Source organism: Haloarcula rubra, from assembly GCF_019599465.1.
GTDB lineage: Archaea > Halobacteriota > Halobacteria > Halobacteriales > Haloarculaceae > Haloarcula > Haloarcula rubra.
This window is the reverse complement of sequence record NZ_RKLR01000001.1, coordinates 1-54,808: the sequence shown is the minus strand read 5'-3', so window position 1 is coordinate 54,808 and position 54,808 is coordinate 1. Positions and strand designations below refer to the sequence as shown.

The following is a 54,808-nucleotide window of genomic DNA, read 5'->3' as shown; positions in this document are numbered from 1 at the left end:
CGTCGAGGGTACGCTCTCCGACGGCAGCGACGCGAACGTGACGACGCCCGGTGAGGCACCACTGAAGTTCAACCAGTCGTTCGAGATACGGGCGGACGAGCGGACCCACTTCGTCGCCGACTTCACGCCCGTCAAGAAGGGTAACACTGGCTACATCATCCAGCCCGTCGCCTCGGAGACCGAGGTGCGCTACACCGACGAGACGACGACCGGCGGCAACGCGACCGACGCGTAACTCACTCGGCCCGCTCGACCGACTTCTCGACGACGCGCACGTCCTCGATAGCGGCGGTCGGGTACTCGCCGTCCGCGTCTTTCTCGTTGGCTTTCACCATGTCCCAGACGACGTTCAGACCCGTCGTCACGCCCTCTAGGGCCTCCATCTCACAGCCGGTCTTGCCCACCGTCTCGACGGCGACGGTCAGTTCGACACCCTCCTCGCCCACCTCGAACCCCGTCTCGACGTTCGTGATGGGAATCTGGTGACACATCGGAATCGTCTCCCACGTGTGTTTGACGGCCTGAATCGCGCCGATACGGGCCGTCGTCAGCACGTCGCCTTTCTCCACCTCGTCGGCGGCGATGGCGTCGAGCGTGCTCTCCGAGAGGCGAATCTCGCCGCGCGCGACCGCGCGGCGCTGGCTGTCGGCCTTCTCGCCGACGTCGACCATCTGTGCATCCCCGTCCTCGTCGACGTGTGTGAACTCGTCGGGCATACTCAACGATAGCGCGACGCCGCCCAAAACCGTGCGGGTCTGCGACGGTCAGCGCCTGACGAGTCCGAGGAGGTGACCCACGGCGGGCGCGATTAGCTCCTCGCTCCCCATCCGAGCGGCGTTCTCGCTGCCGGGGAGACAGAACACCAGTCGGTCGTCGACGACGCCGGCCGTCGCCCGCGACGCCATCGCCATCGGCCCGACTTCCTCGTAGGAGAGCCACCGGAACAGTTCGCCGAACCCGGGAATCTCGCGGTCGAACAGCGCACCGACGGCAGCGACAGTCACGTCGTCGTCGGTCAGTCCCGTCCCACCTGTCGTCACCACCACGTCGGCACCGTCGTCCATGGCCGCGGCGACGGCGTCGGCGATGGCCGCCGCGTCGTCGGCCACGAGCGACCGGTCGACGACGTCGTGGCCCGCCGCTTCGAGGGCCGACTCGATGGCGTCGCCACCGGGGTCCTCGTCCAGCGTCCGCGAGGAGGAGACGGTCACCACCGCGAAGGCGACGGCCTCCGCGTCGTGTGCGTGGTGGTCGTCGTGGTCGTCCCCGTTGCCGTGGTGCTGATGCTCCTCGTCGTGTCCGTCCGCGTCGTGGTCCATACCCGTATCACTCGCTCGGCGGCAGTAAACGGTCGGGGTCAGGCCCCGAGCAAGTCGTCCAACAGTTTCCGCTGGGCGGCGGCCAGATGTTCGGTGAACGTCGTCGTGGCGATGCCAAGGGCGTCGGCCACCTCGCCCGCGGTCGCGTCCCGTGGATGCTCGAAGTACCCCATCTCGTAGGCCCGTTCCAGTACCTCGTTCTGCCGGTCCGTCAGGGTATCACGGTCGAGCACCGCCGGCCGGCCGCCACCGTCGCTCTCGGCGCTCTCGACGAGTCGGCGGAGATTGATACTGTCGCCCTCGTCCCGCAGGTCCTCGACGACCGCGCGGAGCGTCGCGATGTCTTCGACGAGGAACGTGACGACCATCGAATCCTCGTCGGCGTCGACCGACTGTACCACACACCCGGCGCTCTCGATGCGTTCGCAGACGCACCCCTGGTCGGCCGGGCGAGCGAACCGGTAGACGCGTTCGTGGTCGTAGGCGAACACCGCTTCGACGGCGTCGTTCGACTCGGCGGGCGGCGTCCCGGCGTCCTCGCCCGCCAGCGTGAACTCTTCGACCACTTCCCCGTCCGCACCACCGAGCGCGCTCCGCGAGACTTCGGTGACGTGCCACTCGTCGTCGGCGTTGGGAGCGACGTAACACGACCGCGGGGCGAACACTTCCACTTCGGCGAGGACACGGTCGGGCATACGGTCGAATTCGCCCGATGGCCCGGTTATAGCTGACCCCGAATATGTTCGTGGTACAAGAGCCCTGATAAAGCACCTAAGATGTCTGGCTCGTGGTTCAGGGAGATGGTTCGTGAATGGCCGAACACGCGAACCACTCGTCCGGCCTCCGCCGGGTGAGTGTGGACCGCAACCATGAGACGCAACACGATACTCATCGGCCTGCTGATAACGGCGGTACTGCTCCCGATGTGGTTCGTCGCCCTCCACGGGGAGCCACCGTCCGAAGAGATAGCCATCGACGAGAGCGTCACCGAACAGCGGCCGCTGCAGGGGTTCGTCGACACCCCGAACAAACTCTCACCCAGTCAGGTGGGCGTCATCGTCTGGGTGGCGCTGTTCGCCCTCGTCGGCGTCCTGGCGGCCGTCCACCAGTTCATGAACCGGGCGGTGCGGCCCCCGGACGACGCCGAGACGGTGGCCGACGGGGGCACTGTCTCGCTCCCGTGGCTCGACACCGAGACGCGCTGGGTCGTCGAGTACCACGACGCCTCGGACGCCATCGAGGGCCTCGTGGCGATGGGCGGCCTGACGGTACTCGCTATCGTGTTCGCGGCGCTGTTCACCGGCGAGTACCTCACGCTGGCGCGGACGCAGTACTTCGGCCTCTACGCCACGGGGATGTTCGTCTCGCTGGCGCTCTCGACCGTCGCGTACTACGCCTGGTTCATGCCACACATCGAAGTCGCCGAACTCAGGGGGCACTGACCCATGGACTACCCGAAACCGGACGACGACAGCGACGACGCCGACGACTGTCCGTGTAGCGACGCCCCCGCCGTGTCGCCGACGCTGTACGGCGACGCGCGGGCGGAACTGCGCCGCCGGGACTTCGCGAAGTTCCTCGCCAGCGTCGGCGGCCTGACCGCCGTCGCCAGCCTCACGGCTCCGCTCGCCAGCACCACGCAGGTGTTCGAGCGCAGTTACGAGGGCCCCGTCTACTCCGACGGCGTCCATCTCGTCGACAGCGAGGGCGAGCGCATCCGCGAGAACCGACTCTCGGAGGGCGAGAAGATGACCGTCTTCCCGGAGCCACGGCCCGGCATCGAGGACGCGCCCACGCTGTTGGTGCGCTACCCCGAGTCCGAGTACGGCGGCGACATCGAGATGGGGTACACCGTCAGCGGGTACGCCGCGTTCTCGAAGGTGTGCACTCACGCCGGGTGCATGGTCGCCAACGAGGACGGCAACCTGCTCGTCTGCCCGTGTCACTTCGGGAAGTTCGACCCGTTGCAGGGCGCCGCGGTGACCGACGGCCCGCCGGGACGGCCGCTCCCACAACTGCCAATCACCGTCACGAGCGACGGCTTCCTCGTCGCCACCGGCGACTTCGAGGGCCCCATCGGCCCCGGAGGTGGGTGAATGTCTCGCGCGAGAGAGCTCTACGACTGGTTCGACACGCGTCTGGACGTCGAGGACGCACAGACGTTCCTCGGGAAGGCGTTCCCGGCCGAGGACTCGTTCCTGCTCGGGGAGGTGGCGCTGTTCTGTTTCCTCCTGCTGGTCCTCTCGGGCGTCTTCCTCGGGTTCTTCTTCGAACCCTCCACGTCCGACGTCGAGTACGACGGCAGCGTCCAGAAGTTCCAGGGCGAGGAGATGCCCGAAGCGTTCGTCTCGGTGCTGCACATCACCTACGACGTCCCCTTCGGGATGTTCATCCGCCGCCTCCACCACTGGGCGGCCCACCTGTTCGTGGCCTCCATCGGGTTGCACATGTTACGGGTGTTCTTCACCGGGGCGTACCGCAACCCGCGGGAACCGAACTGGATAGTCGGCACGGGACTCGCGGCGCTGGCGATGGGCGCGGCGTACACGGGCTACGCGCTCCCGTTCGACGAGTTCGCCGCCACCGCGACCAGCATCGGCTACAACCTCACTATCTCGGTGCCGCTGGTCGGGGACTTCTTCGGGCAGGTGATATTCGGCGGCGAGTTCCCGAGTAGCGCGACGATTCCGCGCCTGTACTTCCTGCACGTCCTCGTCATCCCGGCGGCCATCGCCGTCGGATTAGCCGTCCACATGGCCATCCTGATACGCCAGAAACACACCGAAGCACCGCGGGACGACGACCTGACGATGGGCGAGCAGACCGTCGACGAGGACGACGACAGCGTCATCGTCGGCCTGCCCGCCTTCCCGAATCAGGCCGCCGTCTCCGCCGTCGTGTTCTTCCTGACGGCGGCGACGCTGTCGGCGCTCGCGGGCCTCCTCCCGGTCCACAACATCGCTCACTACGGGCCGAACGACCCCGCGAGCACGCCCGAACTCATCATGCCCGATTGGTTCCTGATGTGGGTGTACGGGTTCCTGAAGCTCTTGCCGACGTGGGCGAGTTTCAGCGTCGGCCCCGTCCACGTCAGCGGCGAGTTCATCGGCGGCATCGTCCTCCCCGGACTGGTGTTCGGTGCCGTCGCCCTCTGGCCGTTCATCGACCGGACGCCCGAACCGACCCACTTCACCGTCGACCCGCTTCGGCGGCCGTGGCAGACCGGCGTCGGCGTCGCCGCCGTCGCCTTCGTCATGATAGCCTCCATCGCCGGGATGAACAACATCCTCGCCGACCAGGTGCTGGGAACGACCACCGGCGTCGTCAACCCAATCCTACAAGCCGCGCTGTTGCTCGTCCCGCCGCTCTTCGGTGGTCTGACCTACCTCCTGCTCCGGGACGGCGACGGCGAGACCCCGGCCGACGAGCAGGGTGTGGCCGCCGACGGCGGGCCCGACGACCCGCCCGTAGAGACCGACGGAGGTGACTCCGATGACTGACCTCGCGACCCTCTCCGCCCGCCAGTATCGCCTGCTGGACGCGACGAGCAAACTGCTCGGCGTCGCACTCGTCGCCGGCGGACTGGAGGCCGGCGGGTCGACCCCGACCGGCCTGGTCCTCGCCCTCGCCGGCGTCGCCTGCGCGACTGCGACCGTATTCCTCACCCATGAGTAGACACGACCCCACCGACGACGCGACGGACAGTTCCGGAATCAGTAGACGCGACTTCGTGCGCGGCCTCGGCGCCGCCTCGCTGCTGGGGGCGACCGGCCTCTCCTTTGCCGACGACGGCATGCAGGGACTGGAAGCCGTCGACGACCCCATCGGCAACTACCCGTATCGCGACTGGGAGGACTTCTACCGCGAGGAGTGGGACTGGGACTCAATCGCCCGGTCGACCCACAGCGTCAACTGCACCGGTTCGTGCTCGTGGAACGTCTTCGTCAAGGACGGACAGGTGTGGCGCGAGGAGCAGGCCGGCGACTACCCGACCTTCGACGAGAGCCTCCCGGACCCGAACCCGCGTGGCTGCCAGAAGGGGGCCTGCTACACCGACTACGTCAACGCCGACCAGCGCGTCCTGCATCCGCTCCGTCGCACCGGCGAACGCGGCGAGGGCCAGTGGGAGCGCATCAGTTGGGACGAGGCGCTGACCGAGATAGCCGACCACGTCATCGACGAGGTGCAGGCGGGCCGGTACGACGCCATCTCCGGGTTCACCCCGATTCCGGCCATGAGCCCCGTCTCCTTCGCCAGCGGTAGCCGGCTCATCAACCTGCTCGGCGGCGTCTCCCACTCCTTCTACGACTGGTACTCCGACCTGCCGCCGGGCCAGCCTATCACGTGGGGGACCCAGACGGACAACGCCGAGTCCGCCGACTGGCACAACGCCGACTACATCATCGCGTGGGGGTCGAACATCAACGTCACGCGTATCCCCGACGCGAAGTACTTCCTCGACGCGGGCTACGACGGCACCAAACGCGTCGGCGTCTTCACCGACTACTCGCAGACGGCCATCCACACGGACGAGTGGCTCTCGCCCCACGGCGGGAGCGACACCGCCCTCGCGCTGGGGATGGCCCAGACCATCGTCGACCGAGGGCTGTACGACGAGGCACACCTCAAAGAGCAGACCGACATGCCCCTGCTCGTCCGAGAGGACACCGGGAAGTTCCTCCGGGCCAGCGAGGTCGGCCTCGCCGGGGACGCCGACGACCCCGAGAAGGTGTTCGTGATGGTCGACGACGACGGGAATCTCCGACGAGCGCCGGGGTCCCTCGGCGAACGCGACGGCCAGCACGACCCGTCGGCGAGCATCGAACTCGACTTCGACCCGCAGTTGGGCGTCGAGCGGGCCGTCCAGACCGACGACGGCGAAGTGCGGGTCCGCTCGGTCTGGGAGAACCTGCGAGACGAACTCGCCCAGTACACGCCCGAGTACGTCCACGAGGAGACCGGCGTCGGCGAGAGCACCTACCAGCGGGTCGCCCGCGAGTTCGCCGAGGCCGACGCCGCCAAGATAATCCACGGTAAGGGCGTCAACGACTGGTACCACAACGACCTCGGCAACCGCGCCATCCAGTTGCTCGTCACCCTGACGGGCAACCTCGGCGAACCCGGCACCGGTCTCGACCACTACGTCGGTCAGGAGAAGATATGGACGTTCCACGGCTGGAAGGTCCTCTCGTTCCCGACCGGGAGCGTCCGCGGCGTGCCGACGACGCTGTGGACCTACTACCACGCGGGGATTCTGGAGAACACCGACCCCGACACCGCCGAGAAGATACAGCAGTCCATCGACGAGGGGTGGATGCCGCTGTACCCCGAGGAGCGCGACGACGGCAGTCGGCCCGACCCCTCGACCATGTTCGTCTGGCGGGGTAACTTCTTCAATCAGGCCAAGGGCAACGTCGCCGTCGAGGAGCAGTTGTGGCCCAAACTGGACCTCGTCGTCGACATCAACTTCCGGATGGACTCGACGGCGATGTACTCCGACATCGTCCTCCCGGCCGCGAGCCACTACGAGAAGTACGACCTGAACATGACGGACATGCACACCTACGTGCACCCGTTCACGCCCGCCGTCGAACCGCTGGGCGAGGCCAAGACCGACTGGGAGATATTCCGCCTGCTCTCCGAGAAGATACAGGAACGGGCCAAAGCGCGCGGTGTCTCCCCCGTCGAGGACCGCAAGTTCGACCGCACCATCGACCTCACCACCATCTACGACGACTACGTCCGCGACTGGGAGACCGGCGAGGAGGGCGCACTGGAGGAGGGCCGCGCGGCCTCCGAGTTCATCCTCGAACACTCCGAGGAGTCCAACCCCAGCGACTCCGACGAGCAGATAACCTTCGCCGACACCGAGGAACAGCCCCAGCGGTTGCTCGCCGCGGGCGACCACTGGACCTCGGACATCGAGGACGGCGAGGCGTACGTCCCGTGGCAGAGCTACGTACAGGACAAGGAGCCGTGGCCCACCTTCACCGGTCGCCAGCAGTACTACGTCGACCACGACTGGTTCCTCGAACTGGGCGAGGAACTGCCGACCCACAAGCAGGGACCGGAGAATACCGGCGGGGACTACCCGCTGTCGTACAACACGCCCCACGGCCGGTGGTCCATCCACTCGACGTGGCGCGACAGCGAGAAGATGCTCCGCCTCCAGCGGGGCGAACCCGTCGTCTACCTCAACCCCGACGACGCCGAGGAACGAGGTATCGAGGACGGCGACACCGTCGAGGTGTTCAACGACCTCGGGAGCGTGGAGGTGCAGGCCAAAATCTACCCGTCCAGCGAACCCGGGACGGCCCGCCAGTACTTCGCGTGGGAGAAGTTCCAGTACCCGGACGACGACAACTTCAACACGCTCGTCCCGATGTACATGAAGCCGACCCAGTTGGTGCAGTACCCCGAGGACACCGGGGAGCACCTGTACTTCTTCCCGAACTACTGGGGGCCGACCGGGGTCAACAGCGACGTCAACGTGGACGTCCGCCCCACCGGGGGTGACGGTCAATGAGTAGTCAGAACGAACAACAGGACGGCAGTGAGGACACGCACGTCAACGTCGCCGACGGCGTCGACCATCAGGTCGCGATGGTGATGGACCTGAACAAGTGCATCGGCTGTCAGACCTGTACCATCGCCTGTAAGTCCCTCTGGACGGAGGGCGGTGGCCGCGAGTACATGTACTGGAACAACGTCGAGACCAAACCCGGCGAGGGGTACCCCCGTGGCTGGGAGGACTCCGGCGGCGGCTGGAAGTCCGGCGAACACTCGGAACGCGAGACCGGCGAGATTCCGTCCGAGGAGGAGTACGGCCGCCCCTGGGAGTTCAACCACTCCGAAATCATGTACGAGGGAAGTGACGAACCCCTACGCCCACGCGAGGGCGCGGAGTGGGGCCCCAACTGGGACGAGGACCAGGGGGCCGGCGAGTACCCCAACAGCTACTACTTCTACCTCCCGCGCATCTGCAACCACTGCACCCACCCCTCCTGCGTCGAGGCCTGCCCGCGTTCGGCCATCTACAAGCGCGCGGAGGACGGCATCGTCCTCGTCGACCAGGACCGGTGTCGGGGCTACCGCTACTGCGTCGAGGGGTGTCCCTACAAGAAGGTGTACTACAACACCGTCTCGAAGCAGTCCGAGAAGTGCATCTTCTGTTACCCCCGGCTGGAGGGGGAGGGCCCCGACGGCGAGACGTACGCGCCGGCCTGCGCGGAGGAGTGCCCGCCACAGCTCCGGTTGGTCGGGTTCCTCGACGACGAGGCAGGTCCCATCTACAAACTCGTCGAGGAGTACGAGGTAGCCCTGCCGCTGCATCCCGAGTTCCAGACCCAGCCGAACGTCTACTACATCCCGCCCTACGCACCGCCACAGCACACCGACGAGGGGGAGACGGTCGACGTCGAGCGCATCCCCCGGGAGTACCTCGAAGAACTGTTCGGCGAGCGCGTCCACGACGCGCTGGACACCATCGAGCGCGAGCGCCAGCGCGTCCGGCAGGGCGGCGAGAGCGAACTGATGGAACTGCTCCAGCACAAGAACCCCGCGAAACAGTACCGTTTGGAGGTGTTCGACGATGCGTAGCGGCGTGACGCATCGTCGAGCTCGGCAGAGCTTCGCTCTGGAGGTGTTCGACGATGCCTGACACCACCACCCGACGACGAACCCTGTTCGCGGCGGCCGCCGTCGCCGTCCTCGTCACGCTCTCGGCGGTGGCGGCCCCGCTTGCCAGCGCGCGACCAGCACACGAGATACCGGTCGCCCCGGCGAGCGGCGACCTCTCCGGCCCGACCACCGACGGATGGGAGGACGTCCCCGCGGCGACGGTGCCCCTCGCCAGCGCACCGAGTAGCGTGCCCAACGCCGACCAGACGAGCATCGAGCGCGTCCACGTGCAGGCGGCCCGCGGCGACGGCCGACTGTACCTCCGCCTCCAGTGGCACGACGCCACCCGGGACGTGGCGACCAACGAGACGCGGGCGTTCGCCGACTCCGTCGCCGTCCAGTTCCCGGTCAACACCAGTTCACGGCCGCCGATAGCGATGGGCGGTCCGACCAACCGCGTCAACGTCTGGTACTGGAGCGGCGCGACCGGCACCGAGGAACTGCTGGCCGGCGGTGCTGGCTCGACGACCGAGCTCCAGAGTCCGTCGGTGAACGCGAGCGCCGTCCACCGCGGGAGCGGCGAGAACGCGACGTGGACCGTCGTCTACACCCGCGACGTGGACGCCCCCGGCGCGAACCGGACGACCATCGCCGACGACGGGGACCTAGACGTGGCCTTCGCCGTCTGGAACGGATCGAACAGCGAGCGGGCTGGCCGGAAGTCCGTCAGCGAGTGGCACTACTTCCCGTTCGGGCCCGGTCCAGAGGGGCCGCCCTACGAGACGGTGCTGTGGACCATCGCCGGCATCGCCATCGTCGGCGTCGTCGCCGTGACGGCGTTCGGCGTCCACCGCTCCAGAGGAGGGATGAACTGATGGCCGCGACGAGCGACGGGGTCGACGACGTCGACCCGGACGCGGCCGCTCGCGGGACGGTGTACCGGGTGCTGGCAGCGGCGTTCCGCTACCCGGACGAAGAGTTCCACGCCGCGGCAGCGGAGGGGTCGCTGGACGCGGACGTGCGAGCGTGTATCGACCAGACGACGCTCGACGTGACCGTGCCCGAACTCGGCACCGACGACGACTACGAGACGCTCGCGGCCCGGTACAACGACGTCTTCGAACTGGGCTACAGCGAGTACACCGACCGGACCGACGGGTCGCTAGACGCCGAGGGGCCGCCGGTCCCGCTGTACGAGTCGAAGTACCGGCCCGACCAGTCGTGGAACGACGTGAACCTCGATTTGGCGCGGGCGTACCGTCACTACGGCCTCGAAATCGACCAGGACGAGCGCGACAACCACGACGCGTTGGCCTACGAACTGGAGTTCGCGGGCTACCTCTGTCGGCGGGAGGCGGCCGTCGGCGACGACGCCGCGACGGCCCGACTGGACTTCCACGACCGGCACCTCGGCCACGCCGCCGCCGGCGTCGCCGACCGCCTCGCGGAGGAACCCGGGACCGACGTCTACGGCGCGCTCGGCGAACTGCTGGAGGGGTTCGTCCGCGCGGACAGGAACGACATCGCGGAGCGACTGGAGGGCCAACGATGAGCACTCGCCCGACGCTCCGGACGGTCCTCCCCCGGATAGCCGGTGTCGACCACCGGCGGGCCGCCGTCGCGGTGACTGCACTCGCGGCGGCCGCCCTCGCCGGGCGGTTCCTCGCGGCGCTGACCGTCAACGTCCCGACTGCGCCCGCGGCCGCCCCCGTGGGGTTACTCACGCCCGTCGCGACGGCGCTGGCGGCGCTGGCGGCCGTCGTTGTTGGTTTCACAGAACGGGACCCGGTCGCCGGCGTCGGCCTCCTGTTCGTCGGCGTCTTCGGCATCCTCTCGCTCCTCTCTGCGGCGGCCGCCACGCCCGCCGCCGTTGCCGTGGTGGCCGGCACCGCCGTCGTGACCGTCGCCCACCGCGACATGTTGGACGCGGGGACCGGCGCTGTCGCCGGGTTGCTCGTCCTCGCCCTCGGCGTCGGCCTCGCGAGCGGGGTCGGGGGCGTCGCGTCGCTCCGACCGCTCGCGTCGACGCTGGCGCTGGCTGGCATCGGCGTCACGCCGGTCGTCGCGGCAACCGATAGTTCCGCGCTCGTCCGCGGGTGTCTCGCGTTCGGCGCCGTCGTCGTCGTCGGTCTCTCGATGCCGTTCGTCGCCGGCGCGGTGACGCTGGTCGGCACCGGGGCCGTCGGCACCTCCTTGCCCGTCGTCGCTCTCGCGGCCGGTGGCGCGGTCACGACGGCCAGCGCCGCGGGTCGGGAGCGACGCTGGGCGCTACTGGCCGCCGTCGCACTGCTCGCGTTCGCCGGCGTCCCGGTGACGCTGGACCGGGCGGTCCCCTTCGCCCTCGGCGTCGCGGCGCTCGTCTCGCTGGAGGTGGCGCGATGAGCGACGACTGTGGCTGTGGCGACGGCGGGTGTGGCGACGAGGAGTTCGAGAAACACCTCCGAGAGGACCCGGACCCGCAACTCGACCCCGAACGCAGTCCGGGGATGCACACCGACGTCGACGCGCTGGAAGACATCGAAGTGAGTCGCGAGGACGTGACCATCGGGGAGGCCACGCCCGAAGAACTGGCGGCCGCCGACACGGAACCGGTCGAGGGTTCGGACGCCGCCGACCTGCTCGCGGACCTCTCCGACGGGAGCCACGTCGACCGGCGTCGGGCCGCCCTCGCGTTACAGGACGTCCCGACCGAGGACGCGGTGGTCGCGGGCCTCGCGAGGGCGGCGACCACGGACGAGGACAGCGACGTCCGCCAGTTCGCCGTCGAGGCGCTGACCGCCCACGGCGACGAACGGGCCGCGGCCGTCGCCGTCGAACTACTGGACGACCCCGACCCGTGGGTCCGCGCCGAGGCGGTGGTCGCGCTCGACAACCTCGCTCGCGAGGCCCACGAGGACGACGTCGCCGCGACGCTTGCCGCCGACGACCACCACGCGGTCCGCCGGAACGCAGCTATCTCGCTGTTCAAACTCCGCGGGGAGGCGATGGCCGACACGCTACTAGACCTGACCCACGACGAGAGCGAGCGCCTCCGCGAGTGGGCCACCCACATGCTGGGCGGCGTGGACAGCGACGCCGCCCGCGACCGACTCCGAGAGATGACCGACGACCCGGCGACGGTGGTTCGACAGACCGCCGAGCGCTCGCTGGAAGCCGACCCCGGTCGCTTCCGTCGGCAGTTCGGGGGGGCGCTGGAGGCCGACGCCCGCCTCCTGCCCGGCGAGGACCGACTAAACAGGATGCCCGACCTATGACTCCCACCCCACGACAATGACCGAGAACGCCAGTACGACCCTGACCGACCGCGTCGAAGCACAGTTACGCAGTGTTCGCGACCCGCAGGCCGACCTCTCCGTCTTCGAAGCCGGATTCGTCGAGGACATCGCCGTCGACGGCAGTGAGGTGACCGTCGAGGCCGACCTGACCTCGCTGGACGGCGACACCAGCAATCAGGTTATCGAAGCGATGTTGCGGGCCGTCGACGACGTAGACGGCGTCGAGAGCGTCCACGTCGAGAGCGCGACGCCCTCCAGCGAGGACCGGGCGAGCGTCGAGTCGTTCGACCACGTCATCGCCGTCGCCAGTGCGAAAGGCGGCGTCGGGAAGTCGACGACGGCGACGTACCTCGCGTGTGCGCTGGCCGCAGCGAACGACGTGGCCCTGTTCGACGCCGACATCCACGGCCCGAACGTCCCCGGACTGCTGGACGTCTCGGGACCCGTCCACTCCAGCGACGAGGGCGACCCGCTCCCGATTCGGACCGACGGGATGGACGTGATGAGCGTCGGCCTGATGGAGGACGGTGCACCGCTCGCGTGGCGTGGCGCGATGGCCCACGACGCACTGGACGACCTCTTTACGAACACCGCGTGGCGAAACGACGACGTCCTCGTCGTGGACCTCCCACCGGGCACCGGCGACGTCGTCCTGACGACCCTGCAGGAGGTCCCCGTCGACGGTGTCGTCGTCGTGACGACGCCGTTCCACGCCAGCGTCAGCGACACGAGTCGGACCGTCGAACTGTTCCGCGACAACGACGTCCCGGTCCTCGGAACGGTGGTCAACATGGCCGAGTACGTCTGTGACTGCTGTGGCGAACCCAACGACCTGTTCGAGGACGACGCGCTCGGTGACCTCGACGCCCCCGTGCTGGCGGAACTCCCGTTCACCCACGAGTTGCAGGGCACGCCCGCCCCCTGCGACGTCCCTGAGGCGATGGCGGACCTCGGCGACGCCGTCGTCGACGCCGTCGAGACGGCCGGTGAGGTCGAGGTCCCGGACCACGCCGTCGACATCCGCGGTTTGCCCCCGGAGGACCGCAAAGACCGGGTCCGGGAGGCGTTCACCGACCGCGACGGCGGCGAGGAGTTCGTTCTCGTGAGCGACCGCGACCCGACGCCGGTCGGGGCCTTCCTCGGTCGTCTGGCGGAGGCCCCGCGGGAGGCGTTCGACCCGTTCGAGGTCCGGCGGGCGACGCCGGACGACTGGGTGCTGGAGACGGTCGTCCCCTGACAGACGCCGTCCCAGCGGAGAATACGAGGCGTCAGTCCGCGAGGATGTGCGCGGGCAGGTTGTCGCGGATGATGGTGTCGCAGTACTCACAGCGCACGCCGTCGTCGACCACGGCGAAGCGCGACTCGACGGGTTCGTCTTCGGTCGTGATGCAGTTGTGGTTCGGACACTCGAGCACGCCTTCGACCATCGACGGGCGCTCGACGCGGTGTTTCTCAACGACGTCGTACTCCCGGACGATGTTGATGGACGCGGCGGGAGCGATGAGCGAGAGCACGTCGACCTCGTTCTGAGAGAGTTCGCGGCCCTCGACTTTCACGATGTCTTTCTTGCCGAGGCGGTCCGAGGGCATGTTCATCGCGACGGAGACGGACTCGCCGCTGGTGCCGTCGATGCCGAGGATGGCGAGGACGTTCAGGGCCTGTCCGCCGGTGATGTGGTCGATGACGGTGCCGTTGCGAATCTTCGAGACGCGGAGTTGTTGGTCGTCGTCGCTCATTCTGGCTCACCTCCGAGCATCAGGTCCAGCAACGCCATCCGCACCGGCACCCCGTTGTGGGCCTGCTGGAAGTACTTCGCGTGGTCGGTGTCGTCGACGTCGTGGGCGATTTCGTCCACTCGCGGGAGTGGGTGCATCACGGTCAGGTCGTCTTTCGCGGCCGCCAGCGTCTCGCTGTCTATCTGGTACTGGCCGGCGACTTCGCGGTACTCGCCCTCGTCGGGGAACCGCTCGCGCTGGATGCGCGTGACGTAGAGCACGTCGAGTTCCGGCAGAATCTCGTCGAGGTCGGTGTGTTCCCTGACCTCGGCCCCCTCCTGATGCAGGTCGTAGCGGACCGACCGCGGCAACTGCAGCGACTCGGGGCTGACGAAGTGCTGGCGGGCGTCGACGTTCGTCAGCGCGTGGGCCAGCGAGTGGACGGTGCGACCGTACTTCAGGTCCCCCATGATGCCGATAGTCAGGTCGTCGAACCCGGCGCTCTCCCGGATGGTGTAGAGGTCGAGCAGGGTCTGTGTCGGGTGCTGACCCGCGCCGTCGCCGGCGTTCACGAGTGGGACGTCGACGAACTCGCTGGCCATCTTCGCCGACCCCTCCATCGGGTGGCGCAACACCAGTGCGTCGGCGTACCCCTCGACGACGCGCACCGTGTCGGCCAGCGACTCGCCTTTCTTGACGCTCGACGACTCCACCGAACCCATGTCGACGATGTCGCCACCCAGCCGTTTCATCGCCGTCGTGAAACTCATCTTGGTCCGGGTGCTCGGTTCGAAGAAGAGCATCCCGAGCAGCGTGTCCGCGTGCCGGTCCGAGTACGCCCCCGGTTCCTCGGCGATGGCGGCCGCGTGGTCGAGCACCGCCTCGATGTCGGCCCGCGACAGTTGTTTCGCGCTGATGATGTGGTCGTGCCGCATCTTACACGGTACCGCGCCCCCGACGCTCTTGAATCTCCCGACACGGCCGGGCGAACGTTCAAATCCGGTGCCGTGCCCACACCCGCTATGCTCGCTATCGCCGGCGGAAAAGGTGGGTGTGGGAAGACGACGACGGCGCTGGGCGTAGCCAGAGCACTCGCGGCGCTCGGCGAACGACCGCTCCTCGTCGACGCCGACCTCGACATGCCCGACGTCCACCATCGGACGGGGACGGACCCGGGAGCCGCCCTCGCCGCCGTCGCCGACGGCGACCGACCTGCGGCCGTTGCACAGCGGTCACCGCGGGTCGCTGGCGTCGACGTACTGCCGTGCCGCGACGCGTCCCCGTCGACGGCCGCGTCGGCGTTCGCCCGCCTCCGGCGGTGTGACCGTCCCGTCGTGCTCGATTGCGCGGCCGGTGCCGGCCCCGACGCCGCGGCCCCTCTCCGCGCCGCCGACCGGACGGTCCTCGTCTCGACGCCGACCAGCCAGAGCCTCCGGGACGCGGCGAAGACGGCGGCGATGGCGCGGCACCTCGACGCCCCGCCGGCGGTGGTGGTGCTCCCGCGAAGCGACGGGACCACCGACCCGAGCCCCCTGTTCGACTGTCAGCGCGTCGTACACGTCCCGGAACTCCCGGAACCTCCACTCGAAACCGAGGAATCGGCGTCTCGGTACCTGAAGTGTGCGAAAATCCTGTCCAAGCGGAATATTTAATCGGGTGGGTATGCTTGTCTCGAAATGGCATGGTGAACCGGCTTCGAACGGGCATCGACGTTCTCGACCGGAAGCTCGACGGGGGGATTCCAGCCGGGAGCATCGTCGCCCTCACTGCCCAGCCGGCCAGCCAGGCGGAGCTGTTCCTCTACGAACTCACCGCCACGCGCGGGACGCTGTGGCTCTCCCTCGACCGGACCGCACAGTCCGTCGTCGCGAGCATCGAACAGACGCCGGCCAACACCGGCGACCCGACGGTCCGACACATCTCGGGCGAAGCGCCACTGGACAACGCGGGTAAACTCGTCTCGGCGCTCCCCGAGACGTCGAACCTCATCGTCGACCCGCTCGACGTCCTCGAGGCTCAGGAGCCACACTCCCGCTTCCGCGCGTTCATGAACGACCTGCAGAACCACATCGTCAACACCGGGAGTCTGGCCATTCTGCACTGTCTGGACGGCCGGGACGTCCCACCGCTCCGTGATACGACCGAGCACTTCGCCGACGTGGTGTTCCAACTCAAGACGACCACGAACACCGACGAGGTGGAGAACCGCCTCGCCATCCCGAAGTTCCGGGGCGGCCGAGCGCCCAACGACGTCATCAAACTCGACCTCGTCGAGGAGGTCAGCATCGACACCTCCCGCGACATCGCCTGACGACGGTCGGACCCTCTGGCCGCCGACGCTCCGGTCGACAGTCTCACTCGTAGCGCCGCTCTCGCCGACGCCGGCAGTGCATTGGTAACACTTAACACGACATAGGTGTTATTGAATCTACATGAGTGGACGAGACCCGCTCGCCAAAGAGCAACGGCAGTTCCAGTGCGAAAACTGTTCCTTCCGGACGACGGCCCCGAGTCGAGGCCTCAGCTGTCCGAAGTGTGGTGGTCGGATGACCGACAGGGCGATTCCTCGCTAGCCGACGCTATCGGCGTCGAAAACGGAGACGTTCTGCGGTCGAGTTACTCTTCTGCGCCTTCGATCTCGTCGACGATCTCCTCGGCGTCGACGTCGGCGTCTTCGAGGGCCTCCTCGATGTCGGCGCCACCGGCGCCGCCCATGCCGCCCATCATGCCGCCCATGCCCATACCCATGCCGCCGCCGAGCTCTTCCTGGACGATGATGCGGTCGACGTCCAGAAGCTGGGTGAGCTGCTGAGCTATCTGCTGTTTGCCCATCATCCACTGCTGGTTCATGGTCAGCTGCGGCGTCGCCTCGATGTAGAGCGTGTCCTTCTCGACCTCGACGGTCTCGTACTCGGGTTCACCCTCCTCGTCCTCGTCGTCGGACTCGACGACCTGCTCTTCCTCGACGGTGTCAGTCTCGAACCAGAGGTCGAGCTTCATGTCGAGCATCATCTCGATGATGCCCTGTGCCTTCTCCTCGCGGTCGGTGACCTCCGCGACGATTTCGTAGTCGTACTCGACGTCCTCGCCGGCCAGCGGGTGGTTGAAGTCCACGCGGGCGCGGCCGCCGATGATGGTCTCGACGTGGCCGTGCTCGCCGTCGACGTCGACGTGCGCGCCGGGGTAGCGGTCGTCTTCCGGAATCTTGTCCTTCGAGACGGTGCGGACTTCGCTCTCGTCGTACTCGCCGAACGCGTCGGCCGCGGCGATGGTGACGCTCCCCTCGTCGCCGACGTCCTTCCCGTAGATGTCCTCCTCGACGTCGGGGAAGATGTGGTTCTCGCCGAGCACGATGACGCGGGGCCCGAACTCCTGCTGTTCGGTGTCGATACCCTCGTCAGCGGCGATTTCTTCGTCTGTGGTGTCGACGAGCTGGCCCTCCTCGACGGTGCGGGCGGTGTAGGCGAGTTTGACGACGTCGCCCTCCTGCAGGCCGCTCTCGGTCTCTTCGTCGGCCGTCTCTGCTTCGACTTCTTCTTCTACGTCCTCGGCCTCGGAGTCGTTGCTCATACCGTGTTCGTCAGTCGTGGCACTCTTAAGAACAACGTTTCCCGTCGGCGCTCACGCGGAGTACTCGCTCTCCGCGAGCATCCGGTCGAGTTTCGCGAGGTCGATGTTCCGGCCGGAGACGGGGACGACGACCGTCTCGCCGGCGATTTCGTCTCCGGCTTCGACGGCGGCGGCCACGGCCGTCGCACACGCGCCCTCCATGACGATGCGCTCGTCCGCGAACAGTCGGGCCACGCCGTCACGGATGGCGTCCTCGCTGACGAGGCGGAAGTCGGCCAGTCCGTCTCCGAGGACGCCCATCGTGAGCGCGAAGGGGACCCGCGTCGCGACGCCCTCCGCCGTCGTCTCCATCCGGTCGTGGGGTTCGAGCGACCCGTCGGTCCACGCGCGGTGCATGGCCGGGGCGGCCTCGGACTGGACGCCCACGACGTCGGCGTCGGTCAGTTCGCCGACGGTGAGACAGTAGCCTGCGGCGGAGGTGCCGCCGCCGACCGGGCAGAACACGCGGTCCACGTCGGGTAGTTCGTTGACGACTTCCAGCCCCGCGGTCCCCACGCCGGCGACCAGTTTCGGTTCGTTGCCCGAGTGGACGTACCGGGCGCCGCGTTCCACGGCCAGTCGCTCGATGTGTTCGCGGGCCGCGTCGTAGTCCGGGCCGTGTCTGATGACCTCGGCACCGAGACGTTCCATCGCGGCCACCTTCCCGTCGTTGGCCTCCGCCGGTACGCCGATGGTGACGGGCACGTCGAACTCCCGCCCGGCCCACGCGATAGACTGGCCGTGGTTCCCCGAACTCGCGGTGATGAGCCCCGCCTCGCGGAACTCCGCGGAGAGCGACGAGACGAGGTTCACGCCACCCCGTACTTTGAACGCGCCGGTCGGGAGCGTGTCTTCCCGCTTGAGGTAGACCTCCGCGTCGAGGTCGGCCGACAGCGTCTCGCTCCGGACGAGCGGCGTCGTCGGGAGGTGCTGGCGGACGACCTTGCGCGCCCGGGCCACGTCGGCCGTCGTCGGCGGCGTCAGGTCGTGATACGGGAAGACGGTCGTCTCGTCGGGGGACTCGACAGGTTCGTAGCGACCGTCCATACACCTACCCCGGAGGCAGGGACACTAAAACTCGCGGTCCGTGGTAGGCGGTCGTTACTCCGCGACGGTCGCAGCGACGACAATCGATACCCGCAGGACGCCGAGGCGGGATGCAATCGCTTTTGCCGGCCCCGACAGAGGACACAGCCATGTACGAAGTCGAAGTCAAGGTGGCCGCCGACCTCGCGGTCGTCGCCGACCGACTCGACGAACTGGGGGCCGAACAGACCGGGGACGTCCTCCAGGTCGACACCTACTACGACGCACCGCACCGCGACTTCGCGGAGACGGACGAGGCGCTCCGGGTCCGCCGCGAGACGCGCGACGGAGCGACGACGGCCCGCATCACCTACAAGGGACCACTCGTCGAGGCAGAGTCGAAGACGCGCGAGGAAGTCGAGACGGGCGTCGACGACGGCGAGACGGCCGACGCCATCTTCGCGAACCTCGGGTTCGACCCGGCGGCGACGGTGCGCAAGGACCGGCGGTTCTACCGCTACGACGGCTACACCGTCACGCTGGACGACGTCGAGGACGTCGGCGAGTTCGTCGAGGTAGAGACCGAGACCGACGAGAGCGGCGTCGAGGAGGCCCGCGAGGGTGCGTACGCGATCCTGCGGGAACTCGGACTGAATCCCGAGGACCAGACCCGGACGTCGTACCTCGGCCTGCTCCTCGAAGATGCGTGAAGGTAATCTTTCTCCGGCGAGCGGTTCCCGTAAGTTATAGAAGCGGGCACAGCAAAGGTCCGGGCAATGACCGACCGGAACATCCACGTCCAGCCCGAGAGCGGGTTGGCAGTCGAGGACCAGAACGTCGAAATCGTCGAGCGCAAGGGTATCGGCCACCCGGACTCCATCTGCGACGGCGTCGCCGAGAGCGTCTCTCGTGCGCTCGCTCAGACGTACCTCGACCGCGTGGGCAAAGTCCTCCACTACAACACCGACGAGACGCAACTCGTCGCCGGTACTGCGGCACCCGCCTACGGCGGCGGCGAAGTCCTCGAACCTATCTACCTCCTCATCGTCGGCCGCGCGACCAAGGAGTACGAGGGGCAGCGGATTCCCGCGGAGAGCATCGCCCTGAAGGCCGCCCGCGCATACCTTGAGGAGAACTTCCCGTACCTCGACGTCGGCGGCGACATCATCGTCGACGTGGAACTCGGCGAGGGGTCGGGCGACCTCCAGAGCGTCTTCGGCGAGGAGGGGACCGTCCCGATGGCCAACGACACGAGCTACGGGGTCGGCCACGCGCCGCTCTCCGAGACGGAGCAGATCGTCTACAACACCGAGCGGAAACTCACCGGCGAGTACGCCGCCGAGAACCCCGTCGTCGGACAGGACGTGAAGGTGATGGGCAAGCGCGAGGGTGACCACATCGACGTCACCGTCGCCGTCGCGATGGTCGACGAACACGTTGAGGACCTGCTGGCCTACGAGCAGGCCGTCGAGGACGTCCGCGAGTACGTCACGACGCTGGCGACGGAGTACACTGACCGCGACGTGACCGTCCACGTCAACACCGCCGACGACTACGACGAGGAGTCAATCTACCTCACCACCACGGGCACGAGCGCCGAACAGGGCGACGACGGCTCCGTCGGCCGCGGCAACCGCGCCAACGGCCTCATCACGCCGAACCGGCCGATGAGCATGGAGGCCACCTCCGGGAAGAACCCCGTCAACCACATCGGGAAGATCTACAACCTCCTCTCGACGGAGATCGCCCAGTCCGTCGTCGAAGAGGTGGACGGTATCCGACAGCTCCAGCTTCGACTGCTCTCGCAAATCGGCTCGCCCATCGACGAACCCCACGTCGCCGACGCCATGCTCGTCACCGAGGAGGGCGTGGCCGTGAGCGACATCGAGGCCGAGGTACGCGATGCCGTCGACGCGGAACTCGCGAGCGTCACCGACGTGACCCGACAGGTCATCGAGGGCGACGTCTCGACGTTCTGAACGGCTGACCATACCGGGCCGTTTCTCCGAGGTTTTCGACCGCCAGCGGGCGGCGGCCGTCGACGACGAAACTGCCAGTCTGCTGTCGCCTATGTCCGGGTAAGAAGACGGGACGCGGGCCGGCCCGTCAAATGTCAACGTATAACTATGCCGTCGAGCGGCCAACGGCTACTCGCGAGACACCACGAACAGCGGTACTGCACGACCGAACAGCGAGCGACCCACCAATCATGGCGACACAGCAACAACCCACAGAGGTCGAGGAGGAGATTACGGAGACGTTCGGGATGGTCCCACCACCGCTGGACACGATTCCCGAGGACGACATGGTCGGCGAGTGGCACTTCTTCCACAAGTACACCGTCGGCGAGTCCGAGATTCCACCGAAGTACCGGGAACTGATGGGACTGGCCGTCGCGGCCAACATCAAGTGTCCGTACTGCATCCACTTCCACCGGAAGGCGGCGGCGATGCACGGGGCGACTGACGAGGAACTCGCCGAGGCCGCCTCGCTGGCGAGTCTCACCTCGCGGTACAGTGCCATGCTCCACGCTCAAGAGACCGACCTCGACGAGTTCAAGGTCAAGATGGCGCAGGTGGCCGACCACCTCGAAGAACAGATGGCGGACGACTGAATCCCCGAAGCCGACACCCCTTTATCTGCGATTCGGCAAAGGCGGGTATGCACCCGCCCGACGCCGACGTCGTCGTCGTCCGCCACGGCGAGGTCGGCGTCAAGAGCGAACAGGTCCGCCGGCGGATGGAGGACCGACTCGCCGAGAACCTCGCCGCGATGTTCGACGCCCGTGGCCTCGCCGGCGACGTCGAGCGTCGCCGCAACCGCCTGTTCGTCCACACCGACCGGCCAGCGGACGTCACCGACGCCGTCACGGACACCTTCGGCGTCGTCTCCGCGTCGGCGGCGGTCACCGTCGACCCGACGCTAGACGCCATCTGCGACGCCCTGCGTGCGGCGACCGAGGCCCGCTACGACGGGGGCACCTTCGCCGTCGACGCCCGACGCGCCGGCCCGAGCGACGCCCATCCGTTCGCCAGCACCGACATCGAATCCGAAGGTGGGGCCGCCGTCTGGGACGCCGTCGAGTCGCTCGGCGAGACGCCCGAGGTGGACCTCGACGACCCCGACTTCCGACTGTACGTCGAGTGCCGCCCGGACACGGCCTACGTATTCTTGACGAAGCAATCCGGTCCCGGCGGGATGCCGCTCGGCACCCAGCGCCCCGTCGTGGCGCTCGTCAGCGGCGGCATCGACTCGCCGGTCGCCGCGTGGAAGGCGATGCGCCGAGGCTGTCCCGTGATTCCGGTGTACGTCGACCTCGGGGACTACGGCGGGCCGGACCACCGGGCGCGGGCGAGAGCGACCGTCGAGACGCTGGCCGAGTACGCGCCCGGGCGACCGATGGCGATGCACGTCGTGGACGCTGGCGACGTGGTCACCGACCTCGCCGCGTCTCTGACCGACCTGCGGATGCTCGCGCTCCGCCGGTTCATGCTCGCGACGGCCGAAGCGGTCGCCGAGGAGGAGGGTGCCGTCGGCGTCGTCACCGGCGAGGCAATCGGCCAGAAGTCGAGTCAGACCAGCGCGAACGTCGCCGTCACCGACGTCGCGACCGACCTCCCGGTCCACCGACCGAACCTGACGGCGGACAAGGCCGAGATAACGAACCTCGCCCGCGACGTCGGCACGTTCGAGGACTCGACGGTCGACACCGGGTGTAACCGGGTCGCTCCCGAACTGCCCGAGACGAACGCGTCGCTGGCGGCGGTCCGTGAGGCCGAACCCGACGACCTGTTCGAGCGTGCGCGGGAGTGTGCACGGACGCGGACGGTCGAGGCTATCGAAAGCTAAATCTCCGGGGCGGGCCACGGACGACCCATGACGCAGGTCTGTCTCGTCGGGAGCGAGGACGTGAACCTCCAGTACGAACTGCTCTCGCGAGAGACCGCCCGGAACGCGCTGGCCACCTACGACCTCCGGGAACCGTTCGAGAACACGCTCCGACTGGAGACCGTGAGCCTCGGTGCCGCCGTCGCCCTCCTGAACGACCTGAACTGGTACCTCGTCCGGTTCGTCGACGCCGCGTTCGTCAGGGAACCCTCCGTCAGCGAGACGGAGTGGCTCTCGCGGGACATCGCGACGGCTATCCGGGACGACCAGATAGCGCCCGAGGACACTGGTCGGTTCCTCAAGGTGTACGGCGTCGTCGAGAGCGAGACGGACGACGACGGCGAGACGACTGCCGAGACCGACGACGACTCGACGACCGAACCGGCAGCGGAACGGCCGCCACGCCTCGTCGAACCGATGTTACTGACACGTACCGGCGAGACGATTCCGGAGTACGACCTGCGAGACGTGGACGATACGCTGGTCGTCAGGGTCACCGAGTCGGAGTTCGGCGCGTGAGGAAAGGCACGGCGGGTGTCCAGATGTCAGAGGCGTGGTCGGTTCGACTGGCTGTCAGAGGCACGGTGGGCCGACCGAGTGGACACTCCTGCGGGGTACCGACGCTGTCGTATCGATGTACCCCGGTTGTTACATCGGGCCGAGGTATACTTATACCGACGGTTCGGGAAAATCACCGGACCCCGATATTCCGCCAGTACCCGCGCTCTGGTCGGCGTCGAGTGACCAGAAGATGCATCCGTCAGCCCTGACACGTTCCCGTCGATGGTCACAGTTCCGGACACCGCCGACGTCGTCGCGAAGCGTCGAGACGTACTGCGAGCACTGTCGACTCCGACGACGAAACCGGAACTCGTGGAACGACTCGGCGCGTCGCGCTCGACCGTCGACAGGGCTATCGACGCACTGACCGACGAGTCACTCGTCGAGCGACGAGAGAGTCGGTACGTGGCGACCTACGCGGGGCGTGAGGCGCTGTCGGCCTACGACCGGTTCCTCGGGCGACTCGACGCGTTGAGCGAGGCGCAGTCGGTCCTCGCTGCACTCCCGCCCGACGTCGACGTCGACCCCGCTATCCTCGAGGACGCACAGGTCGTCGAGTCGACGCCGGCGGCCCCCGAACGCCCGGTGGAAGCCAACGTCGAACGGGTCCGCGGAGCCGAGCGGTTCTGCGGAACCGGTCCGGCCGTCGTCCCGCGCTACATCGACGTGGTCGCCTCGCTCGTCGAGGGCGGCGGTGCGGAGATAGAACTGGTCCTCACCGACGACGTGGTAGAGGCGCTCTCCGACGTGTATCCCGACGGCATGGACACGCTCAGCGGGGCCGACGGCCTCTCGGTTTTCGTCACCGAACAGACGATGCCCTACGCCGTCTGGACCGCCGAGAAGCCGGAGACCACCGTCAGCGGCATCGTCGTCTACGACGACACCGGCATCGTCGGCGTCGTCAACAACGACACCGAGGCGATGAACGAGTGGGCACGCGAGCAGTACGAACGGTTCAAAGACGCGGCCCGGCGCCTCGCTTAGTCGAACATCCCGGTCGACATGTAGCGCTCGCCGCTGTCCCAGTAGACGGTGACGACCAGGGGGTCGTCGACGCCCGCCGCGACGAGTTCCTCGGCCACCTCGCGGGCCGCGAGGTTCGAGGCTCCCGAGGACTGCCCGACGAGGATGCCCTCCTCGCGGGCGAGGCGACGACACTCCGCCTCGGCGTCGTCGAGTTCGACGGTGCGAACGTCGTCCAACAGGTCCACGTCGAGGTTGTCGCTGACGAATCCGGGGCCCATCCCCTGGAAACTGTCCTCGCCGGTCCCCGGTTCCATCCCCGAGAGGACGGCGTTGTCCGCTGGTTCGACCGCGACCACGTCGAGTTCGGGGAACGCCTCGCGGAGTCGCCGGCCGGTGCCCGTGATGGTGCCGCCCGTGCCGACGCCGGCCACGAGGGCGTCGACGGTGCGGTCCCCGACCTGTTCGACAATCTCCGGCCCCGTCGTCTCGTAGTGGGCCTCGGGGTTGGCAGAGTTCTCGAACTGGCGCAACTGGACGTAGCCGCTCTGGTCGGTGAGTTCGTCCGCGCGGTCCTTCGCGTCGGAGATGTCGCCCTCGACGAGTTCGATGTCGGCGCCGTAGGCCCGCATAATCTCGCGGCGCTCGGGGGACTTCGAGGACGGCATCACGAGGACGACGTCGTACCCCTTCGCGGCCCCGACCATCGCCATGCCGATGCCGGTGTTGCCGCTGGTCGGTTCCACGAGGGTGTCACCGGGGGTGAGGACGCCCTCCGCCTCGGCGCCTTCTATCATGAACTTCGCCGGTCGGTCTTTCGCGGACCCACCGGGGTTGAACGACTCCACCTTCGCCGCCACCGTCGCGCCCTCGGGGGCCCGAACCGACACCAGCGGGGACCCGATAGCGTCGGCGATAGACTCGTGTAGTGTCTCGTGCATTGGCGTCGCGTACGCCAGCCCCGCTTAAAACCCCTAGTGGAGCCCCCGATTCCTGTGGGTGGTGCGCGTTGCCGGCAGACTTTTCCGCCGTCTGGCCGTCCGGTCGGCCATGAGCGGTGGCGTCCGCGATACCTACGTCGCGGCGATTCAGCACGGCCTCGCCGACCTCTCGGGCGACGAGACGCTGGTCGGCGTCGTCCGCGAACCGACGGGGTGGTTCCACGCCGCCGTCGACGAGAACCGCCCCGAACTGGGGCCCCCGTCGGACCTCCTCGCCGAGACGAAACGGCGTGCCGAGGACCTGCAGATGCAGGGCCTCTGCGAGGAGGGCGCGCACAACGCCGCGTGGGACGAGACGGACTTCGCCGACCGCTATCGGACCCACCTCGACGAGAGCGAGGCGGCCCAGCAGGCCATCACAGACCTCGCCGACCGGGTTCGGGACGGTGAGACGGTCGTGCTCGTCTGCTTCGAGGGCGAGCGCAAGCGCTGTCACCGGACGCTCCTCCGCGAACGCCTCCGTGCACGGCTCGAACGGTCCTGAACAGTCGGGGGGTTCAAGCCACTCGCCGCGTTACGGGGTGCTATGAGTGAGAGCGGAACGCTCGAAACGATGGAACCGAACCCGGTCTGGGTGAAGGACGCCTACTCCGACACCGTCGACGTCCTCGCCCGCCACGCTGCCGAACTGGAGTACCACGTCTGGGGTGGCGACTGGTGTAAGGACTGCCGGGCGCAACTCCCCGACTTCGGTGCGGCGCTGGAGGCCGCCGAAATCCCCAAGTCGAAGATTCACCACTACCCGACCGAGAAGGAGGACGACGGCTCGAAGACCGGGCCGAAGGTAGAGGAGTACGGCGTCGAGTACATCCCGACCGTCGTCGTCGAACGCGACGGCGAGGAGATAGCCCGGTTCGTGGAGGAGGAACCGGTCCCCATCGCCGTCTACCTCGCGAACGAAATCGAAGCGAAACTCGAGTAACTAGTCCTGTCCCCACGAGAGCGCCGCCGAGAGGTCGTGTTTCGGCGGGGAACACGCGAAGTTCCGACAGGCGTACACCGTGGGGTCGCCGTCCGCGGCGTCGCGACCGGCCCAGATTGGCGGCGCCTCGTCGACGCTCAGCGTGTCGAGCCACGCGTCGAACGTCTCGGCGTCGTCGGGCCGCCACGCCAGTAGCCGACGGGGGACGTACGTCTCGGCCAGCGTGGCCGTCCACTCGGCGGGCGGGTCCGCCGGGTCACAGACGAGGGTCAGTTCCAGCGACCCCTGCTCGTAGGTATCTGTCGCGAGCGTCAGCGACGCGTGCTGGAGCGGGTTCGAGGAGACGCGGTCGGCGTGCGTGCGCAGGACCTTCTCGGCCACGTCGCCGAACCGGTCGTCGTCCCGGAAGTGCGTGAGTTCCAGCAGGAGTTCGACGGCGACGCCGGTACTCGACGGCGTGGACTGGTCGGTGAGTTCCTGCGGCCGGGCGACCAGCGCCTCGCCGCCGGTGGGGGTGAAGTAGAGCGTCTCCTCGGCGTCGTCCCAGAACGCCTCGGTGACGGCCTCGGCGAGGTCCATCGCGAAGTCGAGGTAGTCGACGTCGCCCGTCGCCTCGAACAGGTCGAACGCGCCGCGAGCGAGGAACGCGTAGTCCTCCAGATAGCCGTCGATGGCCACGTCGCCGTCCTTGAACCGGCGGCTGAGGCGCTGTGCGTCTTCGTCCCAGAGGTTTTCGCGGACGAATCCCAGCGCGTCGGCGGCCACGTCGGCGTAGCCGTCGTCCAACACGACGGCACCCTCGGCGAGCGTCGAAATCATCAGCCCGTTCCACCCGGCCAGCACCTTCTCGTCGCGGGCCGGACGGGGGCGTTCCTCCCGGGCCGCGAACGTCTCGTCGAGCGCCTGCCGTAGCTTCTCGGTAATCTCGTCCTCGCTCAGGTCGTACTCCTCGGCGAGGACGGGGACGGGCTTGCGAACCGCCAGCACGGTCGCACCCTCGAAGTTGCCGCGTTCCGTGACGCCGTAGTACTCACAGAAGACGTCGGCGGCCGTCTCGTCGTCGACGGCGTCGTGGACCTGTTCGGGCGTCCAGACGTAGAACGCGCCCTCTTCCGTCTCGCCGTCGGGGTCGTCGGGCGGTCGGCTCACCGCATCCAGCGTACTGAAGAACCCGCCGTCTTCGTGCTGGAGTTCCCGCTGGACGAACGCGAACGTCTCCCGGACGACGGCGGCGTAGCGCTCGTTGCCCAGCGCCTGATAGCCGGCGAGGAAGGCCCGCGGAATCTCGGCGTTGTCGTACAGCATCTTCTCGAAGTGGGGGACGCCCCACTGCGGGTCCGTCGAGTAGCGGTGGAACCCGCCGCCGACGTGGTCGTACAGGCCCCGGTCGGCCATCGCGTTCAGCGTCTCCTCGACGACGTTCAGGTAGTCTTCCTGTCCACCGTCGGCGTGCGCGCGGAGTAGGGCGTGGACGCGCCCCGTCTGCGGGAACTTCGGGCCGCCCGACCCCCACCCGCCGTTGTCTCGGTCGGCGCCGCGGTGGGCGATGGTCGCCGCCGTCTGGACGAGGTTGTCGTCGGGGTCGCTGGAGTCGCCGGTCGTCGCTTCGAGGTCGCTCTCGATGGCGTCGGTCCACTGCTGGGCGCGGTTCTCCATCTCCCCGCGCTGTTCGGGGTCGGACCACGAGTTCGACAGTTGCTTCAGCAGGTCGTGAAAGCCCGGTTGGCCTCGCTTCTCCTCCGGCGGGAAGTACGTCCCGACGTAGAACGGCTTGCCGTCGGGGGTGAGCCACGCAGACAGCGGCCACCCGCCACCACCCGTGACCTGCTGACAGATGCTCATGTACACCGAGTCGAGGTCCGGTCGTTCCTCCCGGTCGACTTTCACCGGGACGAAGTTCTCGTTCAGCGTCTCGGCGATGGCCTCGTCCTCGAAGCTCTCCTCCTCCATGACGTGACACCAGTGACAGGCCGCGTAGCCGATAGAGAGGAAGATGGGCACGTCTCGTTCCTTCGCGGCTTCGAGCGCCCGTTCGTCCCACGGCTGCCAGTTCACCGGGTTGTCGGCGTGCTGGCGGAGGTACGGACTCTCCTCTGCGTCGAGGCGGTTCCGTCTCGTCGGGTCGGCGTCGTCTGTCATGGTAGACAGTCCGCACGCCGAACTGAAAAGCGGCCACCTTCACCACCGTCAGTGATGCAAAGATAGAAAAGTCTCAACGAATTACACGACCAATCGACACTGTGCTCCTCGACCCTCCCGTGGCGGCGCCGGCGACTCTCCCTGCCCTATCTGTCGTCAGGACGGTCGAGTGGGCTACGACTAAGTGATTTCAATGGTTCGAATCTCAGTACTCCCGATGGTCGATTTCACGGTCGAACTCTGCTCAGCACCTCCCGAGACGGCGACTCGGACTGTCGTACCGTCCGCTGTGACGCCGTCGGAATGACGGTCTGTGTGAGCGTCGGTCTCCCGACGGACGCAGTCGGGTTAGCCGAGGCGGTCGCGGTGAGCGAATCGACTCGCGTCGAACTCGAACCGTCCGTCTACGACGACGGCGGACTGGCCCGGTACGTCCGGGTCGAGACGGACGCCCCCGAGGCCTTCGACGCGGCGTTGCGGACCGACCGGGCCGTCGCCGCGGCGAAGCGCCACGACGACGGGACGTGTCTCAGGTATCGCATCTCGTGGTCGGTCGAGGAGGCCGACGTGCTCTCCTTGCTGACGGCACACGACGTCGTCGTCGAGCGTGCACACGCCACGGCCTGTGAGTGGGTGTTCAGACTCCGGGCGCCCGACGAAGCGACGCTGACGGACTTCCTCGAGGCGTGTCGCGACCACGACCTCTCGCCGCACGTCCGCGAGACCGGGAGCGGTGCGCTCGACGAGTACGACGGCGGAGCGGCGGACGCGGAATCCGACGACACTCGTGAGTTCGGGCGCGAGACGCCGTTCCGACAGATAATCGACAACATCGAGGAGGTCGTCTGGATGACCGACCCCGAGAAAGACGAGATGATATACGTCAATCCCGCGTACGAGGAGGTCTGGGGACAGTCCCGCGACCGTCTCTCGGAGAACCCCCTCGCGTTCCTCGACGCCATCCATCCGGACGACCGGGAACGGGTCCGTGCGTCGCTCGACCGACAGCCGGACGGGGAGTACGACGAGGAGTACCGGATACGGCGCCCGGACGGGACGACGCGGTGGGTTCGGGACCGAGCGGTGTCCATCACCGACGACGAGGGGAACGTCGTCAGAGTCGCCGGCATCGCCGAGGACGTCACCGACCGGAAGGTGCGCGAACGGTTGCGAGCGTCCCTCTACGACGCCACCCAGTCGATGCTGGGTGCGACTACCAGCGAGGCAGTCGCCGAGATAGCGGTCCAGACCGCCATCGACGCACTGGGGACGTCCGTCGCCTGTGTCTACGTCCCCGACGACGGCGACGACGCCCTCAGCCCGATAGCGTACGCCGCCGACGAGGCGTCGCTGGACGCGCCCGCACCTATCGGCGATTCGGAGAACCCCGTCTGGGACTCGTTCGCGAACGAGCGCCGGAGCGCCTGCGACGACGCACTCGCGGACCTCTTGCAGGTCCAGACGGACGTCCAGAGCGGCCGGGTCGCGCCGCTCGGCGGCTACGGCGTGTTGGTGTTCGGAGCCCGCACCGACGACGTGTTCGGCGATGAGACAGAGCGGTACGCCGACATCCTGACCGCCATCACCGAGGCTGGCCTCGGACAGACCGAACGCGAAGCCCGCCTCGAACGCCAGAACGAGCGGCTGTCCGACCTCTCTCGACTCAACGCCGTCATCAGGGACATCAACACCGAGGTGGCCGCGACGACGAGTCGAGAGGCCATCCAGCGCAACGTCTGTGAGCGATTCACCGCCGAGGACGCCTACCTCGCGGCCGCTATCTGTGGGCAGTCGTCCGGTGACAGCGTCCGGATACGCGAGTCGGCGGGCGCCGCCGACAGTCGGGCCACCGGCGACGCCGGCGACCACGTCGACGCGCCGTTCCTCGGTGACCTCCTGGCGTCGACCACCGGAACCGAGACGGTCCGGGTCGAACGCGACACCGACGAGCGCGGCGACACCGGGCCGTGGTACGAGACGCTACACGGCGCGGGCGTCGAGGCCGTCGTCGCCGTCCCGCTCGTCTCCGGAAACGCCGCCTACGGGGCACTCCTGCTGTTCACCGACGACCCGTCGGTGTTCGACGAGGAGTTCCTGACGGTCCTCAGAGAACTCGGGCAGATGATAGGCCGGGCGATTCGGGCCGCGGAGACGCGCAAGACGCTCCTGACCGACACGGCGACCGAACTGGAGTTCGAAGTGGCCGGCCCGGACTCGTTCTTCCAGACCGTCGCCGCCGAGTTCGACTGCCGACTCGCCCTCGAAGGACTCGTCCCGGCCGACTCCGACCAGCTAATCTTCTACGTCGACGCCGACGGCGTCCCGGCCGAGCAGTTGGTCGAACGCGCAGCGTCGTCGCCGGCCGTCGAGTCGGTCAGAACGATATCCGGCGGCGCCGACGGCGGACTGTTCGAGTGCCACGTCGACGGCCAGTCGGCGATACACGTCCTCGTCGCGTACGGTGCGACGATACGGTCCGCGTCCGTCGACGGTGGGGTCGCTCGTATCGTCGCCGAAGTCGCGCCCGATACCGAGGTGCGCTCGCTCGTCTCGAACCTCGAAGACGCCTGTCCGGGTGCGAAACTCGTCAGGAAGCGCGAACTGGACCGCCCGGTCCGGACGGTCCAGCAGTTCCGGGAGTCGCTGGCCGACAGGCTGACCGACCGGCAGGTCGACGTCCTCCACAGCGCGTACCTCGCGGGCTACTTCGAGTGGCCACGCGAGAGTACCGCCGAAGACATCGCCGCCTCGTTCGACGTCTCCTCGTCGACGGTTCACTTCCACCTCCGGAACGCGCTCCGGGCGCTCCTCGAAACCTATTACGAGGAAGACTACGACGGCATCCCGGAGTGAGAACGGCCCACGGTCGGCCTGTTCTGACGTCTTGGCCGGTCGCGACCGCCGGGCGCACGGCGGCGTCCGGGCGAGGGGCACTCTAGTTATTTGTAGCGAACCTTTCTGCCCGACGACACACTCCGACTCTACTGTACGCTCTCGCAGAGTGGGTGGGTACCACCGCGTGGACGACTGCACCCCGGGGAGACGCTACCAACACAGAACAATGCAAGGCACGAACATGAGATCTGTCGAATACTATCGAACGGACGGTTCGAACGACGCGACACCGGATACCGAACAGACCGACCGTCGCGTGTGTATCGACCGCCTGCTCGAACGGTCGACGGGAACCCTGCGAATCGCGCTCTGGCTTCGGGACGGGACCGGACACACCGTACGCGACGTGCAGACCCAGTACAGAGAGCAGGCGACGGCGCTGGAGTCGACTCCGCGGGTCGGAGAGGTGACGGTTCGGAGGTGGCCGACGCGACTCTTCCGCGACGACGACGGGCCGTCAGTGTCGGACACGGTCCACCGGGCGGTCCGTGAGATGGAGACGTGGGCCGAAGAGAACGGCTACAGTCTCGCTCCGGCGTTTCAGCGACGGGTCGTCCGCTCGCCGCTGTCCGGCCACCGACGCGAGGAACTCACACTCCCCATCGTCTGTCTGGCAGTCCACGACGACGCGGGACTGGCCGGCGTGGCCCCCACTCGACGCGACGGGACCGTGTACACTGTCGAACAGTTCTACGAGGCCATCAGAGACACTACGGTGGAGGACCCAGCGACCGACTCGGCGGCCGTCGGAGCGGAGTGATGACGACCGACAGCCCCTCCGCCCGGACCCGCCTCCTCGGAGCGACAGCGGAGCGAGCGGACTCGCGACACGCCGAACGGGAGGGAGGCGTGTGATGTCGTCCGTCTCCGACGACGGCCCCGGCACGACGCTCTCGCGAGACGAGGTGCACTCGCTGCTCGCGTCACGGTGGCGGCGATACCTGCTCTACTGTCTGTTCCTCTACACGGCGCCGGTCTCGCTCGCGACCGTCGCCGACACCGTCACCGAGTTCGAACACGGCGTCCCCGCGCCGACGGTTCCCGACGAACGACTGTCGGTGTACATGCGGCTGTATCACACACACGTCCCGAAACTCGACGCGGCCGACGTCGTCGACTACGACCAGTCCGAGGACTCGCTGACCCACGCCACCGCCTTCTCCGAATTGGTGCCGTTCCTCAGAGAGGACGCTCACGACGACCTCGCAGAAGACGTGTCGTGGCCTATCGAACGGTGACGGCGTCGCTTCGCCGTGTCCCCCGCGACCCGACGGCGCGGCGGAGACGCTCGCGGCCGACGCGACGACCCGCTGCTCGGCGACTCGCCGCGGACTGAGAGAGCAATACTTACGTCCGAGCCCATCCGGCCTTGAGATATGACAGAGACAGTGCTGCTGGTGGGTGGCGGCGGCCGAGAACACGCCGTCGCTCGTTCGCTCGCCGACTCGGACGCCGACCTGTACGCCTGTGCGGGCAACCGCAACCCGGGCATCGTCGCGCTGGCCGACGGGTTCGAGACGCTCGACACGACGAACCCGCAGGCCGTCACGACGTACGCCCGCGAAGTCGACGCGACGCTGGCCGTCGTCGGCCCAGAGGCACCGCTCGCGGCGGGCGTCGCCGACGCCCTCGACGACGCCGGCATCTACGCCTTCGGCCCGCAGGCCGACGAGGCCCGTATCGAGACGGACAAGGCGTTCCAGCGCCGCTTCATGCGGGAGCACGACATCCCCGGCTGCCCGGACTTCGAGACGTTCGAGGACATGGAGGCCGCCTGCGAGTACATCGACGAGTACGACGGCGACCTCGCGGTCAAGCCCGCCGGTCTCACTGGTGGGAAGGGCGTCCGCGTCATCGGCGACCAGTGTACCGCCGAGGAGGCGAAGGCGTACCTCCGTGACTCGGACTACGACCGCGTCGTGTTAGAGGAACGCCTCGTCGGCGAGGAGTTCACCGTGCAGGCGTTCGTCGCCAACGGCCAGCTCCGGGTCACGCCGGCCGTGCAAGACCACAAGCGCGCCTACGAGGGCGACGAAGGGCCGAACACCGGCGGGATGGGGAGCTACACCGACGCCAGCCTCGAACTCCCGTTCATGACCGAGGACGACTACACCGACGCCGTCGACGTGCTCCGCGCCACGGTGGACGCGCTTGACGGCTACAAGGGCGTCCTCTACGGGCAGTTCATGCTGACCGAGACGGGCCCGCGCGTCGTCGAGTTCAACGCCCGCTTCGGCGACCCCGAGGCGATGAACACCCTCCCCGTGTTGAACACGGACTTCCTCGACGTGCTGACGGCGGCCCGCGACGACCTCTCGCTCCCGCAACTGTCTTTCCGGCCGCAGGCCACGGTCTGTAAGTACGCCGTCCCCGACGGCTACCCGACCGAACCGGAGTCCGGCGCGAAGGTGACCATCGACGAGGACAACGCGGGCGAGGCCATCCTCTACTACGCCAGCGTCGACCAGCGCGAGGACGGCATCTACACGACCACCTCCCGCTCGTACGCCGTCGTCGGCGTCGCCGACACCATCGGCGAGGCCGAGGCGATAGCCGAGGGCGCGCTGGAACAGGCCGGCACCGAGGGCCTGCGCGTCCGCCACGACATCGGCACGGCCGACCTCGTCCAGCAGCGCATCGACCACATGGACGAGATTCGCGGCGGCGCGGACTGAGCCTCGCGGCCCCGATTCCGCTTCTGTCGCGCAGGATTGAAGCCGTTCGCCCCTGTCTGTGGCGCTGTGCGCGTCGAGACAGTCGGAGTGACGGGATGTGAGCGCCGGTGGCACTGACGACGGTCGACGTTCGGTCGTCGCTGAACGTTCTCGGACGGATACTCCAGTGGCTGGCCGTTCCGCTCGCCGTCCCCGTGGTGGTCGCGCTCCTCTACGGCGAGTCGCCGGTGCCGTACCTGCTCGCTATCGCCGCGACGGTCGGCGTCGGCACCGCCCTCGCCCAGTTCGAGCGGAACCGTATCCACGACCGGGAGGCGTTCCTCACCGTCTCGCTGGCGTGGCTGGGTATCGCCGTCGTCGGTGCCATCCCGCTGTACGTCGAGGGGACGGGTGTGTTCGCCAGTCCGGTCAACGCACTGTTCGAGGGAATGAGCGGCATCACGACCACGGGCGCGACGGTCATCCGCGACTTCGACGCCCACTCGCAGGCCCTCCTGATGTGGCGACAGGTCCTCCAGTGGCTGGGCGGCCTCGGGGTTCTCCTCCTCGCGACGGCGGTCCTCTCGCGCCTCTCGGTCGCTGGGGCACAGTTGATGGAGACGGAGACGCGGACGAAGGACGTCACGAAACTCACGCCCGGCATCGCCCAGACGGCGAAGATTCTGGCGCTCGTCTACCTCCTGCTGACCGCCGGGGCGGCCCTCGCCCTCCTCCTGCTGAACGCCGTCGGCCTCGCACCCGCGATGACCCCCTTCGACGCCGTCGCGCACGCGCTGACCGCCATCGCGACGGCGGGGTTCTCGCCCCGGGCCGAGAGCGTCGGGGCGTTCTCGCCGGCGGTCCAGTGGGCCGTCACCCTGTTCATGGTCGTCGGCGCGACGAACTTCGTGTTGCTGTACGCCCTCCTGCGGGGTGACGGACGGCGACTCTTGCGGAGCGAGGAGTTCCGATTCTACCTCGGTATCCTCGCGCTCGGGACGTTCCTCGTCGGGGGATTGCTCGTCGCCGACCCACGGTTCACCGCCGACCCAGAGACGACGCTCCGACACGCGACGTTTCAGGTCGCCTCCATCGTGACGACGACGGGGTACGCCTCGACGGACTTCAACACGTGGTCGGCCGCCGCGAAGAACGTTCTCTTCGTCGCCATGTTCAGCGGCGGGATGGCCGGGTCGACGACCTGCTCTATCAAGACGCTCCGGTGGCTCATCGTCACGAAGTCATTCTGGCGGGACCTGAACGTCTCGGCACACCCGCGGAGCGTCCGCGCGGTCAGAGTCGGTCGGGAGGTCGTCAGCGAGAGCACGATTCGGGACGTGTACGCCTACACGCTGGTCGCGTTGGTCATCTTCATCGTCGGCACCGTCCTGCTGGTGGCGGACGCCGAACGGGTCGGCGACCCAATCACGGAGTTCGAGGCGCTCTCGGCCGCCGCGTCGATGTTCTTCAACATCGGCCCGGCGTTCGGACAGGCGGGCCCCTACGGTACCTACGACGGGTTCACCCGGTCGAGCAAACTCCTGATGGTCCTCCTGATGTGGGTCGGCCGCATCGAGATTATCCCGGTGATGGTGCTGTTGACGCCGACGTTCTGGCGCCGACCGTGAGCCGCCGGTTCCGAGTGGTTTGATTACGACTGGGACGCAACTGGCAGGCGTGAGCGGCCCACGACACGACGACCTCGACCGCCATCCGACGCCCGGCCCCCGCAACTCCCTGTTCTCGTGGCCGAGCGCGAAGCACCCGCTCCGTGTGATGGTCAACTACGTCGTCATCTGGATGTGCAGAGTCTCGCCCAGTCTGCAACTGAAGAACTGGCTGTTGCGACGTCTCGGTACGACCGTCGGGACCGGCGTCGCGTGGGGGTTAGAGTCGACGCCGGACGTGTTCTGGCCCGAACTCATCACCGTCCGTGACGACGCTATCGTCGGCTACGACGCCACCCTGCTCTGTCACGAGTTCCTCCAGGACGAGTACCGGACCGGCGAAGTCGTCGTCGGCGAGCGTGCGATGATCGGAGCCGGTGCCGTCGTCCTCCCCGGCGTCGAAATCGGCGCCGACGCACAGGTCGCGGCGAACTCACTGGTCACCGAGGACGTCCCGCCGGGGACGACCGTCGCGGGCGTTCCCGCGGTACCGCTGGACCCCGAGGACTAGTCCCGGACTCGGACGATACCGGACTGCATCACCTGCTGGTTCGGGATGATGTGTTCCTTGCCCTCGCTCTCGACGTGCGTGACGAACATGTCGACCTCCTGCACGATGCCCTGCTGGTCGCCGATGACCACCTCGTCGCCGATGCTGTACGGTTCGGTCAGGAGGAGGTAGAGACCGGCCGCGCTCGACGCGAGCAGGTCTTTCAACGCCAGTCCCGCGAGGAAGACGATGCCGAAGGAGTACGCCGCGAGCAGGATGAGCAGGGCCATCGTCTCGACGCCGAGTTGGTCCAGCGCGACGAGGATGGCGAGGAAGAAGATGCTGTACTTGACGAGTTCCGGGAGGACGCCGGCCTCCGGGAGTTTCACGCTCCGGAGCCGTTCGGAGACGACGAGTCTGGCCTTGTCGCCGGCGATGAGGCCGATGATGAGGGCGAAGACGGCGATGAACAGGTTCGGGAGGAAGGCGGTAAACCGCGTCCAGTACGCTTCGGGACTGACGAGTTGGGCGATGTTCAGCGCGACGGTGATGGCGAGGATGTAGACGAACAGCGCGGCGAGGTTCGAGACGATGCCCACCGTCGACGTCCCGAGACTCCGGGCGGTCCGTTCGAACGGCGTCCCCTCGACAGTCTCGGGCACGCCCAGTTCCCGCATGAACTCCCGCGACGCTCGCCAGACGAGGAAGCCGACGAGGATGCCCAGTCCCAGCACCAGCAGGGAGATGACGAACGTCCCCTCGGGCGAGAACAGTGTCCGGATGAAGTTCGGCCAGTCGAATCCGAACTGCATGGTCAGTACTCCTCGGGGTCGATCTCGAGGACGAGTTCCCCGCCTTTGAACGCACGCACGAGTCCGTCGCTCTCCGAGAGGACGATGGCCGTCGCGTTCGTGTCACGGGTGATGGCCCCGCCGGCCATGTGTCGGGCCCCGAGGCCCTTCGGGATGTCGACGCCCTCGGCGGAGGGTTCGAGGTACCGGTACGCCGAGACGATCTTCCCGGCGTCGGAGATGACGAACGCGCCGTCCAGCCGCGAGAACTCCTTGAGCATCACGTTGACGATGGGGTCGCCGACGTGGACGTGGGACTTCTCGAAGGGGTTGTACGAGAGCGGGCGGGACTTGTTCATCACCTTGCCGGCGTCGCCGACGACGAACAGCGCGCCGACTGGCTTCCCCTTCTGACCCTTCTTCCCGAGTTCGACGGCCACCTCGAAGACGTCCCGGACGACGCCGGGTTCGGCCCGCGAGTTGACGAACAGGTCGTAGACTCCCGAGGGCGTGAACTCTGTCGTCTCGATGCGGGCGACGGTGTTCGCCGTCCCACCCATGAACCCGCTCACGCAGACGACTTCGTCGCCCTCCTCGACGAGTTCCTTGTCGAGGGCGCCCTCGATGCCGAACCGAATCCGGCCTTCGAGGTCGGTGAAGTCGATGGGGAGTTCGACGAACGACTCCGCCTCGACGGCGTTCTCGGGGCCGACGACCACGACGGGTTCCTCGGCGTCGGCGAACCGTTCGAACTCCGCCGAACTCGGCGAGAAGAGGAACACTGCGTTCGCGTCTGCGACCACGCCGTCCAACAGGTCGCGCAACTCGTTCATTGTACGTATCACGATTGCAGACACGAAAAAAGTTTGTGGGCCGTCAGCCGCCCGTCTGCCACTCACCCGACGCGTTCGCCGACGCCCGTGATATACTCAGTCTGACAGTAGCCGGTCGAACGCGCCGCTCGCGGCGTGGGCGTGACAGTACGTGCCGACCGTCTCGTACTCCGTCAGGCCGTCGTGGTCGCCGTCGATGCCCTCTCCGCGAACCGTCTCGAAGGCGAAGCGGGCGTCCGCGTCGACCGTCGCAGAGGAGTAGTGGAACTCGTGGCCCCGACGTCTGGCACCCGACGCGGCCACGGGCGTGTCACGCGCCGCTTCCAGTTCGACGTGGTCCAGTGCCTGATACCGCTCTCGCATCTCCACGTCGGCCGGCAACACGCCCGCCATCTCGTGGGTGTCGCCGTCGGCCGTCGTCAGCGTCTGGGAGAGCGCCATCAAACCGCCACACTCGCCGTACACCGGCAGGCCGTCGGCCGCCAGCGTCCCGAGTTCGTCGAGCGTCGCCGACGATTCGAGGTCCGCGGCGTGGAGTTCCGGGTAGCCGCCCGGTAGGTAGACGGCGTCGGCCTCGGGGACCGGGTCACCGGCCAGCGGCGAGAACGTCGTCACCGTCCCCCGCTCACGGAGTCGTTCGACCGTACTCGGGTAGACGAAACAGAACGCCGCGTCGCGGGCGATGGCGATAGTTCGGTCCTCCGTCACTGGTTCGGCGGGCGAGACGCTCGGTGGTTCCCGTGCTATCTCGGCGATCCCGTCGGCGTCGATGGCCTCGCCGGCCGACGCTATGGCCGCCTCGTCTAGCGCCGCCTCGTCCCCCATCTGGAGGCCGAGGTGTCGCTCCGGGATTTCGAGGTCCGACGTCGGGGGAATCCGGCCCAGATACGTCAGTTCTTCTGGCAGGGCGTCGCGGATACCCTCGGCGTGGCGCCCGCCGTGGGCACGTTGGGCGAGGACGCCGACCACGTCCACGTCACGGTCGATGCGCTCGGCGTACTGCTGGAACCCGAGCGCCGTCGCGCCGACGCTCTCCATCCCGGCTTTGGCGTCGACGACGAGGACGACGGGCAGGTCCAGCACCTCGGCGACGCGGGCCGTCGACGCCTTCGTGCCGTCGTAGAGGCCCATCATCCCCTCGACGACGCAGACGTCGCCCTCGCCGCGCCAGTAGGTCCGCAGCGTCCCCGCCTCGCCGGCGAGCCACGGGTCCAGCGACCGCGAGGGTTTGCCGACGAGCGCCTCGTGGTGGCTCGGGTCGATGAAGTCCGGCCCGGCCTTCGCGGGTTGGGGGTCGTAGCCCGCCCGGTCGAGCGCCGAGAGCGTCGCCAGCGTCGCCACCGTCTTCCCGACGTTCGAGGCCGTGCCCGCGAGGACGACGCCCTTCACGACCGGTCACCCACCGTCACGGCGCACCACCGACGGTCGCCTCGTCGACGAGGTCGTCGTACACCGCGGCGAACTGCTCGCGAACGTCGGCCATCGAGACGCCGGCCCGGTCTGCCAGCGCCAGCGCCCCGCCCATCCCGACGCCCTCCTTGGCCTCGCCGGCGACGAACCGCTCCATGGCGACGTGGTCAGACTGCTCGAAGCCGGGGTCGGTCACGGTCAGGTCGAGGTCCAGTTCGGCCGCGCTCTCTCGGAGATTCGCCGTCGGGTCGTCGGCGACGTAGGCCGTCGTCGCCAGTCCCAGTCGCCCCTCGTAGCCGCCGTGGCGGACCAGCGCCGCGGCGGCGAGTTGCTGTGTCCCGCCGGCGAGTGTCACCGCCGTATCGGACTCGACGGCGCCGGCGGTCAGTCCGGCCACCGTCGCCAGCACGGGGTCACCCATCCGACGGACGGCCCGCTTCGGTTGGCCGGCGGCGTCGCCGGGCGTGAGCGAACTGGCTTCGAGGCCCGCCTCCACGGCCCGTTCCTTCTGTGCGACCGGGTTCTCGGGGAGCGAGGAGGAGACCATCGCGTCTTCGCCCAGCGCCCGCAGGACCCCGAGTGCCGTCGTCGTGCCGCCGGGAATCGTCTCCGCCAGCCACAGTTCGTCGGCCGGCAGTTTCCGGCCGAACTGTCTGGCCGCCTCGAAGGCACCGTGGGCCGTCGGTACGGGGTCCTGTTCGGCGACGTCCCGGCCCGCTCCGGCGCCGACCGTGACCGTCGGTGCGGCCGTCGGTTCCACGAGACCGCCGTCGACGACGGCCACGTCGAAGCCGAGGACCTCACGGACTGCGCGCGTGACAAGCGCCGGGGTCGGACAGCCACTCGGACTCAGCGGCACCGTCTCCGTCCGCACGGGCCGCCCGTACGTGAGCAGTTCCGCGTCGGCCGCAGGCGTCGTCGTCATCAGGTCCGGGTCGGCACCGGCGGCGCTGATACCGTCTCTCTCCGCTGTCGCCGTCGTCCCCGCGACGAGGACGAACCGGGTTCCGTCGGGCGAGCGTTCCATACTCGTTTGAAGTAGTGCAAGCCCACTTTATCCCACCGGTGGCGGCCTCGGGACTGCGGCCGCTCTGGCCCCAGCGTATGATTTAAGCAATGTGGGCCGCCAGACCCGGTATGGAGGACTTCGAAGAACTCGTGTCGTCGCTGACGCCGCGCGAGGACAACGAGGCCATCAAATCGTACCAGAACACCACCGCAGTCGCCTGTCCGGCCTGCGAGCAACCGTTCGACGACATGGTCGTCTGCAAGCAGGCGTTCACGTCGCTCAACCTCGACTTCGAGATGGACCTCTGTACGGCCATCCACGACGACAACGTGGTGCTGTTCACGCACAAGTAGCCTCGGCTCTCGTTCGCGGAGAAGTGCGCGGGACCGGATTTGAACCGGCGGACCCCTACGGGATAGCGTCCTAAGCGCTACGCCTTTTCCTGGCTCGGCAACCCGCGCGCAGTCACTCGTTCCCACGATGTCGTCAAGAACCCTTCGCTTGCCGGCGACGAAGATTTAGGTAGGTCGGGGGGCAAGACGCGTCCATGTATCGCGCCAGCTACCGGGTCCAACAGAACGAGTGGCTGTCGGAGATAGAGACGGCCGCGGAGACGCTCGACCTCGGGACGCAGGCGCGGTCCCACGCCGTCGACCTGTTTCTCTCGACGCTCCCCGATGACGACCGCTCGAAGCGAGCGACGATGGCGGCGAGCGTCTACGTCGGCGCGCTCGTGGCCGGCGAGGAGCGGTCCCAGACCGCCGTCGCCGACGCGACCGACGTCTCACGGTTGACGATACAGCAGCGCTGGAAGGACTTGCTGGAGCGGGCGGGGCTGGAAGCGCCCGACTGGTGACTACGAGGGCTGCCCGCGGCCTTCGCGCTCGGGCGTCACGTTCCCGTGTTCGTCGATTTCGCCCTTGACGATGCGCGTCGAGGAGATGATGTCCCCGTCGTCGGCGTAGACGTGGGGAACGACCGCTATCTCCAGTGGGTCGTGACCGCGTTCGCGACGAATCTCGTTGATGCGCTTGCCACCCGTCTCCGTCTCCGGCGAGACGACGAGGACGTCGAACTGCGGTTCTGTCGCGATGCCGGTCGGTTCGGAGAGTTCGCGAATCTCCCAGTCGCGGTCCGTCTGCTCGGCGAATCTCGACAGTTCCGCCGCGAGGTCGTCACGTCGCTCGGCGAACGAGCGGACGTGCCGTTCGTCGTGGCGTGTCTTCGGCGCGAGGTCGTCACTGGTGAGGCCGACCGTCACGTCACCCAGTTCGAACGCGCGCTCGAACAGCGCGCGGTGTCCATCGTGGATGGGGTCGAACGTACCACCCAGTGCGACCATCATACCCCGGGCAACGGCATCGTCTGATTTAGTGGTGTCGTCTTCAGCAACCTTCGAGAAAACGTGACACGCGACCAGACAGCGACCCAATCTGTCGTTACGTGTCGTCGTCTTCGTCGCCGTCCTCGTCGGCGTCTTCGACGGAGATGGTGACCGGTTCGTCGCCGGAGAGTGGTTCGTCGTCGTCGCTACCGAGGTGGTCGTCCAGATTGAACACGGTGTTCAGTTCCGACTGGATGTCGCCGACGACGGTGTTGACGAGTTCGCTCGGCGAAATCGCGCTGTACTCGTAGGGGTTGTTGCCGGCGCCGTCGCTCTCGCGCTTCTGGCGGGTGACCGTCCCCTCCTCGTGGAGTGCCGCGAGGGCTTCCCGGACGGTGCTGGGGTAGAGGCCCGTCGCCTCGGATATCTCGTCGCTCGTGCTCTCGGGGTTCTGGCGCAGGCTGACGTAGATGCGCGCCCGTGTTTCGGTGTCCAGTAGCCAGGCGAGCAAGTCGACGATACCCTCGTCGAACTGCTCTACCGCGCGGTCGGCCTCTTGCTCGATTCGCTCGCGAACGTCCCCCGTCTCCTCCGTTTCGTCGTCTGGGTCGTCGTCTGCGGACATGCGTTGTCTCTGTGAGGACGAAAGTGACTTTCGGATAAAAACCTTGCCTCGGGGACTGAGGGGACCGCCTACACGCCGTCGGCGACGGGGCAGTGCGTCGACCGAGTGAACCGGCAGCAACCGGCACTGCCTGTCCCAAACGTGCAGAAACGGTGTGTGTTTCTACAGACGTCCGCGGAGCGTACTTAAACGACCCCGAAAACGCGGTCTGACTATCGCCCGTGAGAGTGACCCACTACTATTTTACTACAGTACTCGAAAGGATATATCGTCGTACGACGGGGCGGGGGAACCGTTGTCGACAGTCTCCGGCCACCGACGTCCGTGAGACGAGACCACGGCCGGAACGCCACTCCTGATTGGTGTGGGGGCACCGGGGGTAGTGGTGGCAGCCAAAGCCTATCGTCACGATGCCGGTTTCGGACCGGCACAGCGTCAGTACTCGAGCAACAGCGACTCACAGAGTTCGGCGACGCCTTCCTCCCGACGGATGCGACGCTGGCGAGTCGCACCACTCTCGCCTTCCAGTAGCGTCCACAGACCGTCGACGTCCAGTCTATCGGATTCGCGTGCGACGATGTCCTCTAACGGGAGCGTCTCCCCGGGTTCGGGGGTGAGCAGCGACGCCGACTGACCGTGTCGGATGGCGCGCCACTTGTTCTCGTCTAAGAGCTCTCGACGGAGTCTCGTCCCCGATTCGCCGTCCTCGTAGCGAGCGGCGAGATCCTCGACGAGGGCGTGGACGTACTCGACGAACGCGAGGACGGTATCCGGGTCGGCCTGTCCGTCCGGTGCACGCACTTCGACGGTGCCGTGGCCGGAGTGGGGCCGCACGTCGAACCAGAGTTCACCGCGGTCGTCGATGCTGTCGCTCTCTATCATCCACCGTTCGTACCGCTCGAACGCCTCGTAGTCCTCGAACGCGGTCGGCATCCCGGTGTTTGGCAGCCCCTCGAAAATCTTCGCGCGGGCGGACTGCAGACCGGTGTCGAACCCGTTCCAGTACGGCGAGTTCGCGGAGAGTGCGAGCATGACCGGCATGTACCACCGGAGTTCGTTGGCGACCCAGACGGCCTTGTCCGGGTCGTCGACGCCGACGTGGACGTGCAGGCCCGCGGTCGTGTTCCGGTGTTGGGGGTACTGGATACGGTCCAGTTGGGCCCGGTAGCGCGGTTTCTCGGCGTGTTCGAGTTCGCGCCACTTCGCGACCGGGTGGAGGCCGGCGGCGGCGATGCCGAACCCGTGTCGGTCGGCGTGGTCCGCCAGCGCCTCCCGCACCGCGAGCAACTGCTCGCGTGCGTCGTTCGGGTCCTCGATACGCGGCGTCTGGGTCTCGATGACGCACTTGAACAGTTCGTGGTCGAGGCGGCCGTCCAGCAGGTCCGGTGGCTCCGATTCGTAGACGAGTTCGTCCGTCCCGGAGGTCGGCCGACCGTAGTCGTCGACGACGTAGAACTCCTCTTCGATGCCCAACGTACTCATCCGGGTGAAGTTCTCGGGAGACCCCGTCTCATCCATCGACTGGTGCATGGCAACCGATGTGCTAAAGCCTTCCGTCCGGGCCCGACGACCGCTCACTACCGTCGGGGCCGGGCGACGACGCCGAGGTGGTCGTCGTGGTACGGCGCGAGCGATTCCGTCGCCACCACGTCGTAGGCGTCGCCGATGTCCGACACCACGTCGTCGAACACGTCTTCCGGGTCGGCGGTCACGTCTTCGCTCCGCGCCTTGATAGCGGCCAGCAGGTAGCCGTCCTCGCGGAGGAACTGCCGGTTCAGCGTCGCGACACGGCCCTGTCCCCGGGTCGCGACGTCCTGCACGAGCACGTCGACCGGTTCGACCACGTGCGCGTACGTCTCAGGCTTCCTGGCGTCTTTCAGCAGTGGGAAGAGATTCGGGCGGCGCTCGGCCACGTCGAGCAGGTCACGCGTCGGTCGCGGGGCGAACTCGACGGCGTACGTCGGGCCGCCGAAGTCTGCCACGTGGCTGGCCGTCGTGCCGGCGGCCGCGCCCAGATACAGCGCCTTCTGGTCGGCAGTCAGCCCTGTCTCCATCCCGATTTCCAGCATCGCTCCCAGTTTCGAGCGGTGGGGGTCCCAGCGGCGCCACTCGCCGTCGGTCCGCTCGCCGTACTCGGGGTGGCCCCGTGTGGCGATGCTCGTCGTCCCGCCGAAGGCGTGTCGCTCGACGCCGTCGGGGAGGCTCACTCCTCGTCACCCCCGCGCGAGCGGATGCGTTCGATTCGCTCGTCGAGTTCCGCCTCCAACTCCGGCCGCAGGTCGCCGCTGTAGTGGTCGACTCGCGCGGCGATGCTCAACTTCCCGGCCAGCGCCCGCGCCGCCGACCCGCGCTCCTCGGGACGGGTCCCGCTGACGTACTCGTGGGTGAAGATGATACCGTGCTTCGGCGACGGCGCACCCCCACGGAGGTGGGCGAACAGGGCGTCCTCGGCCCCGAGCACCTGCACGGTGCCGCTGGGCTGTTTGGCGAGGGCTTCGAGGCCGCCCGCCAGCGAGACGAGACGCGCCGCCAGCACGGGGCCGGCCAGCGCCGAGAGGTTGGGCGCGACGGCCGGTGCCGTCTGTTCGACGTAGGTCCGCAGGTCGTCGGCCTCGTCGGCGACGGCGACAGTCCGCTCGGCGAGCGACTGGAGTGCGGCGTCGCCTTCGTCGACTGCCTCCCGGTCGCAGAGCTCTCGTGCGTAGTCGACGCCGCTCCCGCTCTCGCCGTACCGACTGCCGGCCCACTCCGCGACGCGTTCGGCGAGTTCGTTGGCCGTCCGTTCGCAGTCGGCCATCGCCCGAATCGCGTGGACGAGTTGCTGGTCGTCGGCAGTCTCACGTTCCGCGACGGCGGCCCGCGTCGCCGCCATCGTCGCCGCGTGCAACTGGTCGTAGTAGTCGGCCTCGTCGCTCGCGAACCCGGCGTCGACGGCCCGCTGGGACCAGTCGTCGGGCCCGTCGGCCCGGCCACTCCTGACGCGCTCGGCCGCGGCCGCCTCGTCGCCGGGGTCGATACCGGCGAACCACCCGTCTGTCATACTCGCCGGTGCGCACCCGACGCGAAAAAGCCCCGCGATTGGGACGGCTCCGGTCGGCGAACGCGACGAAGTGGCTATTCGTGGCGTCTTAGCCCCTCTACCAGCCGCCTGCTATCACGTGTCCATACTCCTTTATCATCTCGTCCGACGTATTAGGATATGTTATGAGAGGACGACGATACCCCTTCGACAGCATGGAGCGACTGTTCGACCAGATGCGAAACGACATGCTCGGCTCGTGGAATACACCCGCGCTCGGAGACGAAACCGGCTTCGAGGGCGAGGGTGGCTGGGACGCCGGCGTCTCCATCGAGGAGACCGACGACGGCTTCGTGGTGCTCGCGGACCTCCCGGGGTTCGAGCGCGACGAACTCTCCCTGCGCCTCCACGACGACCGCCTCCACCTCAGCGGTGAGCACGAGGTCGGCGACGGGATGGGCTACCGGAGCCGGACCGTCACGGAGTCCATCACGCTCCCGGCCCACGTCGACCCCGAAGACGCGAGCGCGACGTACCGCAACGGCGTCCTCGAAGTTCGCTTCACCGTCGACGAGGACGACGAGATAGCGGGGTCGGCCATCGACATCGAGTGATTCACTCCGGTCCCCAGTTGGTTGCGTTCGGTGCGGAAACTTTTGCAAACGTGTTACCTGTGAACATCCCTGACATATTTGACGGCCGCTGTTGAACGGAGTCCCATGGCAGGGACACCGGGCTGGCGGGCGGCCGAAGCGTCGTACACGGACGAGGTCGTCGGTGACGATACACTAGGTGAACTGTTCGCCGCGAGCGCGGAGCGCAACGCCGACAGCGAGGCACAGATGTACAAGGGTGGGGTGTACGACCGCTCGCTGACTGGCGACGCTATCCCCGAGGCACCGCCGGGCGAGTACGCCAGCATCACCTACGGGGAGATGCACGACGTCGTGAAGTACCTCGCCGCGGGGTTCCGTGACCTCGGCGTCGCGGCCGACACGCGGGTTGGCCTGTTCTCGAGTACGCGGATGGAGTGGGCGCTCTCGGACTTCGCGTTGCTCTCGGCCGGCGCCGTCGTGACGACGGTGTACACGGAGTCGTCGCCGAAGCAGGTCCGGTACCTGCTGGACGACCCGGACGCCGAGGCCGTCGTCGTCGAGAACGAGGAACTGCTCCAGCGCGTCCTCGAAGTCGAGGACGACCTCTCGCTCTCGTTCGTCGTCGTCGTGGACGACTACGACGTGGACCGCGACTACGTCTACTCGCTCAACGAGGTGTACCGATGGGGTCGAGAGACGTTCGACGAGGAGCGATACCGGTCGTGGCTGGCCCACCGGGACCCGAACGACCTCGCGAGTCTCATCTACACGTCCGGGACCACCGGCCAACCGAAAGGCGTCCGACTCACGCACAGGAACTTCCGGTCGAACGTCAACCAGACGCGGAAACGACTCGCTCCGCGACCGGACAAGCACCCCGACGTTCCGGCCGTCACGCCGGAGACGACCTCTATCGCGTTTCTCCCGCTGGCACACGTCTTCGAGCGCCTATCCGGACACTTCTTCATGTTCGGGTCTGGCGCGACCGTCGGCTACGTCGAGAACCCGGACACGCTGGCCGACGACATCCAGCAGATACGGCCGAACACCGGTTCCAGCGTCCCACGCGTCTACGAGCGCATCTTCGCCAACATGCGCGAACAGGCCAGCGACTCGGCGGCGAAGCAACGCATCTTCGACTGGGCGATAGGAGTGGCCCGCGACTACGCCCGGACCGAAGACCCCGGGACCGTCCTCGAACTCAAACACGGCCTCGCCGACCGTCTGGTGTACAGTACGGTCAAGGAGAAACTCGGCGGTAACGTCGAGTTCATGGTCAGCGGCGGCGGGAGCCTCTCGAAACGGCTCTGTGAGACGTTCCTCGGGATGGGACTCACCATCGTCGAGGGGTACGGTCTCACCGAGACGTCCCCGGTCGTCACCGTCAACCCCCCGGAGGACGTCCAGCCGGGGACGCTCGGTGTGCCCGTCGCCGACATGGACGTCCGTCTCGACACCGACGTCGTCGACGACTCGGAGTTCGAGGACGTGAGCGGGCCGCTCGGCGAACTGCTCGTCGACGGCCCGAACGTCACGGACGGCTACTGGAACGAACCCGGCGCGACCGAACGGGCGTTCACCGAAATCGACGGCACGGAGTGGTTCCGGACCGGCGACATCGTCGAACAGCGAGACGACGACTTCCTCGTCTACCACGACCGCTTGAAGGAGTTGCTCGTCCTCTCGACCGGGAAGAACGTCGCACCGCAACCCATCGAAGACCTGTTCTCGACCAACGACCGCGTCGAGCAGATAATGGTCGTCGGCGACGACCAGAAGTTCGTCGCCGCGCTCATCGTCCCCAACTTCGAGGAACTGGAGCGGTGGGCCGACGCCGAAGGTGTCGACTTGCCGGCAGACGACTACGCGAAGTGCGAGGACGACCGAGTCCGCGCGTGGATGCAGACGGCCGTCGACGAGACCAACGCCGAACTGGAGAAGATAGAGCGCATCAAGCAGTTCGAACTCGTCCCGCGGGAGTGGACGGCCGAGAACGACCTGCTGACCCCCTCGATGAAGAAGAAACGCCGGAACATACGCGAGGCGTTCGACGAGAAACTCGAAGCGATTTACGGCGACGACTACACCGACGGGAGCTGAGCACCCCGGGACGGTGCCGTTCGGCGACGCTCGCACGACAGGCTCTGCTCTCTCGATTGATAACGGACCCACCGCGTTGAAGTGTTTGGTCCCCGAATACATCCCAATGGCTGCCGGTGATATCCACGTTCTCCACGTCGACGACGACCCATCCATCACCGACCTCGCCGCGACGATGCTCGAACGGGACTCGGACATCCGTGTCACGACACGCAACGACCCGGAGGCCGTGCTCGACCGGTTCGAGGCCGCCGAGTTCGACTGCGTCGTCAGCGACTACGAGATGCCCGAGATGGACGGGCTGGAACTGTACGAACGGCTCTCCGGACAGTTCGACCACGCCGACTTCCCCTACATCCTGTTCACCGGCCGCGGGAGCGAGAGCATCGCCGCCGACGCGCTGAACGCCGGCGTCACCGGCTATCTCCAGAAGGGCGGTCCCGAACAGTACGACTTGCTCGCCAACCGCGTCCACAACGCCACCGACCAGTACCGGGCGCAGGTGAAAGCCGACCGCTACGAGACGGTCATCGACGCGCTCGACTACCCCGTGTACGTCGTCGACGAGAGGGGAACGTTCAGGTTCGTCAACGAACCGTTCGCGGCGATGACGGGGTACGACCGGGCGGAGATACTCGGACAGCCGACGTCGTTCGTCAAGCCCGAGGAGACCGTCCAGCGCGCCGAAGACGTACTCGGGCAGTTGCTGTCGAGTTCCGGACCGGACACCGCCAGGTTCCGTGCGACCATCGAGACGGCGTCTGGCGACCTCGTCGACTGTCGCGACCACATGGGCGTCCTCCCCTACGAGGGCGAGTCGTTCCGTGGCTCGGTCGGCATCCTCAGAGTGTCGGACGAAGTGCCGCCGCCGGCGACCGACGGCGGCCGCGTCAGCGAACCCGGACGGGGCGGGGACCACGTCCCGAAAGACCGACTCCTCGACGCGCTCTCCGACCCGGTGTTCGCGCTCGACGAGGACGGAGAGTTCGTCTACGCCAACGACCGAGTCGGCGAACTGGTCGGGCGTGACCCGGACGCCATCCCCGGGACCCACTACTCGGAGTTCGCGGTCCCGGTCGGCGGGAGCGGGGACTGTGACCTGTTCGTAGACCTGTCCGATGCCGACGACGTCGACCGGTTCGCCGCCGAGCAGTCGGTGCTCGTCGACGGCGAGACGGTCACGGTCGAAGGGCGACCGGCGACGCTCCAGGGGCCGGAAGCGGTGTTCGTCGGGACCGTCCGTGACAGGAGTGACCGACAGCGTGCCACGGACAGGTACCGAGCGCTGTTCGACAACCTCCCCGACCCGACGGTCGTCACCGACTTCGACGACGGTGAACCGAGGATTCGGCGGGCCAACGGCGCGTTCGAACGGGTGTTCGGGTACGACGCCGAGGCGGTCGTGGGCGAGTCTGTCAACGACCTCCTCGTGCCCGACGGCCACGCCGACGGGGCCGCGGAGATAGACCGTGCCGTGTTGAACGGCGAGCGCGTCTCCCGGGAAGTGCGTCGCGAGACGGCCGACGGCGACCAACGGGACTTCCTGTTCAGGAACGTCCCCATCGAACACGACGACGGCGAGGTGCTCGCCTACGGCGTCTACACCGACATCACGGAGCGGACGGCCTACGAGGAGCGGTTGACGGCCCTCCACGAGACCGCACGCCGCCTGATGACCGCCGAGTCGACCGACGAGGTACTGGACATCGGGCTGAGGGCGGCCCGCGACATCCTCGGCCACGACATCAACGCTATCCACCTCTACGACGAGGCGACCGGGGGACTGGTCCCGGTCGCGACGACGGAGTGTACGGACGAACTGTTCGGCGAGGTGCCGACGTTCACCGAGGGCGACAGCATCGCGTGGCGGGCCTTCGAGCGCGGCGAGGCCGTCGTCAGAGAGGACGTGCGCGAGGACGCCGACGTGCTGAACCCGGAGACGCCGGTGCGCTCGGAGATGGTGTTACCGCTGGGCGACCGCGGCATCCTGTTGCCGGCGTCGACCGAGCCCGGCGCGTTCGACGACGCGGACCGCTCGCTCGGGAACGTGCTGGCGGCGAACATCCAGTCGGCGCTCCAGCAGGTAGAGCGGGAACAGACGCTCCGGGACAGAGAGCAGGCGCTGGCCCGACAGAACGAACGGCTCGACGAGTTCGCCTCTATCGTCTCCCACGACCTCCGGACGCCGCTGGACCTCGCGGCCGTCCACCTCGAACTGGCGACCGAGGGGGAGGGCGACGCCGACCGCGAGCACCTCGACCGCGTCGCGGCGGCCCACGACCGGATGTCCGACCTCGTCAGCGACGTCCTCGCGTGGGCCCGCGAGGGCGTGACCGTCGAAGACACCGAACCGGTGTCGATCCCGGACCTCGTCACGGACTGCTGGATGGGGATACAGGCCGAGAGCGCGTCCCTCTCGGTGACGACCGACCGGACGGTCGAGGCCGACCGTGACCGACTCAGGCGGGTGTTCGAGAACCTCCTCGGCAACGCCGTCGCACACGGTGGAGACGGTCCGACCATCCGCGTCGGCGACCTCGACGACGCGGCCGGCATCTTCCTCGAAGACGACGGCCCGGGCATCCCCGAGGACGAACGCGACGACGTGTTCACGTCCGGCTACACCCACTCCGAGGGCGGCAACGGCTTCGGCCTCGCCATCGTCGAGCAGATAGTCGAGGCCCACGGCTGGGAGATACGGGTCACCGACGGGGCGGCCGGCGGCGCACGGTTCGAGATTACCGGCTTCGAGGAGTGAGGACCGCCGGACTCAAACTGCTCGCCCCGCTACGGCACCCATGACCGACGCATGGGCCGAGCGACTCCGAGAGAACCGGGCCGAGAAAGACGAGTTCTTCGCGGAGCATCCGCAGTCTCCCATCCCGCCGGACGAGCGCGAGGCGTTCGACGGACTGGCGTACTTCGACCCGGACCCGGCGTACCGCGTCGAGGCGATGGTGACGCGACACGACGACCCCGACCCGGTCGAGATGGACACCACCGACGGGCGGACCGTCCGGTACCTCCACGTCGTCACCTTCGCCTTCGAACTCGACGGGGAGTCACACGAACTCGCTGGCTACCGGCAGGCGGGCGACGACCCGGGCACCTTCTTCCTCCCGTTCCGGGACAAGACCAGCGGCCAGCAGACCTACCACCGCGGCCGCTACATGGAACTCGAAGCGGAGGAGGGACTGACCGACGGCGATACCGTCACGCTGGACTTCAACCTCGCGTACGCGCCCTTCTGCGCGTACAGCGACACGTTCTCCTGTCCGCTCCCGCCCGAGACGAACTGGCTGGAGACGACTGTCGAGGCCGGCGAGCGGACGGCCTGAGGGTCCGTCCGCGGAGCGAACTGTTTTCAGGCTGTCGCCGCTATCGGTCGGTATGTCTCACGTGACGCGCGAGCGACCGTTCCTCCAGTCGGTCGTGGCGTTGGTCGCCGGCCTCCTCCTCGGTGCCGGCGGCCTGCTCCTCGGCTTCGGTCTGACGTTTCTGGTGGCGGGGCTCCTCATCGTCGGCGTCGGCCTCGAACTCTCGCCGGCCCTGAGTATCGTCCTCAGCCTCGTCTTCGTGCAAGGTATCGGCTGTGCCGGCGTCGCCCTGAGTTACTACAAAGTGCGGCCCCATCTCGCCGGACGGGTCCGGGACCTCCTGCAGATTCCCGGGGCCGTCCCCGCGTTCGATATCCCGGCCGCCGTCCCGGACCTGCGCGACGGCGCGACGATAATCGGGGGGTACTTCCTCGCGATAGGCGGTGCGGTCCTCGGTTCGGCCGCGATTACGCTCGTCCAGCGACTCACCGGAACCGAGCTAGAGACCGGGACGAATCAGGCCGCACAGATAGGGATGGAGAACCCAGAGGTACTGCTCCTGCTGATTCCGGCGTCGATTCTCGTCATCGGCCCCGGCGAGGAGATGCTGTTCCGGGGCGTGGTCCAGGGCCGCATCCGCGAGGCGTTCAGCCCGGTCCCGGGCATCCTCATCCCGAGCGTCATCTTCGCCGGCCTCCACTGGTTCGCGCTCAGCGGCGGGTCGCCGCAGGGGAACCTCGTGGCTCTGGGCGTCCTCGTCGTCCCGGCGCTCGTCTTCGGCGTCGCCTACGAGTACACGGACAACATCGTCGTCCCGTCGATGATTCACGGCCTCTACAACGCGACGCTGTTCACGATACTGTACGTGGTCGTCAAGTACGGCGACCAGTTGCCACAGCAGATGACCCTCGGCGTCCCGGTCTGAGACGATGCCGGAGTTCAACGCCGGCTACGACCGCCTGTTCGGAAGCGACGACCTCACTGTCGGCGTCGGCTTCCCGCTGACGGCCGCCAGCGAGTCGCGCCCGGACGTCGACGACGAGATGCGACTGGCGGCCCACGCCGAGTCACTCGGCTTCGACGCCCTCTGGGCGCGGGACGTCCCGCTGTACTGGCCCCGCTTTGGCGACGCCGGCCAGACGTTCGAGACGTGGTCGTGGCTCAGTCACGCGGCCGCTCACACGGACGACGTGGCGCTCGGAACCGCAAGCGTCGTCCTGCCGCTCAGACACCCGCTGCACGTCGCGAAGAGCGCGGCCTCCGTCGACCGCCTCTCCGACGGCCGCCTCGTGATGGGCATCGCCACCGGCGACCGGGACCCGGAGTACCCGGCGTTCGACGTGGACGCGGACGACCGCGGCGCGCTGTTTCGGGAGTCGGTCGACCTCCTCAGGACCGCGTGGCGCGAGGCGTTCCCGACCGCGGAGGGTCGCTGGGGGTCGTTAGACGGCGACCTCGACGTGGTCCCGAAGCCAGCCGGCGAGACGATTCCGCTCTTGCCGACGGGCAACGCCCGCCAGTCCGTCGCGTGGATAGCCGAGCGCGGCGACGGCTGGTTGTTCTACCACCTCCCGATGGAGACGCTGACGTCGTATCTCGACGAGTGGCGCGCCGCCGCGGGCGAGAAGCCCTACGCGATGGTCGTCCGTACGCACCTCGCCGACGACCCGACTGCGGACCCCGAACCGGTCCATCAGGGGTACCGGGCCGGCAGCGAGTGGTTCGCCGAGTACTTCCGTGACCTCCGGGCGGCGGGCGTCGACCACGTCGTCGTCTCGACACCGGGCGACGACCCGGAGCGGGAACTGACGCGTCTCGCCGAGGACGTCCTCGAAGCGGTCTGAGGCGGTCACTAGCCGTCGCGGGCCGCCCGGACGTGTGTCCGGGCTTCCTCGGGCGTCATCCCGCGGACGCCGCAGGCACACGAGAGCAGTTCCGGGTCGGTCAGTTCGTCGACCTGCTCTCGCTCGTCGCGTTCGAGCGAGTCCGTCGCCGGGTCGTACGCGAACGTGACGCGGTAGCTTATCTGTGTGACGCCCTCGATGCGGTGCTCCTCGCTCGGGTCCGGGTTGGCGATGGCGTCCTCGTGTTCGGCCTGCATCGCCGTCTTCCACTGCTTCAGGTTGGCCTCCGGGTCGGCGTCGTCGGGCATACCTCCGACGTGGCGACAGACGGGCAAAAAGGTGGGTCAGTCGCGCCGGCTACACGGCGTTCTGGACGCTGGTCCGTGCCGTCCGGTCGGCCTCGGCCAGCGTGTGCTGTCCGTACTCGCGGGCGGACACCTCACGAGTCCAGAGTTCCCGGACGAGCAGTGCCACGCGCTCCTCCGGCCCTTCGACGGTCACCGAATCGCTCCCGACGCCGGATATCGTCACGCCGGGGATGCCGTCGGCCGCGCGCCGGAGTTCGCTCTGTACGTCGCCTCGTTCACAGGCTATCGCCTTGCTCGCCGTCATACTACCGTGTACATCGAGACGGGGCCTACCGATGGGTCCTAACTGGTTAGGAGGCTGGCGGTGCTCCCAGATGCAGAGCGCACACGAGGGGACGCACCGCTCGCGGAATCGTGGAAGGTGTCGCCCGGAACACTACCGGACGAGAATCAACTAGTAGGCTCGATGGAAGTGGAATACTGAAGAGTCGGTAGGTGAAAAGCCGAGTTACGTGGGTACCTACTCGTTTTCGAGGGCGTCGTAGATGTCGCGGTGTTCGTCCCGGTCCGCCTTGGCGACCCGTAACACCAGTTCCCGACGGATGTCGTCCATCACGTCGTCGAGTGGAGTGCGGTCGCCAGTCTGCTCTTCCGTCGCCATGGGTGATTGTTGTCTACGAGTCCGGTTAATCGTTCGGGTCTGTCGAGTCGTCGGACAGTTGATCGAGACCGTACTCGACGAGGTCGCCTCGCCATCGTTCGATTACTTCGTTCAGGTCGACCTCAGTGGTGTGCGTGCGAAGATAGTCGATCACGTGGTCCTCGTCGACCGTCTTCTCGTCCGTTCCGAACTGCTTCAGTATCTCCCTGATTACGTTGTCGTACCTGAATCGGTGGCCGTTGAGCAGATAGAACACTGTCGTCGTGTTGAGCGCGGTTCGCTTGTTACCGTCCACGAACGGGTGATTGGCCACGAGAAGTCGAAGCAGGTGGAACGCTTTCTCGTGAATCGTCTCGGGGACCTTACCGAAACTCCCCTCGCTGACGTACGTCAGGGCGAATTCGATGTCTCCGCGGCGCTGGACGCCGGGACTGGTGTCGGGATACTCGGAGACGATGTCCTCGTGGATGTCGAGAACGTCGTCGGCCGACGGATACCAGAGCGAGTCGGTCATTGGCCGGAACATCACACCGAACAGACCTATTGGTTTCTCTCTCTGACGCACTCTACAGACGGGCCGTTGACGAACAAACTGGAAGATTGGTGTTGCAGTTGAACAGTTCGGCCCAACAGAGTCGAAATACTGGGTATGTTCATGTACTCCGAGTACTGAACGTGCTGACGATGCGCCCAGTCTGCAGCACAGCTGCAGAAACCTCACCGAACGCTGTCAGAAGCAGCGTGCCCGATACAGAGCGTGTAGTCAGCAGCCAGTTACGAACCATCTCACAAAAACTCTGATGAATCAAAGGGCCAGTAGATTTGTCGTTTGCTAATTTTAAACGTTGAAAATAAGATATATGTGTGTTCGTTTCGGCAGAGAGTTATAAATCAAGCATAATACCGCCTTTCATTTCATCATCTCTATGATTCTCGCAATAATACCAGATATTACTCTCACCGGTGTATGTTATACTAAACATAAATCCTTCTTCCGCGATGGATTGACTCCTAAACTCTCTGTTGTGCTCTTCTGTCACTGTATGCTCGCCACCGCGTCCTGTCCATTCCCAGGTTATCGTGGTATCGGGAGTAATCATTCGTCTTTAGCTAAGACTCACACCTCGGTTGCGTAGCGGTAGCGAGCGTCTCCTGTAAGATCGGTCGCTGTTGATGGATCTTCTGTGCATCTTCGATCAACCGCTCCAACAGCGGCGGTGGTGA

Annotated in this window: 59 protein-coding genes and 1 tRNA gene (1 of these 60 cut by a window edge); 37 read left to right on the top strand and 23 right to left on the bottom strand. The window is 67.3% G+C overall.

Going from position 1 to position 54,808, the window contains the following annotated elements:
• On the top strand, positions 1-235 hold the end of the coding sequence (locus tag EGH21_RS00295) for a DUF4382 domain-containing protein (RefSeq protein ID WP_220616480.1). 362 nt of this gene lie to the left of the window's left edge; only the last 235 of its 597 coding nucleotides appear in the window; its start codon lies off the left edge, out of view; the stop codon is at positions 233-235.
• Position 236: 1 nt separating this feature from the next.
• Here the strand turns inward: EGH21_RS00295 and moaC are convergent, their stop codons facing one another.
• The 3 genes from moaC to EGH21_RS00280 are packed head-to-tail and all read right to left on the bottom strand — an operon-like array spanning position 237 to position 2,014.
• Entirely contained in the window at positions 237-716 is a 480-nt protein-coding gene (moaC, locus tag EGH21_RS00290) for a cyclic pyranopterin monophosphate synthase MoaC (protein WP_220616479.1), read from the bottom strand.
• A gap of 48 nt (positions 717-764) precedes the next feature.
• Positions 765-1,319 carry a MogA/MoaB family molybdenum cofactor biosynthesis protein gene (locus EGH21_RS00285; protein ID WP_220616478.1) on the bottom strand — a complete coding sequence of 185 codons (555 nt, stop codon included), beginning with the start codon at positions 1,317-1,319 and terminating at the stop codon, positions 765-767.
• A 38-nt stretch (positions 1,320-1,357) separates the two neighbouring features.
• The gene (locus tag EGH21_RS00280; RefSeq protein WP_220616477.1) at positions 1,358-2,014 is read right to left on the bottom strand and encodes a helix-turn-helix domain-containing protein; all 657 of its coding nucleotides are present in this window, start codon (positions 2,012-2,014) and stop codon (positions 1,358-1,360) included.
• A gap of 174 nt (positions 2,015-2,188) precedes the next feature.
• Between EGH21_RS00280 and EGH21_RS00275 the strand changes: the two genes are divergently transcribed.
• The 11 genes from EGH21_RS00275 to EGH21_RS00225 are packed head-to-tail and all read left to right on the top strand — an operon-like array spanning position 2,189 to position 13,451.
• Complete coding sequence (locus EGH21_RS00275; protein ID WP_220616476.1) at positions 2,189-2,761, top strand: hypothetical protein; 573 nt, start codon at positions 2,189-2,191, stop codon at positions 2,759-2,761.
• 3 nt (positions 2,762-2,764) lie between these two features.
• Entirely contained in the window at positions 2,765-3,415 is a 651-nt protein-coding gene (locus EGH21_RS00270) for a QcrA and Rieske domain-containing protein (protein WP_220616475.1), read from the top strand.
• Positions 3,416-4,819, top strand: coding sequence for a cytochrome b (locus EGH21_RS00265; protein ID WP_220616474.1), 1,404 nt, complete (start codon positions 3,416-3,418; stop codon positions 4,817-4,819).
• Complete coding sequence (locus EGH21_RS00260; RefSeq protein ID WP_220616473.1) at positions 4,812-4,994, top strand: DUF8120 family protein; 183 nt, start codon at positions 4,812-4,814, stop codon at positions 4,992-4,994. Before EGH21_RS00265 ends, EGH21_RS00260 begins: the two co-directional genes overlap by 8 nt.
• Positions 4,987-7,845 (top strand): nitrate reductase subunit alpha, encoded by a 2,859-nt coding sequence (gene narG, locus EGH21_RS00255; RefSeq protein ID WP_220616472.1) that lies wholly within the window; start codon positions 4,987-4,989, stop codon positions 7,843-7,845. Before EGH21_RS00260 ends, narG begins: the two co-directional genes overlap by 8 nt.
• A complete protein-coding gene (gene narH, locus EGH21_RS00250) occupies positions 7,842-8,918 on the top strand; it encodes a nitrate reductase subunit beta (protein WP_220616471.1) in 1,077 nt (358 codons plus the stop codon). The genes narG and narH overlap by 4 nt, the downstream gene beginning before the upstream one ends.
• Positions 8,919-8,971: 53 nt before the next feature.
• Positions 8,972-9,814 carry an ethylbenzene dehydrogenase-related protein gene (locus EGH21_RS00245; protein ID WP_220616470.1) on the top strand — a complete coding sequence of 281 codons (843 nt, stop codon included), beginning with the start codon at positions 8,972-8,974 and terminating at the stop codon, positions 9,812-9,814.
• On the top strand, positions 9,814-10,491 hold the full coding sequence (locus tag EGH21_RS00240) for a molecular chaperone TorD family protein (RefSeq protein ID WP_220616469.1): 678 nt from the start codon (positions 9,814-9,816) through the stop codon (positions 10,489-10,491). Before EGH21_RS00245 ends, EGH21_RS00240 begins: the two co-directional genes overlap by 1 nt.
• The gene (locus EGH21_RS00235; protein ID WP_236035353.1) at positions 10,488-11,321 is read left to right on the top strand and encodes a DUF8068 family protein; all 834 of its coding nucleotides are present in this window, start codon (positions 10,488-10,490) and stop codon (positions 11,319-11,321) included. The genes EGH21_RS00240 and EGH21_RS00235 overlap by 4 nt, the downstream gene beginning before the upstream one ends.
• Positions 11,318-12,193: a HEAT repeat domain-containing protein gene (locus tag EGH21_RS00230; protein ID WP_220616468.1), complete on the top strand. Its 876-nt coding sequence runs from the start codon at positions 11,318-11,320 to the stop codon at positions 12,191-12,193. Before EGH21_RS00235 ends, EGH21_RS00230 begins: the two co-directional genes overlap by 4 nt.
• Before the next feature lie 16 nt (positions 12,194-12,209).
• Positions 12,210-13,451, top strand: a complete 1,242-nt coding sequence (locus tag EGH21_RS00225) for a P-loop NTPase (RefSeq protein ID WP_220616467.1) — start codon at positions 12,210-12,212, stop codon at positions 13,449-13,451.
• A 31-nt stretch (positions 13,452-13,482) separates the two neighbouring features.
• Here the strand turns inward: EGH21_RS00225 and pyrI are convergent, their stop codons facing one another.
• Entirely contained in the window at positions 13,483-13,950 is a 468-nt protein-coding gene (gene pyrI / locus EGH21_RS00220) for an aspartate carbamoyltransferase regulatory subunit (RefSeq protein ID WP_220616466.1), read from the bottom strand.
• Positions 13,947-14,864, bottom strand: a complete 918-nt coding sequence (pyrB, locus tag EGH21_RS00215) for an aspartate carbamoyltransferase (RefSeq protein WP_220616465.1) — start codon at positions 14,862-14,864, stop codon at positions 13,947-13,949. The genes pyrI and pyrB overlap by 4 nt, the downstream gene beginning before the upstream one ends.
• A gap of 87 nt (positions 14,865-14,951) precedes the next feature.
• Between pyrB and EGH21_RS00210 the strand changes: the two genes are divergently transcribed.
• The 3 genes from EGH21_RS00210 (at position 14,952) to EGH21_RS24670 (ending at position 16,502) form a co-directional block, all read left to right on the top strand.
• Positions 14,952-15,581, top strand: a complete 630-nt coding sequence (locus EGH21_RS00210; protein ID WP_220616464.1) for a MinD/ParA family ATP-binding protein — start codon at positions 14,952-14,954, stop codon at positions 15,579-15,581.
• Positions 15,582-15,610: 29 nt separating this feature from the next.
• Positions 15,611-16,240 carry an RAD55 family ATPase gene (locus tag EGH21_RS00205; protein ID WP_166969463.1) on the top strand — a complete coding sequence of 210 codons (630 nt, stop codon included), beginning with the start codon at positions 15,611-15,613 and terminating at the stop codon, positions 16,238-16,240.
• Positions 16,241-16,361: 121 nt separating this feature from the next.
• Complete coding sequence (locus tag EGH21_RS24670; protein ID WP_425433290.1) at positions 16,362-16,502, top strand: DUF7129 domain-containing putative zinc-binding protein; 141 nt, start codon at positions 16,362-16,364, stop codon at positions 16,500-16,502.
• 43 nt (positions 16,503-16,545) lie between these two features.
• On the opposite strand, the gene EGH21_RS00200 is transcribed toward EGH21_RS24670, so the two are convergent.
• Positions 16,546-17,499, bottom strand: a complete 954-nt coding sequence (locus EGH21_RS00200; RefSeq protein ID WP_220616463.1) for an FKBP-type peptidyl-prolyl cis-trans isomerase — start codon at positions 17,497-17,499, stop codon at positions 16,546-16,548.
• A gap of 51 nt (positions 17,500-17,550) precedes the next feature.
• The gene (locus EGH21_RS00195) at positions 17,551-18,585 is read right to left on the bottom strand and encodes a threonine ammonia-lyase (protein ID WP_220616462.1); all 1,035 of its coding nucleotides are present in this window, start codon (positions 18,583-18,585) and stop codon (positions 17,551-17,553) included.
• Positions 18,586-18,734: 149 nt separating this feature from the next.
• Here EGH21_RS00195 and cyaB point away from each other — a divergent pair, with 149 nt between their 5' ends.
• The 6 genes from cyaB (at position 18,735) to EGH21_RS00165 (ending at position 24,000) form a co-directional block, all read left to right on the top strand.
• Positions 18,735-19,274, top strand: a complete 540-nt coding sequence (gene cyaB / locus EGH21_RS00190) for a class IV adenylate cyclase (protein WP_220616461.1) — start codon at positions 18,735-18,737, stop codon at positions 19,272-19,274.
• Positions 19,275-19,340: 66 nt separating this feature from the next.
• Positions 19,341-20,543 carry a methionine adenosyltransferase gene (locus tag EGH21_RS00185; protein ID WP_220616460.1) on the top strand — a complete coding sequence of 401 codons (1,203 nt, stop codon included), beginning with the start codon at positions 19,341-19,343 and terminating at the stop codon, positions 20,541-20,543.
• A gap of 230 nt (positions 20,544-20,773) precedes the next feature.
• Complete coding sequence (locus EGH21_RS00180) at positions 20,774-21,178, top strand: carboxymuconolactone decarboxylase family protein (RefSeq protein ID WP_220616459.1); 405 nt, start codon at positions 20,774-20,776, stop codon at positions 21,176-21,178.
• A gap of 47 nt (positions 21,179-21,225) precedes the next feature.
• Positions 21,226-22,413 (top strand): tRNA sulfurtransferase, encoded by a 1,188-nt coding sequence (locus EGH21_RS00175; RefSeq protein ID WP_220616458.1) that lies wholly within the window; start codon positions 21,226-21,228, stop codon positions 22,411-22,413.
• A gap of 27 nt (positions 22,414-22,440) precedes the next feature.
• A complete protein-coding gene (locus tag EGH21_RS00170; protein ID WP_220616457.1) occupies positions 22,441-22,971 on the top strand; it encodes a DUF5804 family protein in 531 nt (176 codons plus the stop codon).
• A gap of 264 nt (positions 22,972-23,235) precedes the next feature.
• A complete protein-coding gene (locus tag EGH21_RS00165; protein ID WP_220616456.1) occupies positions 23,236-24,000 on the top strand; it encodes a helix-turn-helix transcriptional regulator in 765 nt (254 codons plus the stop codon).
• Here the strand turns inward: EGH21_RS00165 and EGH21_RS00160 are convergent.
• Entirely contained in the window at positions 23,997-24,920 is a 924-nt protein-coding gene (locus EGH21_RS00160; RefSeq protein ID WP_220616455.1) for a PLP-dependent cysteine synthase family protein, read from the bottom strand. The two genes, EGH21_RS00165 and EGH21_RS00160, sit on opposite strands and share 4 nt — an antisense overlap.
• Before the next feature lie 109 nt (positions 24,921-25,029).
• Between EGH21_RS00160 and EGH21_RS00155 the strand changes: the two genes are divergently transcribed.
• Together EGH21_RS00155 and EGH21_RS00150 are read left to right on the top strand one after the other, a co-directional pair.
• The gene (locus tag EGH21_RS00155) at positions 25,030-25,464 is read left to right on the top strand and encodes a DUF488 family protein, N3 subclade (RefSeq protein WP_220616454.1); all 435 of its coding nucleotides are present in this window, start codon (positions 25,030-25,032) and stop codon (positions 25,462-25,464) included.
• 42 nt (positions 25,465-25,506) lie between these two features.
• Entirely contained in the window at positions 25,507-25,902 is a 396-nt protein-coding gene (locus EGH21_RS00150) for a thioredoxin family protein (RefSeq protein ID WP_220616453.1), read from the top strand.
• Here EGH21_RS00150 and EGH21_RS00145 read toward each other — a convergent pair whose 3' ends face one another.
• Positions 25,903-28,041: a thioredoxin domain-containing protein gene (locus EGH21_RS00145; protein WP_220616452.1), complete on the bottom strand. Its 2,139-nt coding sequence runs from the start codon at positions 28,039-28,041 to the stop codon at positions 25,903-25,905.
• A 366-nt stretch (positions 28,042-28,407) separates the two neighbouring features.
• On the opposite strand from EGH21_RS00145, the gene EGH21_RS00140 reads away from it, so the two are divergent.
• The 6 genes from EGH21_RS00140 (at position 28,408) to EGH21_RS00115 (ending at position 35,768) form a co-directional block, all read left to right on the top strand.
• Positions 28,408-30,894 (top strand): bacterio-opsin activator domain-containing protein, encoded by a 2,487-nt coding sequence (locus EGH21_RS00140; protein ID WP_220616451.1) that lies wholly within the window; start codon positions 28,408-28,410, stop codon positions 30,892-30,894.
• Between the two features lie 223 nt (positions 30,895-31,117).
• Positions 31,118-31,696, top strand: a complete 579-nt coding sequence (locus EGH21_RS00135) for an HTH domain-containing protein (RefSeq protein ID WP_220616450.1) — start codon at positions 31,118-31,120, stop codon at positions 31,694-31,696.
• A gap of 94 nt (positions 31,697-31,790) precedes the next feature.
• Complete coding sequence (locus tag EGH21_RS00130) at positions 31,791-32,174, top strand: DUF7344 domain-containing protein (RefSeq protein WP_220616449.1); 384 nt, start codon at positions 31,791-31,793, stop codon at positions 32,172-32,174.
• A 138-nt stretch (positions 32,175-32,312) separates the two neighbouring features.
• A complete protein-coding gene (gene purD / locus EGH21_RS00125) occupies positions 32,313-33,611 on the top strand; it encodes a phosphoribosylamine--glycine ligase (protein ID WP_220616448.1) in 1,299 nt (432 codons plus the stop codon).
• Between the two features lie 107 nt (positions 33,612-33,718).
• Positions 33,719-35,218 carry a TrkH family potassium uptake protein gene (locus EGH21_RS00120; RefSeq protein ID WP_220616447.1) on the top strand — a complete coding sequence of 500 codons (1,500 nt, stop codon included), beginning with the start codon at positions 33,719-33,721 and terminating at the stop codon, positions 35,216-35,218.
• 40 nt (positions 35,219-35,258) lie between these two features.
• On the top strand, positions 35,259-35,768 hold the full coding sequence (locus EGH21_RS00115; RefSeq protein WP_236035376.1) for an acyltransferase: 510 nt from the start codon (positions 35,259-35,261) through the stop codon (positions 35,766-35,768).
• On the opposite strand, the gene EGH21_RS00110 is transcribed toward EGH21_RS00115, so the two are convergent.
• The 4 genes from EGH21_RS00110 to EGH21_RS00095 all read right to left on the bottom strand — a co-directional run bounded on the left by EGH21_RS00110 (position 35,765) and on the right by EGH21_RS00095 (position 39,808).
• Positions 35,765-36,559 carry a mechanosensitive ion channel domain-containing protein gene (locus EGH21_RS00110; RefSeq protein WP_220616446.1) on the bottom strand — a complete coding sequence of 265 codons (795 nt, stop codon included), beginning with the start codon at positions 36,557-36,559 and terminating at the stop codon, positions 35,765-35,767. The two genes, EGH21_RS00115 and EGH21_RS00110, sit on opposite strands and share 4 nt — an antisense overlap.
• Positions 36,560-36,561: 2 nt before the next feature.
• Complete coding sequence (dacZ, locus tag EGH21_RS00105) at positions 36,562-37,371, bottom strand: diadenylate cyclase DacZ (protein ID WP_220616445.1); 810 nt, start codon at positions 37,369-37,371, stop codon at positions 36,562-36,564.
• Between the two features lie 96 nt (positions 37,372-37,467).
• Positions 37,468-38,760, bottom strand: a complete 1,293-nt coding sequence (locus EGH21_RS00100; protein ID WP_220616444.1) for a cobyrinic acid a,c-diamide synthase — start codon at positions 38,758-38,760, stop codon at positions 37,468-37,470.
• A 16-nt stretch (positions 38,761-38,776) separates the two neighbouring features.
• A complete protein-coding gene (locus EGH21_RS00095; protein WP_220616443.1) occupies positions 38,777-39,808 on the bottom strand; it encodes a nicotinate-nucleotide--dimethylbenzimidazole phosphoribosyltransferase in 1,032 nt (343 codons plus the stop codon).
• Between the two features lie 110 nt (positions 39,809-39,918).
• Here EGH21_RS00095 and EGH21_RS00090 point away from each other — a divergent pair, with 110 nt between their 5' ends.
• Positions 39,919-40,143 carry a DUF7385 family protein gene (locus EGH21_RS00090; protein WP_220616442.1) on the top strand — a complete coding sequence of 75 codons (225 nt, stop codon included), beginning with the start codon at positions 39,919-39,921 and terminating at the stop codon, positions 40,141-40,143.
• A 24-nt stretch (positions 40,144-40,167) separates the two neighbouring features.
• Here EGH21_RS00090 and EGH21_RS00085 read toward each other — a convergent pair.
• A tRNA-Leu gene (locus EGH21_RS00085) sits at positions 40,168-40,251 on the bottom strand.
• A gap of 86 nt (positions 40,252-40,337) precedes the next feature.
• On the opposite strand from EGH21_RS00085, the gene EGH21_RS00080 reads away from it, so the two are divergent.
• Positions 40,338-40,646, top strand: a complete 309-nt coding sequence (locus tag EGH21_RS00080) for a cyclin family protein (RefSeq protein ID WP_220616441.1) — start codon at positions 40,338-40,340, stop codon at positions 40,644-40,646.
• Here the strand turns inward: EGH21_RS00080 and EGH21_RS00075 are convergent, their stop codons facing one another.
• The 5 genes from EGH21_RS00075 to EGH21_RS00055 all read right to left on the bottom strand — a co-directional run bounded on the left by EGH21_RS00075 (position 40,647) and on the right by EGH21_RS00055 (position 44,779).
• Positions 40,647-41,135: a phosphopantetheine adenylyltransferase gene (locus EGH21_RS00075; RefSeq protein ID WP_220616440.1), complete on the bottom strand. Its 489-nt coding sequence runs from the start codon at positions 41,133-41,135 to the stop codon at positions 40,647-40,649. It lies immediately after the preceding gene.
• A 94-nt stretch (positions 41,136-41,229) separates the two neighbouring features.
• Positions 41,230-41,739 (bottom strand): helix-turn-helix domain-containing protein, encoded by a 510-nt coding sequence (locus EGH21_RS00070; RefSeq protein WP_220616439.1) that lies wholly within the window; start codon positions 41,737-41,739, stop codon positions 41,230-41,232.
• Between the two features lie 435 nt (positions 41,740-42,174).
• Positions 42,175-43,257: a glutamate--cysteine ligase gene (locus tag EGH21_RS00065; RefSeq protein ID WP_220616438.1), complete on the bottom strand. Its 1,083-nt coding sequence runs from the start codon at positions 43,255-43,257 to the stop codon at positions 42,175-42,177.
• A 59-nt stretch (positions 43,258-43,316) separates the two neighbouring features.
• Entirely contained in the window at positions 43,317-43,946 is a 630-nt protein-coding gene (locus EGH21_RS00060; RefSeq protein WP_220616437.1) for a fibrillarin-like rRNA/tRNA 2'-O-methyltransferase, read from the bottom strand.
• Positions 43,943-44,779: an NOP5/NOP56 family protein gene (locus EGH21_RS00055; RefSeq protein ID WP_220616436.1), complete on the bottom strand. Its 837-nt coding sequence runs from the start codon at positions 44,777-44,779 to the stop codon at positions 43,943-43,945. Before EGH21_RS00055 ends, EGH21_RS00060 begins: the two co-directional genes overlap by 4 nt.
• A gap of 164 nt (positions 44,780-44,943) precedes the next feature.
• Between EGH21_RS00055 and EGH21_RS00050 the strand changes: the two genes are divergently transcribed.
• The 6 genes from EGH21_RS00050 (at position 44,944) to EGH21_RS00025 (ending at position 52,615) form a co-directional block, all read left to right on the top strand.
• Entirely contained in the window at positions 44,944-45,372 is a 429-nt protein-coding gene (locus tag EGH21_RS00050) for an Hsp20/alpha crystallin family protein (protein ID WP_220616435.1), read from the top strand.
• Between the two features lie 105 nt (positions 45,373-45,477).
• Positions 45,478-47,454, top strand: a complete 1,977-nt coding sequence (locus tag EGH21_RS00045; protein WP_220616434.1) for an AMP-dependent synthetase/ligase — start codon at positions 45,478-45,480, stop codon at positions 47,452-47,454.
• A gap of 106 nt (positions 47,455-47,560) precedes the next feature.
• Positions 47,561-50,212, top strand: coding sequence for a PAS domain S-box protein (locus EGH21_RS00040; protein ID WP_220616433.1), 2,652 nt, complete (start codon positions 47,561-47,563; stop codon positions 50,210-50,212).
• A 40-nt stretch (positions 50,213-50,252) separates the two neighbouring features.
• Positions 50,253-50,792: a DUF1684 domain-containing protein gene (locus tag EGH21_RS00035; RefSeq protein WP_220616432.1), complete on the top strand. Its 540-nt coding sequence runs from the start codon at positions 50,253-50,255 to the stop codon at positions 50,790-50,792.
• A gap of 52 nt (positions 50,793-50,844) precedes the next feature.
• A complete protein-coding gene (locus EGH21_RS00030; protein WP_220616431.1) occupies positions 50,845-51,696 on the top strand; it encodes a CPBP family intramembrane glutamic endopeptidase in 852 nt (283 codons plus the stop codon).
• Positions 51,697-51,700: 4 nt separating this feature from the next.
• Positions 51,701-52,615 carry a TIGR03571 family LLM class oxidoreductase gene (locus EGH21_RS00025; RefSeq protein ID WP_220616430.1) on the top strand — a complete coding sequence of 305 codons (915 nt, stop codon included), beginning with the start codon at positions 51,701-51,703 and terminating at the stop codon, positions 52,613-52,615.
• An 8-nt stretch (positions 52,616-52,623) separates the two neighbouring features.
• Here the strand turns inward: EGH21_RS00025 and EGH21_RS00020 are convergent, their stop codons facing one another.
• The 4 genes from EGH21_RS00020 to EGH21_RS00005 all read right to left on the bottom strand — a co-directional run bounded on the left by EGH21_RS00020 (position 52,624) and on the right by EGH21_RS00005 (position 54,098).
• On the bottom strand, positions 52,624-52,923 hold the full coding sequence (locus EGH21_RS00020; RefSeq protein ID WP_220616429.1) for a hypothetical protein: 300 nt from the start codon (positions 52,921-52,923) through the stop codon (positions 52,624-52,626).
• A gap of 49 nt (positions 52,924-52,972) precedes the next feature.
• On the bottom strand, positions 52,973-53,227 hold the full coding sequence (locus EGH21_RS00015) for a hypothetical protein (RefSeq protein WP_220616428.1): 255 nt from the start codon (positions 53,225-53,227) through the stop codon (positions 52,973-52,975).
• 216 nt (positions 53,228-53,443) lie between these two features.
• Entirely contained in the window at positions 53,444-53,584 is a 141-nt protein-coding gene (locus tag EGH21_RS00010; protein WP_220616427.1) for a hypothetical protein, read from the bottom strand.
• Positions 53,585-53,609: 25 nt separating this feature from the next.
• Positions 53,610-54,098, bottom strand: coding sequence for a type II toxin-antitoxin system death-on-curing family toxin (locus tag EGH21_RS00005; RefSeq protein WP_220616426.1), 489 nt, complete (start codon positions 54,096-54,098; stop codon positions 53,610-53,612).
• Between the last annotated feature and the right edge of the window lie 710 nt (positions 54,099-54,808).

What these genes read in the sequence shown, in the direction of transcription:
- EGH21_RS00245 (WP_220616470.1), top strand. Translation starts at nt 8,972, where the DNA reads ATGCCTGACACCACCACCCGACGACGAACCCTGTTCGCGGCGGCCGCC.
- EGH21_RS00005 (WP_220616426.1), bottom strand. Translation starts at nt 54,098, where the DNA reads ATGACCGACTCGCTCTGGTATCCGTCGGCCGACGACGTTCTCGACATC.
- moaC (WP_220616479.1), bottom strand. Translation starts at nt 716, where the DNA reads ATGCCCGACGAGTTCACACACGTCGACGAGGACGGGGATGCACAGATG.
- EGH21_RS00020 (WP_220616429.1), bottom strand. Translation starts at nt 52,923, where the DNA reads ATGCCCGACGACGCCGACCCGGAGGCCAACCTGAAGCAGTGGAAGACG.
- EGH21_RS00080 (WP_220616441.1), top strand. Translation starts at nt 40,338, where the DNA reads ATGTATCGCGCCAGCTACCGGGTCCAACAGAACGAGTGGCTGTCGGAG.
- EGH21_RS00170 (WP_220616457.1), top strand. Translation starts at nt 22,441, where the DNA reads ATGACGCAGGTCTGTCTCGTCGGGAGCGAGGACGTGAACCTCCAGTAC.
- EGH21_RS00205 (WP_166969463.1), top strand. Translation starts at nt 15,611, where the DNA reads ATGGTGAACCGGCTTCGAACGGGCATCGACGTTCTCGACCGGAAGCTC.
- EGH21_RS00075 (WP_220616440.1), bottom strand. Translation starts at nt 41,135, where the DNA reads ATGATGGTCGCACTGGGTGGTACGTTCGACCCCATCCACGATGGACAC.
- EGH21_RS00045 (WP_220616434.1), top strand. Translation starts at nt 45,478, where the DNA reads ATGGCAGGGACACCGGGCTGGCGGGCGGCCGAAGCGTCGTACACGGAC.
- EGH21_RS00095 (WP_220616443.1), bottom strand. Translation starts at nt 39,808, where the DNA reads ATGGAACGCTCGCCCGACGGAACCCGGTTCGTCCTCGTCGCGGGGACG.
- EGH21_RS00110 (WP_220616446.1), bottom strand. Translation starts at nt 36,559, where the DNA reads ATGCAGTTCGGATTCGACTGGCCGAACTTCATCCGGACACTGTTCTCG.
- EGH21_RS00275 (WP_220616476.1), top strand. Translation starts at nt 2,189, where the DNA reads ATGAGACGCAACACGATACTCATCGGCCTGCTGATAACGGCGGTACTG.
- EGH21_RS00010 (WP_220616427.1), bottom strand. Translation starts at nt 53,584, where the DNA reads ATGGCGACGGAAGAGCAGACTGGCGACCGCACTCCACTCGACGACGTG.
- EGH21_RS00015 (WP_220616428.1), bottom strand. Translation starts at nt 53,227, where the DNA reads ATGACGGCGAGCAAGGCGATAGCCTGTGAACGAGGCGACGTACAGAGC.
- EGH21_RS00235 (WP_236035353.1), top strand. Translation starts at nt 10,488, where the DNA reads ATGAGCACTCGCCCGACGCTCCGGACGGTCCTCCCCCGGATAGCCGGT.
- EGH21_RS00280 (WP_220616477.1), bottom strand. Translation starts at nt 2,014, where the DNA reads ATGCCCGACCGTGTCCTCGCCGAAGTGGAAGTGTTCGCCCCGCGGTCG.
- pyrB (WP_220616465.1), bottom strand. Translation starts at nt 14,864, where the DNA reads ATGCGGCACGACCACATCATCAGCGCGAAACAACTGTCGCGGGCCGAC.
- EGH21_RS00200 (WP_220616463.1), bottom strand. Translation starts at nt 17,499, where the DNA reads ATGAGCAACGACTCCGAGGCCGAGGACGTAGAAGAAGAAGTCGAAGCA.
- EGH21_RS00090 (WP_220616442.1), top strand. Translation starts at nt 39,919, where the DNA reads ATGGAGGACTTCGAAGAACTCGTGTCGTCGCTGACGCCGCGCGAGGAC.
- EGH21_RS00025 (WP_220616430.1), top strand. Translation starts at nt 51,701, where the DNA reads ATGCCGGAGTTCAACGCCGGCTACGACCGCCTGTTCGGAAGCGACGAC.
- EGH21_RS00195 (WP_220616462.1), bottom strand. Translation starts at nt 18,585, where the DNA reads ATGGACGGTCGCTACGAACCTGTCGAGTCCCCCGACGAGACGACCGTC.
- EGH21_RS00265 (WP_220616474.1), top strand. Translation starts at nt 3,416, where the DNA reads ATGTCTCGCGCGAGAGAGCTCTACGACTGGTTCGACACGCGTCTGGAC.
- EGH21_RS00070 (WP_220616439.1), bottom strand. Translation starts at nt 41,739, where the DNA reads ATGTCCGCAGACGACGACCCAGACGACGAAACGGAGGAGACGGGGGAC.
- EGH21_RS00210 (WP_220616464.1), top strand. Translation starts at nt 14,952, where the DNA reads ATGCTCGCTATCGCCGGCGGAAAAGGTGGGTGTGGGAAGACGACGACG.
- EGH21_RS00050 (WP_220616435.1), top strand. Translation starts at nt 44,944, where the DNA reads ATGAGAGGACGACGATACCCCTTCGACAGCATGGAGCGACTGTTCGAC.
- EGH21_RS00270 (WP_220616475.1), top strand. Translation starts at nt 2,765, where the DNA reads ATGGACTACCCGAAACCGGACGACGACAGCGACGACGCCGACGACTGT.
- EGH21_RS00150 (WP_220616453.1), top strand. Translation starts at nt 25,507, where the DNA reads ATGAGTGAGAGCGGAACGCTCGAAACGATGGAACCGAACCCGGTCTGG.
- dacZ (WP_220616445.1), bottom strand. Translation starts at nt 37,371, where the DNA reads ATGAACGAGTTGCGCGACCTGTTGGACGGCGTGGTCGCAGACGCGAAC.
- EGH21_RS00035 (WP_220616432.1), top strand. Translation starts at nt 50,253, where the DNA reads ATGACCGACGCATGGGCCGAGCGACTCCGAGAGAACCGGGCCGAGAAA.
- purD (WP_220616448.1), top strand. Translation starts at nt 32,313, where the DNA reads ATGACAGAGACAGTGCTGCTGGTGGGTGGCGGCGGCCGAGAACACGCC.
- EGH21_RS00185 (WP_220616460.1), top strand. Translation starts at nt 19,341, where the DNA reads ATGACCGACCGGAACATCCACGTCCAGCCCGAGAGCGGGTTGGCAGTC.
- EGH21_RS00225 (WP_220616467.1), top strand. Translation starts at nt 12,210, where the DNA reads ATGACCGAGAACGCCAGTACGACCCTGACCGACCGCGTCGAAGCACAG.
- narH (WP_220616471.1), top strand. Translation starts at nt 7,842, where the DNA reads ATGAGTAGTCAGAACGAACAACAGGACGGCAGTGAGGACACGCACGTC.
- EGH21_RS00135 (WP_220616450.1), top strand. Translation starts at nt 31,118, where the DNA reads ATGAGATCTGTCGAATACTATCGAACGGACGGTTCGAACGACGCGACA.
- narG (WP_220616472.1), top strand. Translation starts at nt 4,987, where the DNA reads ATGAGTAGACACGACCCCACCGACGACGCGACGGACAGTTCCGGAATC.
- EGH21_RS00065 (WP_220616438.1), bottom strand. Translation starts at nt 43,257, where the DNA reads ATGGATGAGACGGGGTCTCCCGAGAACTTCACCCGGATGAGTACGTTG.
- EGH21_RS00230 (WP_220616468.1), top strand. Translation starts at nt 11,318, where the DNA reads ATGAGCGACGACTGTGGCTGTGGCGACGGCGGGTGTGGCGACGAGGAG.
- EGH21_RS00055 (WP_220616436.1), bottom strand. Translation starts at nt 44,779, where the DNA reads ATGACAGACGGGTGGTTCGCCGGTATCGACCCCGGCGACGAGGCGGCC.
- EGH21_RS00130 (WP_220616449.1), top strand. Translation starts at nt 31,791, where the DNA reads ATGTCGTCCGTCTCCGACGACGGCCCCGGCACGACGCTCTCGCGAGAC.
- EGH21_RS00165 (WP_220616456.1), top strand. Translation starts at nt 23,236, where the DNA reads ATGGTCACAGTTCCGGACACCGCCGACGTCGTCGCGAAGCGTCGAGAC.
- EGH21_RS00285 (WP_220616478.1), bottom strand. Translation starts at nt 1,319, where the DNA reads ATGGACCACGACGCGGACGGACACGACGAGGAGCATCAGCACCACGGC.
- EGH21_RS00145 (WP_220616452.1), bottom strand. Translation starts at nt 28,041, where the DNA reads ATGACAGACGACGCCGACCCGACGAGACGGAACCGCCTCGACGCAGAG.
- EGH21_RS00040 (WP_220616433.1), top strand. Translation starts at nt 47,561, where the DNA reads ATGGCTGCCGGTGATATCCACGTTCTCCACGTCGACGACGACCCATCC.
- pyrI (WP_220616466.1), bottom strand. Translation starts at nt 13,950, where the DNA reads ATGAGCGACGACGACCAACAACTCCGCGTCTCGAAGATTCGCAACGGC.
- EGH21_RS00240 (WP_220616469.1), top strand. Translation starts at nt 9,814, where the DNA reads ATGGCCGCGACGAGCGACGGGGTCGACGACGTCGACCCGGACGCGGCC.
- EGH21_RS24670 (WP_425433290.1), top strand. Translation starts at nt 16,362, where the DNA reads ATGAGTGGACGAGACCCGCTCGCCAAAGAGCAACGGCAGTTCCAGTGC.
- cyaB (WP_220616461.1), top strand. Translation starts at nt 18,735, where the DNA reads ATGTACGAAGTCGAAGTCAAGGTGGCCGCCGACCTCGCGGTCGTCGCC.
- EGH21_RS00030 (WP_220616431.1), top strand. Translation starts at nt 50,845, where the DNA reads ATGTCTCACGTGACGCGCGAGCGACCGTTCCTCCAGTCGGTCGTGGCG.
- EGH21_RS00260 (WP_220616473.1), top strand. Translation starts at nt 4,812, where the DNA reads ATGACTGACCTCGCGACCCTCTCCGCCCGCCAGTATCGCCTGCTGGAC.
- EGH21_RS00155 (WP_220616454.1), top strand. Translation starts at nt 25,030, where the DNA reads ATGAGCGGTGGCGTCCGCGATACCTACGTCGCGGCGATTCAGCACGGC.
- EGH21_RS00175 (WP_220616458.1), top strand. Translation starts at nt 21,226, where the DNA reads ATGCACCCGCCCGACGCCGACGTCGTCGTCGTCCGCCACGGCGAGGTC.
- EGH21_RS00160 (WP_220616455.1), bottom strand. Translation starts at nt 24,920, where the DNA reads ATGCACGAGACACTACACGAGTCTATCGCCGACGCTATCGGGTCCCCG.
- EGH21_RS00180 (WP_220616459.1), top strand. Translation starts at nt 20,774, where the DNA reads ATGGCGACACAGCAACAACCCACAGAGGTCGAGGAGGAGATTACGGAG.